This window comes from Acinetobacter sp. YH12218, assembly GCF_013417925.1.
In the GTDB taxonomy this organism is placed as follows: domain Bacteria; phylum Pseudomonadota; class Gammaproteobacteria; order Pseudomonadales; family Moraxellaceae; genus Acinetobacter; species Acinetobacter amyesii.
Genome location: NZ_VPDB01000025.1, coordinates 1 through 47,790, shown reverse-complemented (window position 1 = coordinate 47,790; position 47,790 = coordinate 1). Strand labels below are relative to the sequence as shown.

Annotated in this window: 49 protein-coding genes and 3 pseudogenes; 30 read left to right on the top strand and 22 right to left on the bottom strand. The window is 41.6% G+C overall.

The features are described from left to right. A pseudogene (locus tag FTV03_RS08990) lies at positions 1–92 on the top strand (IS5/IS1182 family transposase); the annotation flags it as partial. Between the two features lie 89 nt (positions 93–181). Here the strand turns inward: FTV03_RS08990 and FTV03_RS08985 are convergent. Both FTV03_RS08985 and FTV03_RS08980 read right to left on the bottom strand, forming a co-directional pair. After that, on the bottom strand, positions 182–1,246 hold the full coding sequence (locus tag FTV03_RS08985; RefSeq protein WP_180041086.1) for an aldehyde reductase: 1,065 nt from the start codon (positions 1,244–1,246) through the stop codon (positions 182–184). 356 nt (positions 1,247–1,602) lie between these two features. Then, positions 1,603–2,937: pseudogene (locus tag FTV03_RS08980) on the bottom strand (ISNCY family transposase). 425 nt (positions 2,938–3,362) lie between these two features. Here FTV03_RS08980 and rlmF point away from each other — a divergent pair. Together rlmF and bfr are read left to right on the top strand one after the other, a co-directional pair. Next, positions 3,363–4,337 carry a 23S rRNA (adenine(1618)-N(6))-methyltransferase RlmF gene (rlmF, locus tag FTV03_RS08975; protein WP_180041084.1) on the top strand — a complete coding sequence of 325 codons (975 nt, stop codon included), beginning with the start codon at positions 3,363–3,365 and terminating at the stop codon, positions 4,335–4,337. A 346-nt stretch (positions 4,338–4,683) separates the two neighbouring features. Next, the gene (gene bfr, locus FTV03_RS08970; RefSeq protein ID WP_067762676.1) at positions 4,684–5,148 is read left to right on the top strand and encodes a bacterioferritin; all 465 of its coding nucleotides are present in this window, start codon (positions 4,684–4,686) and stop codon (positions 5,146–5,148) included. A 57-nt stretch (positions 5,149–5,205) separates the two neighbouring features. On the opposite strand, the gene FTV03_RS08965 is transcribed toward bfr, so the two are convergent. Next, entirely contained in the window at positions 5,206–5,739 is a 534-nt protein-coding gene (locus FTV03_RS08965) for a peroxiredoxin (RefSeq protein ID WP_373687954.1), read from the bottom strand. A 223-nt stretch (positions 5,740–5,962) separates the two neighbouring features. Between FTV03_RS08965 and FTV03_RS08960 the strand changes: the two genes are divergently transcribed. The 5 genes from FTV03_RS08960 to bioD all read left to right on the top strand — a co-directional run bounded on the left by FTV03_RS08960 (position 5,963) and on the right by bioD (position 10,674). Next, on the top strand, positions 5,963–6,694 hold the full coding sequence (locus tag FTV03_RS08960; RefSeq protein WP_180041082.1) for a YqiA/YcfP family alpha/beta fold hydrolase: 732 nt from the start codon (positions 5,963–5,965) through the stop codon (positions 6,692–6,694). 86 nt (positions 6,695–6,780) lie between these two features. Beyond that, positions 6,781–8,073 carry an adenosylmethionine--8-amino-7-oxononanoate transaminase gene (gene bioA, locus FTV03_RS08955; protein ID WP_180041080.1) on the top strand — a complete coding sequence of 431 codons (1,293 nt, stop codon included), beginning with the start codon at positions 6,781–6,783 and terminating at the stop codon, positions 8,071–8,073. Beyond that, a complete protein-coding gene (locus FTV03_RS08950; protein WP_180041078.1) occupies positions 8,070–9,236 on the top strand; it encodes an 8-amino-7-oxononanoate synthase in 1,167 nt (388 codons plus the stop codon). The genes bioA and FTV03_RS08950 overlap by 4 nt, the downstream gene beginning before the upstream one ends. Before the next feature lies 1 nt (position 9,237). After that, a complete protein-coding gene (bioC, locus tag FTV03_RS08945; RefSeq protein WP_180005440.1) occupies positions 9,238–10,011 on the top strand; it encodes a malonyl-ACP O-methyltransferase BioC in 774 nt (257 codons plus the stop codon). Then, positions 10,012–10,674: a dethiobiotin synthase gene (gene bioD, locus FTV03_RS08940; protein WP_180041076.1), complete on the top strand. Its 663-nt coding sequence runs from the start codon at positions 10,012–10,014 to the stop codon at positions 10,672–10,674. A gap of 47 nt (positions 10,675–10,721) precedes the next feature. Here bioD and rluB read toward each other — a convergent pair whose 3' ends face one another. From rluB to FTV03_RS08925, 3 genes are read right to left on the bottom strand one after another with little or no spacing between them, the layout of a single operon-like run. Further along, entirely contained in the window at positions 10,722–11,840 is a 1,119-nt protein-coding gene (gene rluB, locus FTV03_RS08935) for a 23S rRNA pseudouridine(2605) synthase RluB (RefSeq protein WP_168379582.1), read from the bottom strand. A gap of 41 nt (positions 11,841–11,881) precedes the next feature. After that, on the bottom strand, positions 11,882–12,478 hold the full coding sequence (gene scpB / locus FTV03_RS08930; RefSeq protein ID WP_168379583.1) for an SMC-Scp complex subunit ScpB: 597 nt from the start codon (positions 12,476–12,478) through the stop codon (positions 11,882–11,884). Beyond that, the gene (locus FTV03_RS08925; RefSeq protein WP_180041074.1) at positions 12,475–13,269 is read right to left on the bottom strand and encodes a ScpA family protein; all 795 of its coding nucleotides are present in this window, start codon (positions 13,267–13,269) and stop codon (positions 12,475–12,477) included. Before FTV03_RS08925 ends, scpB begins: the two co-directional genes overlap by 4 nt. A gap of 339 nt (positions 13,270–13,608) precedes the next feature. Here FTV03_RS08925 and FTV03_RS08920 point away from each other — a divergent pair, with 339 nt between their 5' ends. Continuing rightward, positions 13,609–14,328, top strand: a complete 720-nt coding sequence (locus tag FTV03_RS08920; RefSeq protein WP_180041072.1) for a GNAT family N-acetyltransferase — start codon at positions 13,609–13,611, stop codon at positions 14,326–14,328. A 14-nt stretch (positions 14,329–14,342) separates the two neighbouring features. Here the strand turns inward: FTV03_RS08920 and FTV03_RS08915 are convergent, their stop codons facing one another. The 3 genes from FTV03_RS08915 to FTV03_RS08905 all read right to left on the bottom strand — a co-directional run bounded on the left by FTV03_RS08915 (position 14,343) and on the right by FTV03_RS08905 (position 16,142). After that, positions 14,343–14,669 carry a hypothetical protein gene (locus FTV03_RS08915; RefSeq protein WP_180041070.1) on the bottom strand — a complete coding sequence of 109 codons (327 nt, stop codon included), beginning with the start codon at positions 14,667–14,669 and terminating at the stop codon, positions 14,343–14,345. A gap of 103 nt (positions 14,670–14,772) precedes the next feature. Then, positions 14,773–15,390: an L-threonylcarbamoyladenylate synthase gene (locus tag FTV03_RS08910; protein WP_078190059.1), complete on the bottom strand. Its 618-nt coding sequence runs from the start codon at positions 15,388–15,390 to the stop codon at positions 14,773–14,775. Between the two features lie 89 nt (positions 15,391–15,479). Beyond that, on the bottom strand, positions 15,480–16,142 hold the full coding sequence (locus FTV03_RS08905) for an elongation factor P hydroxylase (protein WP_180008193.1): 663 nt from the start codon (positions 16,140–16,142) through the stop codon (positions 15,480–15,482). A gap of 97 nt (positions 16,143–16,239) precedes the next feature. On the opposite strand from FTV03_RS08905, the gene FTV03_RS08900 reads away from it, so the two are divergent. The 9 genes from FTV03_RS08900 to FTV03_RS08860 all read left to right on the top strand — a co-directional run bounded on the left by FTV03_RS08900 (position 16,240) and on the right by FTV03_RS08860 (position 21,325). Next, entirely contained in the window at positions 16,240–16,797 is a 558-nt protein-coding gene (locus FTV03_RS08900) for a DUF177 domain-containing protein (RefSeq protein WP_078190057.1), read from the top strand. A 77-nt stretch (positions 16,798–16,874) separates the two neighbouring features. Beyond that, positions 16,875–17,057 (top strand): 50S ribosomal protein L32, encoded by a 183-nt coding sequence (gene rpmF / locus FTV03_RS08895; RefSeq protein ID WP_004279227.1) that lies wholly within the window; start codon positions 16,875–16,877, stop codon positions 17,055–17,057. A 205-nt stretch (positions 17,058–17,262) separates the two neighbouring features. Further along, positions 17,263–18,243 (top strand): ACP S-malonyltransferase, encoded by a 981-nt coding sequence (fabD, locus tag FTV03_RS08890; protein WP_180008195.1) that lies wholly within the window; start codon positions 17,263–17,265, stop codon positions 18,241–18,243. Further along, a complete protein-coding gene (fabG, locus tag FTV03_RS08885) occupies positions 18,240–18,974 on the top strand; it encodes a 3-oxoacyl-ACP reductase FabG (protein WP_180008197.1) in 735 nt (244 codons plus the stop codon). Before fabD ends, fabG begins: the two co-directional genes overlap by 4 nt. Before the next feature lie 85 nt (positions 18,975–19,059). Next, entirely contained in the window at positions 19,060–19,296 is a 237-nt protein-coding gene (acpP, locus tag FTV03_RS08880) for an acyl carrier protein (RefSeq protein ID WP_078190054.1), read from the top strand. Positions 19,297–19,487: 191 nt separating this feature from the next. Continuing rightward, positions 19,488–19,961 carry a peptidoglycan-binding protein LysM gene (gene lysM / locus FTV03_RS08875; RefSeq protein WP_180008199.1) on the top strand — a complete coding sequence of 158 codons (474 nt, stop codon included), beginning with the start codon at positions 19,488–19,490 and terminating at the stop codon, positions 19,959–19,961. A 108-nt stretch (positions 19,962–20,069) separates the two neighbouring features. Then, complete coding sequence (locus FTV03_RS08870) at positions 20,070–20,597, top strand: hypothetical protein (RefSeq protein ID WP_180041068.1); 528 nt, start codon at positions 20,070–20,072, stop codon at positions 20,595–20,597. Positions 20,598–20,662: 65 nt separating this feature from the next. Further along, the gene (locus FTV03_RS08865) at positions 20,663–21,031 is read left to right on the top strand and encodes a hypothetical protein (protein ID WP_180041066.1); all 369 of its coding nucleotides are present in this window, start codon (positions 20,663–20,665) and stop codon (positions 21,029–21,031) included. Positions 21,032–21,082: 51 nt separating this feature from the next. Next, positions 21,083–21,325, top strand: coding sequence for a hypothetical protein (locus FTV03_RS08860; RefSeq protein WP_180041064.1), 243 nt, complete (start codon positions 21,083–21,085; stop codon positions 21,323–21,325). Positions 21,326–21,394: 69 nt separating this feature from the next. Here FTV03_RS08860 and hemJ read toward each other — a convergent pair whose 3' ends face one another. Continuing rightward, the gene (gene hemJ / locus FTV03_RS08855; RefSeq protein WP_180041062.1) at positions 21,395–21,847 is read right to left on the bottom strand and encodes a protoporphyrinogen oxidase HemJ; all 453 of its coding nucleotides are present in this window, start codon (positions 21,845–21,847) and stop codon (positions 21,395–21,397) included. Between the two features lie 68 nt (positions 21,848–21,915). Beyond that, the gene (locus FTV03_RS08850) at positions 21,916–23,145 is read right to left on the bottom strand and encodes a beta-ketoacyl synthase N-terminal-like domain-containing protein (RefSeq protein WP_180041060.1); all 1,230 of its coding nucleotides are present in this window, start codon (positions 23,143–23,145) and stop codon (positions 21,916–21,918) included. A gap of 273 nt (positions 23,146–23,418) precedes the next feature. On the opposite strand from FTV03_RS08850, the gene FTV03_RS08845 reads away from it, so the two are divergent. From FTV03_RS08845 to rimI, 7 genes are all read left to right on the top strand, one after another. Beyond that, a complete protein-coding gene (locus FTV03_RS08845) occupies positions 23,419–24,879 on the top strand; it encodes an EcsC family protein (RefSeq protein WP_180041058.1) in 1,461 nt (486 codons plus the stop codon). Positions 24,880–25,034: 155 nt separating this feature from the next. Beyond that, positions 25,035–25,409, top strand: coding sequence for a 30S ribosomal protein S12 (gene rpsL / locus FTV03_RS08840; RefSeq protein ID WP_000246374.1), 375 nt, complete (start codon positions 25,035–25,037; stop codon positions 25,407–25,409). Positions 25,410–25,587: 178 nt separating this feature from the next. Further along, a complete protein-coding gene (rpsG, locus tag FTV03_RS08835; protein WP_005011815.1) occupies positions 25,588–26,058 on the top strand; it encodes a 30S ribosomal protein S7 in 471 nt (156 codons plus the stop codon). A 131-nt stretch (positions 26,059–26,189) separates the two neighbouring features. Then, positions 26,190–28,325 (top strand): elongation factor G, encoded by a 2,136-nt coding sequence (gene fusA, locus FTV03_RS08830; protein WP_180004228.1) that lies wholly within the window; start codon positions 26,190–26,192, stop codon positions 28,323–28,325. Positions 28,326–28,418: 93 nt separating this feature from the next. Continuing rightward, positions 28,419–29,609: an elongation factor Tu gene (gene tuf, locus FTV03_RS08825; RefSeq protein WP_180002848.1), complete on the top strand. Its 1,191-nt coding sequence runs from the start codon at positions 28,419–28,421 to the stop codon at positions 29,607–29,609. Positions 29,610–29,825: 216 nt separating this feature from the next. Continuing rightward, positions 29,826–30,707, top strand: coding sequence for a metal-dependent hydrolase (locus FTV03_RS08820; protein WP_180041056.1), 882 nt, complete (start codon positions 29,826–29,828; stop codon positions 30,705–30,707). A gap of 117 nt (positions 30,708–30,824) precedes the next feature. Continuing rightward, positions 30,825–31,283 carry a ribosomal protein S18-alanine N-acetyltransferase gene (gene rimI, locus FTV03_RS08815; protein ID WP_111885277.1) on the top strand — a complete coding sequence of 153 codons (459 nt, stop codon included), beginning with the start codon at positions 30,825–30,827 and terminating at the stop codon, positions 31,281–31,283. An 85-nt stretch (positions 31,284–31,368) separates the two neighbouring features. Here the strand turns inward: rimI and FTV03_RS08810 are convergent, their stop codons facing one another. From FTV03_RS08810 to trxB, 3 genes are all read right to left on the bottom strand, one after another. Next, a complete protein-coding gene (locus FTV03_RS08810) occupies positions 31,369–32,184 on the bottom strand; it encodes an arginyltransferase (protein WP_078190044.1) in 816 nt (271 codons plus the stop codon). A gap of 21 nt (positions 32,185–32,205) precedes the next feature. Beyond that, positions 32,206–32,937, bottom strand: a complete 732-nt coding sequence (aat, locus tag FTV03_RS08805) for a leucyl/phenylalanyl-tRNA--protein transferase (RefSeq protein ID WP_180041054.1) — start codon at positions 32,935–32,937, stop codon at positions 32,206–32,208. A 110-nt stretch (positions 32,938–33,047) separates the two neighbouring features. Beyond that, on the bottom strand, positions 33,048–34,001 hold the full coding sequence (gene trxB / locus FTV03_RS08800; protein ID WP_168379086.1) for a thioredoxin-disulfide reductase: 954 nt from the start codon (positions 33,999–34,001) through the stop codon (positions 33,048–33,050). Between the two features lie 253 nt (positions 34,002–34,254). On the opposite strand from trxB, the gene FTV03_RS08795 reads away from it, so the two are divergent. Further along, positions 34,255–37,368, top strand: coding sequence for a DNA translocase FtsK (locus tag FTV03_RS08795; RefSeq protein WP_180041052.1), 3,114 nt, complete (start codon positions 34,255–34,257; stop codon positions 37,366–37,368). A 40-nt stretch (positions 37,369–37,408) separates the two neighbouring features. Here the strand turns inward: FTV03_RS08795 and FTV03_RS08790 are convergent, their stop codons facing one another. Continuing rightward, on the bottom strand, positions 37,409–38,305 hold the full coding sequence (locus FTV03_RS08790) for a LysR family transcriptional regulator (RefSeq protein ID WP_180041090.1): 897 nt from the start codon (positions 38,303–38,305) through the stop codon (positions 37,409–37,411). 104 nt (positions 38,306–38,409) lie between these two features. Here FTV03_RS08790 and FTV03_RS08785 point away from each other — a divergent pair, with 104 nt between their 5' ends. After that, positions 38,410–39,312, top strand: coding sequence for an AEC family transporter (locus FTV03_RS08785; RefSeq protein WP_180041050.1), 903 nt, complete (start codon positions 38,410–38,412; stop codon positions 39,310–39,312). Between the two features lie 81 nt (positions 39,313–39,393). Here FTV03_RS08785 and FTV03_RS08780 read toward each other — a convergent pair whose 3' ends face one another. The 6 genes from FTV03_RS08780 to FTV03_RS08755 all read right to left on the bottom strand — a co-directional run bounded on the left by FTV03_RS08780 (position 39,394) and on the right by FTV03_RS08755 (position 43,970). After that, positions 39,394–39,681: a PA4642 family protein gene (locus FTV03_RS08780; protein WP_067766167.1), complete on the bottom strand. Its 288-nt coding sequence runs from the start codon at positions 39,679–39,681 to the stop codon at positions 39,394–39,396. Between the two features lie 286 nt (positions 39,682–39,967). Beyond that, complete coding sequence (gene minE / locus FTV03_RS08775) at positions 39,968–40,240, bottom strand: cell division topological specificity factor MinE (RefSeq protein WP_078190039.1); 273 nt, start codon at positions 40,238–40,240, stop codon at positions 39,968–39,970. 2 nt (positions 40,241–40,242) lie between these two features. Then, positions 40,243–41,055, bottom strand: a complete 813-nt coding sequence (gene minD, locus FTV03_RS08770) for a septum site-determining protein MinD (protein WP_067670152.1) — start codon at positions 41,053–41,055, stop codon at positions 40,243–40,245. A 65-nt stretch (positions 41,056–41,120) separates the two neighbouring features. Continuing rightward, the gene (minC, locus tag FTV03_RS08765; protein WP_078193110.1) at positions 41,121–41,840 is read right to left on the bottom strand and encodes a septum site-determining protein MinC; all 720 of its coding nucleotides are present in this window, start codon (positions 41,838–41,840) and stop codon (positions 41,121–41,123) included. A 125-nt stretch (positions 41,841–41,965) separates the two neighbouring features. Next, on the bottom strand, positions 41,966–43,030 hold the full coding sequence (locus FTV03_RS08760) for a preprotein translocase subunit SecA (RefSeq protein ID WP_373423587.1): 1,065 nt from the start codon (positions 43,028–43,030) through the stop codon (positions 41,966–41,968). Between the two features lie 16 nt (positions 43,031–43,046). Further along, positions 43,047–43,970: an acyltransferase gene (locus FTV03_RS08755; RefSeq protein WP_180041048.1), complete on the bottom strand. Its 924-nt coding sequence runs from the start codon at positions 43,968–43,970 to the stop codon at positions 43,047–43,049. A gap of 247 nt (positions 43,971–44,217) precedes the next feature. Between FTV03_RS08755 and FTV03_RS08750 the strand changes: the two genes are divergently transcribed. From FTV03_RS08750 to dut, 3 genes are all read left to right on the top strand, one after another. Further along, positions 44,218–44,850 (top strand): OmpA family protein, encoded by a 633-nt coding sequence (locus FTV03_RS08750; RefSeq protein ID WP_180004246.1) that lies wholly within the window; start codon positions 44,218–44,220, stop codon positions 44,848–44,850. A 137-nt stretch (positions 44,851–44,987) separates the two neighbouring features. Beyond that, positions 44,988–47,027: a UvrD-helicase domain-containing protein gene (locus FTV03_RS08745; RefSeq protein WP_180041046.1), complete on the top strand. Its 2,040-nt coding sequence runs from the start codon at positions 44,988–44,990 to the stop codon at positions 47,025–47,027. 64 nt (positions 47,028–47,091) lie between these two features. Beyond that, on the top strand, positions 47,092–47,544 hold the full coding sequence (gene dut / locus FTV03_RS08740) for a dUTP diphosphatase (protein ID WP_078193106.1): 453 nt from the start codon (positions 47,092–47,094) through the stop codon (positions 47,542–47,544). A 137-nt stretch (positions 47,545–47,681) separates the two neighbouring features. Here dut and FTV03_RS08735 read toward each other — a convergent pair. Then, positions 47,682–47,790 (bottom strand): annotated as a pseudogene (locus FTV03_RS08735) (IS701 family transposase); the annotation flags it as partial.

Sequence of the window (47,790 nt, the reverse complement as noted above, 5' to 3'; positions counted from 1 at the left end):
TTAGAGGAATTGCCACAAGATACGATAAGCTAAAACGTAACTATCAAAGCGCTGTTGCTTTAGCTTGTATATTTATATGGTTGCCTCTTTAGCTCAATTTATCGGCTGTAAATGTCAACACACCCTAGTTTTTTAATATAAAAAGCCACCTATTCAAGGTGGCTTTTTATTGATGAGTGATTCACGGAATATATTGCTTCACAACACCGTCATCGAGAAGTTGTTGGAAATGCTCAACCACACTGTTTTGAATATCACGGTATTCGATCCCTAATTCTTTCTTGCTCTTAGCTGCATTAAAGTAAATTGGGTAGCCCATATTGAGTTCAACAAATTTACGAGGGAAGCCGGCAAGAGGGCCAAATGCCTTAAAAGCAAACTTCGGTAAGGTATTGCGCGGAAATGGAAATTTATTCCCAAAATGTGCGCGCAATAATTTGCCCATATCTAATAGGCTTAATGTGCCACCACTAATTATATAACGTCCGCTCGCTGCGGGATTGAGAGCTGCTTGTACGTGCGCATCGGCAACATCGCGAACATCGACGATACCATTCCACATTGGTGGAACACCGGCCAAAGTCATACCATTGGCAAACTGTTGTAGAACTTCAACGCTTCCTGACTGTGTTGACGCTGTTAAAGATGGCCCCATGACCAGTGCTGGATTAATACAGACCAGATCCCAACGGTTTTGTGCTTTTTGCATTTCCCACGCTTTGCGCTCAGCCATCACTTTTGAATATGGATAAGGCTGATGAGTTTCTGAACTGGAGGTATTCCAATGCGATTCATCAAATTCATTATGCTCGGTCTGTAGAATATCAATGGCATCACCATAGGTTGATGCGATGCTTGAAGTCACGACAACACGTTGTACAGATTCTGTTTTATTGACACTGTTGAGTACATTTTCAGTGCCTAAAATAGCCGGCTCAATAATGTCTTTTATTGCGTCTTTATAGTTGGTCACAACAAAAGGGGATGCCATATGGATCACAATGTCACAACCTTGCATGGCTGAATCAAATGCACCCTCATCCAATAAATTGGCTTGAAACAGTTTTAAAGCGCCAGTTGTTTTAGCTGCAATTTTTTCGAGATGTGCAAATCCTGATGTTTTATTCAGATCTCGAACTGTGGCATGCACTGTATGACCTAATTCGAGTAAATTTTTGATGACCCAACTGGCAATATAGCCTGTCGCGCCTGTGACGAGTATCTGTCTTGTTGTCTTGCTATTCATATTCTTCAACTTTAATTGACGCATTTTTTATCATATTGAAAATATTTAGTTTTGTCTTTGATTGATTTGAAAAAATATATGTTGATGATTGGGTTTAATGTGCACTAAATTCAGCAGAGAATGCATGTGAACGCTGCAAAAGTACTTTTTTATGATCTTAAAAGCGTGAATATGGGATGAATGTTGGATAGATGCATATTCTTATGAGTATGGACGCAAAATCTCACAGAAAAATGGACAAAGAGTCATATCTAACTTGTGCGCTTTAATTTAAAGCCTAGATCTTAGGTCTAAGCTTCTTCTGCTATTCACCAATTAAAATGTCTATGCGATAAACCATTTAAAATGTCCTGTTTTTAACTGCAAGAGTCAAGAACAGGATTTAAATATCTTTGTTCAATAACAGCTTTCTGAGCTTTACGACTCGGCATACTTTTCTTGAGACGGGAACGTTTATTCTGTTTCTCCAACTCCTCATGTTGCTGCTGGATATGGGCCAGAACCGAGCCTAATCTTTTATTCTCAACAACTGCATTTTGCTGTAGTCCAGACAGTTTATTGAAGGTGCTATAGTTGATCTTCCGTCCTTCATGCATGATCGCTACAGTGCCATCCAGATACTCCAGAAATGAAATGTATTGCCCAACAAGCTTATGATTCAGTGCTGTTGGCTCAAGTATATAAATACACTTGTCATACGTGATGGTCAGGTTCTTCGTGACCTTACGCGGTTCTTGCCAGGTGAAAATATCCTCCAGTTCAGCATCAAACTCTGTTAAAGGGCGATGTAAGTTCTTGGAATTTCTCGCACACTTGACAAACTTCTGATTGAACTGCTCAATGAAGCAGGGTAGTCAGGCATTGGCTTCGGCAATCGAACTGATGCCTTCCAGACGCATCTCCTTGATCAGACGATCCTGAAGTGTCCTGTTGGCACGTTCCACACGACCTTTGGCCTGCGGTGAGTTGGCAAAGATAATATCAATGTTTAACTCGTTGAGGATCCGCCCAAATTGCGTGATCTTGCTGTCTTGGCAGGATTTCTGATTGACTCGGAATACCGAGTGTTTATCGCTATAAAAGGCCAACGGCTTGCCGTATTGCTCAATGTAGGCTCGGGTTGAAAGCATATAATCAAAGGTTGTTTCAGCCTCACAAAAGCGCAGATGCAACAGCTTTCCAGTGGCATCATCGATATAAACCAGCAAGCAGCATTTGGCGGCTCGTCCTTCAAACCAGTCATGATATGAACCATCAATCTGGATCAACTCACCGAAGCAATCCCGGTTATATCGAGGCTGATATGGCCGTTTCAGACGCTTGGATCGCGGAATCCAGAGCTCATTGGCAGTCATCCAGCGACGAACCGTTTCCACAGGAATATTCAGACCAAACATGCTCATCAGCTTCTCATGAGCCAAGGTTGGGCCAAAGCCCAGCAGATGTTCAGAAATAATGGAAAGGCATTCAGACTTTACGGCTTCATCATGGCGACGATGGCCAGGTTGACCACGACTGGCATGTGTCAGGCCTGAAACACCGTCTTGCTTTAGCTTCTGTAATAATCGGGTAATTTGGCGGGTAGAAAGATTCAGGATTTCAGCAGCACGGACTTGTGTAATACGTCGATCGCGAACGTCTTGTAGAACTGCAAGACGTTGTATTTCCTTGTCAGACATAGTGATCAGCATCTCAAATTATATCCGGTCCATGATGTTGATGTACATCATAGACTAAACATTTTTATTGGTGAGAATACAGACACTTTAAATGGTTTCTAACATCTTTTTATTTATCTTTAAATTACAAGATTTTATCTTGATGTAAAAAGCCCAATCATGTGTGATTGGGCTTTTTACGAGATTCTTTCCGTTCCATGCTTAAATTTTGAGTAATGTTTCACAGTTTTGTTTAATGAGATTGAATGCTATAGCAAACAAAAATGTCCAGATAAAATAAGAATAGGCTTCCAAGTGGTTATGGATTTTGCAGATAGGCAAATAAAAGGATTGGGGCGTCATTGTCAGTTAAATTCACGTACAATATCGATTAATTTGCAGGTATAGATCCTGCCTTATCAGATGATTCTGTTCTCCCGTTGATTATTGGCATTCATATGGCGCAAGCAAAGAAATCTTTTCCGCAACAAAAATCGGAACTACATGCACGAAATCTGCATCGCAGTCGTTACGATTTTCCGCAGTTAATCAAGAGTTGTCCGGAACTTGCGCCTTTTGTCAGCCCAAATAAATATAATGATTTATCGGTAGATTTTTCTGATCCGCACGCTGTGAAAATGCTCAACAAAGCATTGCTCAAGCATTTTTATGGCATTCAATATTGGGATATTCCTCAAGATTATCTTTGTCCGCCTATTCCGGGGCGAGCGGACTATATCCACTATTTGGCTGACTTGTTGAGTGCTAACAATAAAGGTCTGATTCCAGCTGGAAACACCGTTCAAGTCTTAGATATTGGCGTTGGCGCGAACTGTATTTATCCGATCATTGGTCATCGAAGCTATGGCTGGAAATTTGTCGGCTCAGACATTCATGCTGCATCGGTTAAAAGTGCCCAATTTATTGTGGAGGCAAATCCGAATCTGCGTAAAGGTATTCAGATTCGATTGCAGAAAAAAGCGAGCAATATTTTCAATGGTGTGATCAAACCTTCAGATCGTTTTGATTTGACCATGTGTAATCCGCCATTTCATGCCTCGCAAGATGAAGCCAACGCGACAGCAACGCAAAAATTAAGAAAACTGGGCAAGCCGGTTGATCGTACCAAGGTGGTGTTAAACTTTGGAGGTCAAAAAAACGAACTCTGGTGTGATGGCGGCGAAGAACGATTTGTCTGCCAAATGGTGCAAGAGAGCATTCAGTTTGCAGAGCAATGCCTTTGGTTTAGTACACTAGTTTCCAAGAAAACAACATTGCCAGTGCTTTTAAAGGCCTTAGCGAAGAGCGGCGCAGTGGATGTGAAAACTATTAAAATGACTCAGGGACAAAAAGAAAGCCGTTTTGTCGCTTGGACTTTTTTAGATTCAAAGCAGCAGCAAGCATGGAACAATGCACGTTGGACTTCAGCTTAAGTCTGTCTTCTTTGGAAATTTGGGTCATCAGTGCACTATTCCATGAATAGAGGCGAGGCATTGCAAGTATGGCGTCTTGGATCAATCCGGCGAATTTTTGCTAAACAAGACGCATTGTTAATTGTTACAAAAAACAGCATCTAGCGATTTTTGCTTATTTTGTGTTCTAAGCGCTTTGAATATTCTGCAAGGGCTTCTTTTATATGTGAAAAATGCGCGGAATTGAACTGCAAATGCGTATGTTTATCATTTAAATTTTATATAAATCATAAACTTACAAAAATTATATTTTGCATTCATTTTGAAACTTGTCCATAATATTTGAAAAGGGTATGGAGTGAAGAAAATGCGTGGCAATCCAGAAGTCGTAGACTACTTAAATATGCTGATCGGTGGCGAACTGGCTGCTCGTGATCAATACTTAATTCATTCCCGTATGTATGAAGATTGGGGCTTAAGTAAAATCTTTGAACGTATCGATCATGAAAGCCAAGAAGAAGGCTCACATGCAGATGCATTGATTCGTCGCGTATTGTTCCTTGAAGGAACGCCAAATATGAATCGTGATGATATTGAAGTCGGTACAGATGTTGTGACCTGTTTAAAAGCAGATTTGGCGCTTGAATATCATGTACGTGAGAAACTTGCACAAGGCGTAAAATTGTGTGAAGAAAAGGGTGACTATGTGACCCGTGATATGCTGCGTCAGCAAATGTCAGATACTGAAGAAGATCATACTTACTGGCTTGAAAAGCAAATGCGTTTGATCGAACTCATTGGCCTTCCAAACTATATTCAGTCTCAAATGTAATTTACGAAAAAATCTAAACACCCAGCACAAGCTGGGTTTTTTATTAAGTCATGAAAACTATTGTTGTAGTTTTTTGATATCTGCCAAAACTTGCGCCGCATGTGTCTGTGTATTCACACTGGTGTAGTAATAAACAATAATACCTTTCGGATCAATGAGAAAGGTTTCACGTTTGGCAAATTTTAAAATCCCTAAGTTTCGTACAATGCCTAACTGTGTCGCCAGCTTATGCTGTTGGTCGGCAAGAATTGGAAAGGGAAGTCCGAGTGCTTTAGAGAACTTTTGATGTGATGCAACATCATCTAAGCTTGCGCCCAAAACAACCGCATTAGTTTTTAAAAATTGTGGATACAGGGTTTTAAATTGATTGGCTTCTTCTGTACAACCGGGTGAGTTGTCTTTGGGATAAAAGTACAGAACGAGCCATTTCCCTTGATATTGCTTCAGTTCGTGCCATTTTCCGTTTTGATCTTGTAATTTAAAGTTGGGTGCGGGTGTGCCTACCCATTGTTTTTGTTTGTTTTGACTGGTGCTGAGTATTGATGTTTCGGCAACTGTGATTTGGGTGGTTGCTATTAAAGCACATGTCATTAAACAGATTTTTAGCAATGAAGAAACTTTCATAGAGCATCAGTTTATATTGTTCTTTATCTGATCTTAGCAAATTTTAAAGCGCTGTAGGCTAGCTGATTTTATATTTATTGAAGTAGATTTCGAATGTCTTTTGGCAAATCGGTTGATGTGCTGAAATGCCACTATCAAACGTGCTCTGAACTTTTATACTATTTGGAATCGTTTAATTTTAGAGTTTGCATTGAAACAACAGATTTTACTTATTACTGGCTGGGGCGGCGGTCGTAAATTACTTGCTCCTTTACAGCAGGCATTGATCGCTCAAGGTTATCAGGTCGAATTATGGAATATTTTTGATGCCTTAAATCTAGAAGTGCTCGAACAGAAAGTTGAATTGGCGCAGCAATTTGATGTGATTATTGGCTGGTCCCTTGGTGGTCAATTGGCGACGATTTTGGTAGATGAAATTCAAAAAAAATATCAACAACAGAAAGTGCTGATCACATTAGGCTCAAATCCAAGTTTTGTGGCTGATGAACAGTGGCCTGCTGCGATGGATCAAGTCAGTTTTCAAAGCTTCAAACAATCTTTCGAGCAGGATGCAATTTCGACCTTAAAAAAGTTTGGTTATATGGTTTGTCAGGGCACTGATAGCAGCAAGCAAGATTTCATCACCTTGCAAAGTTTGATTCAAGCGCAAAATTTAGATGTGCTTCGAGCAGGATTAAACTGTTTGGAGAAGCTTAATAATGTCAGTATCTTGAAAAACTACACAGGTCATCAATACCATATTTTTGCTAAGCAAGATTATTTGGTTAGTTACAAAGTTGAACGCTTACTGCGTAATTTAGCTGTAAAGTTTTTGGAGACTGAATTGGTTTCTGGCTCACATGGCTTTCCATTGTTTGAATCTGAAGTCATAAGTTGCAAAATCTTCCAATATTTAAAGAAAATAGAACAAATCTCTGAATAGCTGGGCTTTATGGCAATTTATTTTTCATTGGCGTGGGGGTAACATCTTGCCACATTGATGTTTTAGCCTGATACATGGAGTGAGGGATGGTCAATTTAACCGATCTACAATTTGATCAGCAGCATATTTGGCATCCCTATACATCGATGACTCAGCCCCTTCCAACGTTTAAAGTGAAACGTGCGCAAGGGGTAATGATTGAGCTTGAAGATGGTCGTCAATTGATTGACGGTATGTCTTCATGGTGGTGTGCAATTCATGGTTATAACCATCCCGAGCTAAATCAGGCAGTGACCGATCAACTGCAACAGATGTCACATATCATGTTCGGTGGATTGACACATGATCCCGCGATTCAACTGGCTAAATTACTGTTAAAAATCACACCGCCCAGTTTAGATAAAATCTTCTTTGCCGATTCAGGTTCGGTTGCTGTCGAAGTAGCCTTGAAAATGGCAGTGCAGTATTGGGCATCTTTACATCAACCGAATAAAACCAATTTTGTCACACCACGTTCTGGCTATCATGGCGACACTTGGAATGCGATGTCTGTGTGTGATCCCGTGACAGGGATGCATCAAATTTTTGGCCCAAGTTTGCCAAATCGAATTTTTGTTCCTGCGCCGCAAATTGGCTTTGACCAAGCGTGGAATTCAGCGGATATTGCTGAACTAGAAAAGACTCTGATTGAACAGCATGAAAATATTGCGGGATTGATTCTTGAGCCGATTGTACAAGGCGCAGGAGGTATGCGTTTCTATCATCCTGAATATTTGCGTCAAGCTAAATTACTCTGCAAGCAATACAATATCTTGCTGATCTTCGATGAGATCGCGACAGGTTTCGGGCGAACAGGAAAACTCTTTGCTTGGGAATGGGCTGAAGTTGAGCCGGACATTATGTGTATTGGCAAAGGGCTGACAGGCGGTTATATGACCTTGTCTGCAACTCTAACCACGCAGAAAGTTGCGAATATGATCAGCCAAGGCGAAGCTGGTGTGTTTATGCATGGCCCAACCTTTATGGCAAATCCGTTGGCATGTGCTGTGGCTGTAAAAAGTACCGAAATGCTGCTGTCTCGAGATTGGCAAGCCAATATTCGACGTATCGAAGCTCAATTGAAGTTTCATTTACCAGCACTTTCATCGCTTGAACATGTCAAAGATGTACGAATACTTGGTGCTATTGGTGTGGTGGAATTGACCTTTAATGTAGATATGAAAACCCTACAACAGGAGTTTGTCCGTCGTGGTATTTGGATTCGTCCATTTGGTAAGCTGGTGTATGTTATGCCCCCATATATTATTTCAGAGCATGCATTAAAAATTTTGCTAGAACAAATGGTTGAGGTGGTGAAAAACATGGAGCAGCCAGCATGAATCTGCTCAACCATTTTTCAGATCAACTTGATCAACTAAAACAGCAAGGCAACTTACGTCAGTTCACTTCAAATCATCAGCACGATCGTTACATTAGTATTCACGATCACAACATGTTGAATTTAGCGTCAAATGACTATTTAGGTTTGGCTTCAAACCAACATCTACGTGAACAATTTTTTGATGAAACCCCGAACGCACAGCGTTGGATGAGTTCATCCTCTTCGCGGTTGCTGACGGGGAATTTTCCAGAATATGAGCAACTTGAATCAACATTAAGTGATGCCTTTCATGGCCGATCAGCACTGTTATTTAACAGCGGCTATCACATGAATATCGGGATTTTACCTGCACTGGCAGACAGTAAAACCTTGATATTGGCGGATAAGCTGATTCATGCCAGTATGATTGATGGCATCCGATTATCGAGTGCGAAATATGTACGTTATCGCCATAATGATTTGGCGCATCTATTTCAGCTTTTATGTAAATACCATGAAGATGAGGCTTTTGAGCGGATCATTGTGGTGACTGAATCGATTTTCAGTATGGATGGTGATGAAACTGATTTGGCTGAATTGGTACGGATCAAAAAACAATTTTCCAAAGTGATGTTGTATGTCGATGAGGCGCATGCAATCGGTGTGCGCGGTGAGCGTGGTTTAGGCTGTGCTGAGCAATATCAGGTGATGGATGATATTGATCTTTTAGTCGGTACATTTGGTAAAGCACTGGCTTCAATAGGGGGGTATCTCATTTGTCATTCGATTATTCGTGACTATTTGATTAACTCGATGCGACCGTTGATTTTTAGTACTGCACAGCCCCCGATCTGTATGGCATGGACAGATTTTATTTTCAAGAATGTTTTAAATTTAAAAGCAGAGCGTCACCATTTACAGCAAATCAGTCAAAATTTGCAACAAGCGGTGCAAGACAAAGGTTTTGATTGTCCATCTACATCACATATTGTGCCCGTCATTATTGGCGAGTCGAATAAAACTGTTGCCAAGGCTCAAGCTTTGCAAGCGGCAGGTTTTTATATCATGCCTGTACGTCCGCCCACTGTGCCGCAGCATAGTTCGCGCTTACGCATCTCTTTGACTTCCAACATTGGTCAAGAAGAGCTGCATACATTAATCAAGCAACTAATGGCAGAGTAAGATGCTGGATAAATCTCAAATTAAGCAGCGCTTTTCTAAAGCTGTGTTGACCTATGATCAGCAGGCTGTGGTTCAAAAAAGAATCTGCACAGAGCTGGCAGGACTGATGGATCAGTATGTCGGGAAAAAACATTGGCATCAGGCTTTGGAAATTGGTTGCGGTACAGGAATGTTCACGCAGGAAGTGTTAAAGCATTGTTCAATTGATACTTTATATTTGAATGACTTGTCTGAAAATATCGTCACTTTGCAAGATGCTACCTTTTTGCAAAAGACCCATACCCATCTGCTGATGGGTGATATTGAAAAGCAGGCGCTTCCGCAAAACTTAGACTTGGTTATTTCAAGTTCTGCTTTGCAGTGGATGTCCGATTTACCGCAGTTGTTTAGCAAAATATATGAAGCTTTAAAGCCACAAGGATATTTTGTATTCAGCAGTTTTGGTACGGAAAATTTGCGTGAAATGAAGCAACTGACGGGCTGCGGTTTGGATTATTTTGAAATTCATCTGCTGCAACGGTTTTTGATGGATTGTGGTTTTGAATTTGTCATGATGAAGCAAGAGGTACAGCAATTGTATTTTGAGCATCCCCGCGATGTGCTTCAGCATATTAAGGCAACGGGAGTGACTGCAACGGCACAACATCGCTGGACAAAAAGCACTTTGCAACAGTTTTATCTGGATTATGCACAGTTTGTACATGCTCCTGATTCAGAGGATTTTCAGTATCCGCTGACCTATCATCCCATCCAATGTATTGTAAGGAAAAAATAAGTGGCTCAAATTTACTTTATCAGTGGAATAGACACAGGCATCGGTAAAACTTATGCGACGGGTTATTTAGCGAAATTGTGGAATGAGCAGGGCCAAAAAACTATTACCCAAAAGTTGATCCAAACGGGCAATGTCGATATTTCTGAGGATATAGAACAACATCGTCAAATTATGGGTACGAGGTTGTTGGTCGAAGATGAAACCAAACTTACGATGCCTGAAATATTTAGTTATCCTGCGTCGCCACATCTCGCCACCAAACTCGATGGACGTGACATTGATTTTGCTAAAATTGAATACGCGACAAAACGTTTAACTGAAAAATATGACAACGTTTTACTCGAAGGTGCGGGAGGGTTGATGGTGCCATTGACTACGGACCTTTTAACCATCGACTATGTTGTAGAGAAGCAATATCCCGTTATTTTGGTGACTTCGGGGCGTTTGGGCAGCATTAACCATACGATTTTAAGTTTGGAAGCACTAAAAAGTCGTGGCTTGGCGCTTTATGCACTGGCTTATAATTTAAATGATGAATCGCAAGATGTATTGATTTCTAAAGATACTGCTGAATATTTAAAAGCATATTTAGCCAAACTCTTTCCAGAGGCGTTATGGATTGATGTTCCAGTGATTCCGTCAGTGTTGATTCCGTCAGTATAAAGAAACAAAAAACCGCTCAAATGAGCGGTTTTTTTATACTTAAGAAATTAAAATTTCTTAAAGCCTTTGTTGTTTCCGCTAAATGCACGACTTGGCACAGAGTCATTACGACGCTCACGATTGCCATAATTGTCGTTACGACGTTCACGGTTACCGAAGTTTTCACTGTTGCGATCATTACGGTTATTGTTGAACCCTTCGTTGCGACGCTCTGAACGATTAAATCCATTGCCTTGGAAACCACCTTCAGTACGACCAGTACGACGTTCGCCACGATTGTCTTGATAACCATTGCTTTGTTGTGGCTGGTTTTCGTCACTGTCACGACGTTGTTGGCGTAAGTAACCACCGCGACGTGCTGCCATTGGTTTGTCTTGCATACGTTCAGTACGACGTTTCGCCATACCAAACAGGCCAGTACCTTGACGTGGTTTAAGTTCAACCGACTTGGTTAAGTTGTCAATATCTTGTTTATCTAGCTCGATCCAACGACCAGTACGCAGTTCGCGTGGCAGAATCACTGAACCATAACGTGTACGTAAAAGACGGCTCACTTTTAAGCCTTGAGATTCGAAAATACGACGAACTTCGCGGTTACGACCTTCTTTTACGACCACTTGATACCAACGGTTAATACCGTCACCACCAATTTCAGAGAATGACTCAAATTTTGCAGGGCCATCATCTAAAACAACGCCTTGTAACATGTTGTTTTTTAACTGAGGAGTGACTTCACCCATGACACGAACGGCATATTCACGTTCGATTTCGCTAGAAGGGTGCATTAAACGGTTCGCCAGTTCACCGTCATTCGTGAACAGCAATAGACCTGTAGAGTTGATATCTAGACGACCCACCATCACCCAACGATCACCGGTAATTTGAGGTAATTGTTCAAATACCGTTGGACGGTTTTCAGGGTCATTGCGTGAGCAAATTTCGCCTTCTGGTTTGTAGTAAATCAACACACGGCGACGAATTTCGTCTTCAATTTGGAACTGAACTTTACGACCATCGATGCGAAGCTCATCACCCGGTTCAATACGTTCACCCACTTGGGCAACTTGCCCATTTACGCTCACACGACCAGCGGCAATGACTTCTTCCATATAACGGCGAGAACCCAAACCAACGCGTGCGAGCACCTTTTGCAATTTTTCACTCATGACAGCATAACCTTAGAAATTATCATCAACAGTTCACCTATTTATGACTTCGGTGCATTCGCATCGAGGGCCATAAAAGCTTCCTTGGCATCCTGCAGGGGAGGCAATTGGCCCAAAGAGGTTAGACCAAAAGCATTTAAAAATTGAGGCGTTGTAACTAACAACGCGGGTCGTCCTGGGAGTTCACGAAAACCAGATTCTTTAATCCAGTTCCAGTCAAATAACGTACGTAAAATTTGACTATTGTTGGTCACCCCACGGATTTGCTCAATATCTGCGCGGGTTACCGGTTGATGGTAAGCAATGACAGAAAGAGTTTCGAGCAAGGATGGCGATAAACGAGTTGGTCGTTCAGGCCAGGTCTGTGCAATAATATTACGATATTTTGCACGTACTTGAAAACGGAAACCTTGAGCGGTTTCAACAAGTTCAATTGATCTGCCGTGTTGCAGCATTGAAAGTTGCTGCAAATATTGGCGTAATTCAGTTTTACTGAAACGGTCTTGGAAAGCCTCTTTTAAACGGGCAATACTCACTGCCGCTTCACTGGCAAAAATAATGGCTTCAAGCTGCATCAAAATTTCATGCAGATTATCTTCTGAAGTCACCGCAGTCATTTGTTTAAGTTCAGTGTTCATGCACGTGCTCCCTGAATTGCAAGCGGTGCTTCTACACCTGATGCGACAATTTGAACTTTTTGTTGGCGTGTCAGTTCCAACACGGCCATAAATGTCACGACAACACCCATGCGGCCTTGGCTTGGTTTGAGTAAGTCCGGAAAATCTAATACTTCACCTGACTCAAGCTTAGTTTCAATATAAGCAATACGTTCTTCGAGTAAGACAGGCTCTTGTAAAATTTGGTGGGTAACCGGTTCTGGTCGATTAAAAACACAGAGTATGGCATCACGAAGCAATTGAATGTCATAACCATCATTGGTTTCGACAATCGTTCCTAAACTGACATTGGTATCGAATGTATCTCGATCCAACACTGACATTTGACCTAATCTTTCCGCAGCTTGTTTGATGCGCAAATAGGTTTCTAAACGGTCAATCAATTCTTGTTTAGGATCTTGTTCATGTGCCGCGGTCGATTTAGGTTTTGGCAATAATAGACGCGATTTTAAATCGGCCAATAGGGCTGCCATCACCATATAGTCTGCAGTTAATTCAATATCTAGAGATTTCATTGCATCCATATAAGACAAATATTGGGATGCAATCGGGGCAATATCGACTTGTAATAAGTCGAAGCCATTTTTTTGAATCAGGTAAATCAGAAAGTCGAGTGGTCCTTCGAAATGCTCTAATAGAATTTCAAATGCAGCGGGTGGGATGTACAAATCTTCTGGAATAGCTTCTTGCCACTCATCCAAAACGCGAATGTGTGGAGCATCTTCCATAGAATTATGGACAGTTTGGTTCATTGCAATTATAGGCCACGCGAATTTTCAAAGGCATGCAGACAGCTTTCGCTTCGATCTCACATCGAAAGTAAAAGCACAAAAGTTATAGGGAATAGTGTAATGGAAAAATGCGTTTAAAGAAATTACTGAACGGTTGAATTGGGTAAAAAACATAAAATTTATAGGGAATAGGCTTTATTTATACACATGTAAAATTTTAAAGCTGTGATATCGATCACAACTTGTGTTAATTATAAATAATACACTCATCAATCCATGAACTTATTTAAGCTGTGATGTCTGGATGGTGGGCGTCTATCATGAAATGATTTGAATGAATTGACTAAAAGAATATTTGCTATGCCACAACAATATAATCAATGGGGTCAGGCCGTAGGGATGACGTTGGCGCAGTTTGAACCTTGCCAGTTCAGATGTAAAACCGAAATGGGGCAATCTGTTCGGCTTATTCCAATGCTGCCAGATCAGCTTGATGATAGTCTTTTACAGCGGCTATGGCAGACAGTACAACAAGAACCTGATGAACGCTGTTGGACGTATTTGCCTTATTCTCAAATTCAAAGCATGCAGCAATTGCGTGATTATTTTCAGCAATCCTTTCATTTTGCCGGTTCGATACATTATGTCATTGAGGTTGGTGATGCCATTGTAGGGTGGATTGGTTTGCTCAATGTGCGCCCAGCACATGCTGTCATCGAAATTGGCAATGTCTATTTTTCAAGTTTAATGAAGCAATCAACCGCAGCAACAGAAACCATTTATCTATTGTTAAAAGCGTGCTTTGCAGCAGGTTATCGACGGGTGGAGTGGAAGTGTGATGACTTGAACACGCCTTCGAAAAATGCTGCTTTGCGTTTTGGCTTTCAATTTGAAGGGTTGTTTCGTCAACATGTGATTGTGAAAGGTCGTAATCGTAATACCGCTTGGTTTGCGATGTTGGATCAGGATTGGCCAATGTTGTCTCAAGCTTATGCAGCATGGCTCGATACAAATAATTTTGATGAGCAAGGGCAACAAAAAATTCATTTAAAAGAATTTATGCAGCTTTATCGCGCTTGAGCAAAAGCCAACTATCAAGACTTTGAGCCTGTTGGTAAGACTCTCTGCTCAAGTGCAAATTCGATGATGAGTTGGCACTGCGCTTGCGAGCAGAGATTTTGATTAGCTTTACGTTTAAACAGTGATTTGACCGTTGATGCATGCAGAAAATAACGAAAAACCTGCGGCGGTGTTGTCGCTATTGGTGAAATTAAATTTTTGTCTATTGCCCTTAGTTGAGCCGTGGATTCTAAAGTCCAAGGCTCAGTGGCATAAATGGCGAGATGATTGAGACGGTTTTGCTCGGAGACATTGAGGTCTGTCGCATTTTGGAGCTTGAGTAAAATTTGAAATAAAGTCATCAGGTCGATTCCTTTATCGAAAGGTGCTTTAACCGCGTTTTGAGCAGAGGACTTTTACATGCTGTGCCTCTGATCGGTAACAGCATGTATTTAACAGTACATGCTATTCAAAGGCACTGACATCACCGACACCACGGCGAATCACTTCAGGGTATTCACCTGCAAGGTTTACAACGCTAGTGGTATTTAAAGTACCTAAACCGCCATCAATTAATACATCTATTCTTTTGCCAATTTGCAGTTCAATTTCGTAAGGATCATCAATCGGTTCTTTTTGGCCCGGTAAAATTAAGGTCGATGTTAATAAAGGTTCACCGAGTTCTTTGAGTAACAATTGGCAAATCGGGTTGCTCGGAATACGCAGTCCAATGGTTTTCTTTTTAGGATGCATTAAACGGCGAGGAACTTCACTGGTCGCAGGCAAAATAAAGGTGGTGACCGCAGGGGTGTTATTTTTCAATAAACGATACATGGCATTGTCGACTTTGGCATACGTGGCAATGTCAGATAAATCTGCACAAATAATCGCATATTGATGTTTAGCATCGAGCTGACGAATTTGGGCAATGCGTTCCATGGCATTTTTGTTCCCAATCTGGCAACCGATGGCATAGGCGGCATCTGTGGGATAAACCACCACATCGCCGGCACGAATCCGTTCAACGGCTTGCGTAATTAAACGGGGTTGAGGATTTTCCGGATGTATTCTTAAATGCAACATGTCGTTTTCCTCTTATTATTAAAAGCTCTAGACATTATGTCGCGGTCTATTTGCTTTGTGCAATGTGAAATGCAGTCAAATTGTATAATTTAATCAAGCATTTCACGTTGAAATTCATTCGCCTGTAACATTTTGCCAGCACGTGTACAGTGACAAATGCATTGGATAAAGCGCCAAGCATCGCGTGGAAGTTTGGCATCGCCCTTAAAATAAGCCTGTAATTGTGCGTAGACATTATCTTTAAAGCTACTGCCATCTCCTCCTTCACCAGTAAGGTTATCAAGTGAGACACGAAACTTACGCCCAAAGGCTTTTGCAAATAACCATTCGATCGCTTGCGGCTTAATTTCTACCTGTTCAAAGAGGGCTTGTTGCTCTTTACTACGACCATCAGGTGCATACCAATAGCCTAAATCGGGAAGTAAACGACGTTGATCACCAGCAATAGTCCAATGACTAATTTCATGCAAGGCGCTATTGAAATAACCATGAGCAAATTGAATACGGGCAGGGCCGTTTGAATCAGCAGGAAAGTATTCGGGCTCAAAGTCACCTTTCACTAAGCTCACATTCAGGTGGGAAAACCAATGATTAAAGTGTAAGATGAGCCATTCGACGTGTTCTGTTTCTGTGGAAAGTTTCTCCCAAGCCGAGAGTTGCACTTGGTCGGTTGAAATGTCAGAATCAAGCGTTGAAATTGTGCTCATAAGTGATGAAACATTCACTTCTGTTTGCGGCTGCAACAGATGCATAACTTAAGTTACCCAAATGGTCTGTCTAAATAAGTACAAAATTGTATCTTAATCTTTGACAGAGTACTGATGAATTTGTAGAATTGCCGCCTTAATTATGTCAGCAAATACCTTTCCGGCACAGATTGAGCCGTTTAAATGGGCTGAACAGGGCTTTAAATGGTCAGGAACACTGCCATTATCTCGCTTTGTTCGTATTGCTCGTGAAGCTGTTGGATCAATTGATGATCAATTGATTAACATAGACTGTAAGCTATCAATGGATGCTTATCATCGCATTGTATGGCTGGATGGTCATGTTGAAACAAATGTTCCAATGGAATGCCAGCGTTGTCTGGATACTGTTGAGATCCCACTTGTTTTAAGTTTTCATCTAGCTCTTGTAGATGACGAGTCACTGATAGAGCGCTTGGATGAGGATGCTGATTTCATCGTTTTAGGTGAAAGTGAAGCAACAACCAAAGGTTCATATGATGCACCTGCGACTGCTGATTTACTCTCACTGATAGAGGATGAATTGTTATTGTTGATGCCTTTGTCACCTAAGCACGATGCTTGTGAACATAAGCATCAACCTGCCGCTGAAGAGCTTGTTGAAGAAAAACGGGACAACCCGTTTGATGTTTTGGCAGGTTTGAAGGGTAAACTTAACTAATTTTTGTGTTATACTCTTGAGTATAAGACAATCGAATTTGTTCTGATCCATTTTTTCGATCTTTGTAAGGAGCCATCATGGCCGTTCAGCAAAACCGTAAAAGTCGCTCTCGCCGTGACATGCGCCGTTCACATGACGCTTTAACCGAGAATGCATTAACTGTAGACCAAGCTACTGGCGAGACTCACCGTCGTCACCACGTATCTAAAGATGGTATCTACCGTGGTCGTCAATTATTCGCTAAAGCATCTGCTGAATAATTGGTGATGTATTAAGCGTCAAGCTTAGTAGAAAAAATGGGAGCGTTAAGCTCCCTTTTTTTGTACCGATTTTTTGTTGCATTTGGCAATTACCAAGACAAAAATTAAGTGTTAAATTTCCGTCCCTGAAACAAGCTTACATGGGATTGTGTTGAATAAATGTCCAAATAGCATAAATTCACCAATCTTGATAAAGGATTTTTTTATGTCTGCTAAACAACTCGAGCAAGCAGCTCAAGCTACTAAAACTGCATTCGTGTTCCCGGGTCAAGGGTCACAGAAAGTCGGCATGCTCGCTGAACTTGCAGAACAGTTTAGTAGTGTGCAAGCAACATTTGCAGAAGCATCAGAAGTAGTTGGCTTTGATCTTTGGCAAATTGCGCAAAGTGGTGAAGGGTTAAACCAAACAGAATTTACTCAACCTGTACTACTGACTGCCAGTATTGCTTTATGGCGTGTGTGGTTAGAGTTAGGTGGTGTTGCACCGAAATACCTTGCAGGTCACTCATTAGGTGAATACAGCGCCTTGGTTGCTGCGGGAGCGATGAGCCTAGGTGATGCCGTTAAACTGGTGAACCTACGTGGTCAGTTAATGCAAAGTGCTGTACCTGAAGGTCAAGGTGCAATGGCGGCAATTTTGGGTCTAGATGATGCCAAAGTCATTGAACTTTGTGCTCAAGCAGAAGGCCAAGGTTCAGTAGATGCTGCAAACTACAATGCACAAGGTCAAGTTGTCATTGCGGGCGATAAAGCCATGGTTGAAGCGGTTATGGCTGCTGCTAAAGAAAATGGCGGTAAAGCAATCGCACTTCCGGTTTCTGTACCATCGCATTGTGCATTGATGAAACCTGCTGCTGAACAGTTTGCGACAGCATTGGAACAAACTGCCATTGAGCTGCCTACTATACCTGTAATACAAAATGTAGGCGCTGAAATCGCGACTGATGTAGCGCAATTACGTCAGGCGTTAACTGCACAGTTATACCAATCTGTACAGTGGACAAAGACCATGCAGTATTTGCAAGACCAAGGTATTCAGTACATTGCTGAATGTGGTCCGGGGAATGTCCTTGCGAATCTCGCAAAACGTTTGCCAAATATTGAAAAAGCATTCCCACTCGACACGAAAGGTCGTATGGAAGATGCACTGAATGCCATTTTAGTGGCAGAAGGGAAAATTGCATGACACAAGAACGCAAAGTTGCTTTAGTAACAGGTGCGAGCCGAGGGATTGGAGCAGCAATTGCTCAGCAATTGATTCAAGACGGTTATTTTGTTGTAGGTACTGCAACTTCAGAAGCGGGTGCAGAAAAATTATCTGCAGCTTTTGCTGAAAATGGTGCGGGTAGAGTTTTAGATGTACGTGATGCAACTGCAATTGATGCATTGGTATCAGACATTGAGCAAAACTTTGGTTCTGTATTGGTTTTAGTGAACAATGCGGGTATTACCAAAGATAATTTGTTACTTCGTATGTCAGAAGATGATTGGGATGACATTCTCAACATTCATTTGAAAGCCGTTTATCGACTTTCTAAACGTGTTTTAAAGGGCATGACCAAAGCACGTTTTGGCCGAATTATTAATATTAGTTCTGTGGTTGCACATTTTGCTAACCCAGGACAAGCAAACTATTCTGCTGCAAAAGCAGGGATTGAGGCCTTTGGTCGCAGCCTTGCAAAAGAGATGGGAAGCCGCCAAATCACTGTAAATGCAGTGGCTCCGGGCTTTATTGCAACAGAAATGACAGAACAGTTAAGCGAAGAAATTCGTAAAAAGATGAGTGATCAAGTGGCTTTAAACCGTTTAGGTGAGCCGCAAGATATCGCAAATGCCGTAAGTTTTCTTGCTTCTGAAAAGGCAAGTTACATTACCGGAACTGTATTACATGTAAATGGTGGTTTATACATGAGCTAAGCGCTCAAGTATAAACTTTCAAAACGATTTAGATTCAATTAAACTAACGGCATTAAAAACGCCACAAGCAATGAGGAGAATTCCTGTGAGCGATATCGAACAACGCGTAAAACAAGCAGTAGCTGAACAACTTGGTCTTAAAGCAGACGAGATCAAAAACGAAGCTTCTTTCATGGATGACTTAGGTGCAGACTCTCTAGACCTAGTTGAATTAGTTATGTCTTTCGAAAACGATTTCGACATCACTATTCCTGATGAAGATTCAAACGAAATCACTACTGTACAATCTGCAATTGACTATGTTTCTAAGAAACTAGGTTAATTTTAGATTTCAGCGATGCTGATTTAAAAAGCCACCATTCGGTGGCTTTTTTTATGCTGAATATTTTGTTTTTACATTAGCTTACGTTTCTGTCACCAACAACAACTCAAAAGCGGTTATTTTTTAGCTATAAAAATAGAGTTTGAACAATAGTTAAATTATTTAAAACAGTAAAAACAACGGAGAAAAACATGGGTCTTTTTGATTTTGTAAAAGGAATTGGTAAAAAAAATACAGCGCCTGCAGAACCTCAGGCAGCGCCAGCAACACCTTCTGAACCATCTGCACAAGAAATTGCCAATAAGTTATTGGGTCATATCAAAGCACTGGGCTTACCTGTAACTGGCTTGTCTGTGAGTTATAACGGGACTTCAGATCTAGCAACAGTGAAAGGTCAGGTGCAAAGCCAAGCAGATCGTGAAAAGATTATCTTGGCGGTAGGGAATATTGATCATGTGGCGCAAGTGGATGATCAGTTGACTGTAGCAACGCCAGAACCTGAAAGTAAATTTTATACAGTTAAATCAGGCGATAATCTTTCTAAGATTTCTAAAGAATTTTATGGTGATGCAAATCAATACAATAAAATTTTTGAAGCAAACCGTCCTTTGTTAAAAAATGCCGATGACATTTTCCCAGGGCAAGTGCTGCGTATTCCTGCATAAATATTTGTGTTTACAGTAAAAAAAGCCATCTTGTGATGGCTTTTTTTTGTATGCGTTAATGGTGGGGTTAAATATAATACGGCTGAAATAATTCAAAATAAGAAATCAATGAAACAAAAAATCATCTTTATTATCTTACTGTTGCTTGCAGTTGTTGTGTGTCTTTGGCTGCGGTGGGATGAGCGTATTGATCCTCGGGTGCTCAAGTGGCAGCAGTCTGAAATTTCTTATCTTTCAAATTACACACAAGAGCCGTATTTTAACTTGCTTGGGCTGAATGCTGGAGATCGGTTTTCGGCATTGAATGTTCGGCGCTATCGTTATCATCAAGATTGGGTATTTAGTTTGTTGGGGCAAGAGCATCAGAATGCATTGGGCCAGCCATTGAATGTGAAGCTAACGCGTGAAAAGTGTTCAGAAGAACAGACGAATTTAGTTGCTGAGTTTCAGCAATTGCTGGTCGATGATCCTACGGCGGTTAGTGTATTTGTTGTTGAGCATCGTCTGGTGCTTGGTGCGTTGATACAGCAAGAAAAGGTGTCGTTGCAGCGCTTTAACACATGGTTGCAGCATGCAGACCAATACCGCAGTTTAAGTATGCCGAGCAATTCCACATATCCAGACTTAAGTATTTAAATCAGTTGGCGATCCTTTATCTGATCAATATTGCGTTAAATAAAGAGGATAAGCTGGATGCATATATGGCTGAATATCACAGATTGCAGCAGATGCTTGAGCGCCCGAACTCATTGGTTGAAAGGATGCTGATTCAAAACTGGCTGGCACGTTATGTCCGAATTATACGTAATGAACAATTAAAGACTGGACAAGTAGTTTATTTGGAGCCTTTAAGTATTCGTCAGTTGAGTTTGCGCTCAGCAGTGCAATTGGAAGCCTATGGTGTATATGCGGTGTTGAAGCAGGTGCAGCAATCATCGGGCTGGAATACCTCCTTGATGTATTGGTTGTATTTGCCAAATCAAACTGCAAATCAATTGTTTAAGCAATATGAAGAGGCGGCACAGCTATCTGAGCTTTCTTATGATTCGTTTAGGATGCAGGGTGGTTAAAAACAGGGACAGTATTCATCTTGGCATATCAAAAATTATTTGGGCAATACTTTGTCCAATATAGAGGGGGTGCCTTGGGAGCGCTCTGTGCTTGCAGGGCGCATTTTGAATGATCGTATTATGATTTTTAATTTGTTGAATCAGGGGGTGACTGATTTAACGCAGTTGAGTCAAAATAGCCACGGTCGACGTTTCTTTAAGAAAGAGGGGATGTTGTGTGCTGAAGTGCCGTATCCGCGTGAGCAATTTAGAGCACACAATTGGAATATTTTAGATAGCTGTGTGCAGTTGTAGTTTTTGTATATAAACATTTTGGTATAGAAATAAAAAAGCCCCAATGAGTAGGGGCTTTTTTACAGTCGTTTAGAAGCTTGGCTTCACGACCACTAAAATGATCACTGCAAATAAAATCAAAGTTGGCATTTCATTAAAAAAACGCCAGAACTTATGCGATTTATAATGTGCATTTTCGATAAGCTTTTTACGGTAATAACCACATACAAAATGATAAATCACCAATAGTCCAACTAATCCAACTTTTAGGTAGAACCAAAGCGCTTCATGGTAGTGTCGAGTTGCATCACCCCAATCGACGAGGAAGTGCGCCGTGATCAGTGTAGCAATCATTGCGGGCCACATAATGCCGCGATATAGCTTGCGTTCCATGATTTGAAAGCGCTGATGACTCGTAGCATCATCACTCATGGCATGGTAGACATAAAGGCGAGGGAGATAAAATAGCGCTGCGAACCAGCAAACAACTGCGATGATATGTAATGCTTTGACCCAGAGGAAAGCATCTGATGGAGCATCCATATATTGACCCTTAAAAGGGCGGTGGGTGTGTGCTTTGGCACCGAAGCGCCAAAGCAGCAAACTTTATATTAAGCTTCCCATTTTTTGAAAACGAGGCAAGCGTTTACACCGCCAAAACCAAAACTGTTACTCATCACAGTATTCAATTTTGCATCACGTTTTTCAAGTACGATATCAAAAGGTTTTGCACCTTCGTCAAGTTCAGTCACGTTGATGTTTGGTGCAATAAAGTCATTTTGCATCATCAGAATAGAGTAAATCGCTTCTTGTACACCTGCAGCACCCAGACTGTGACCGGTCATCGATTTGGTCGAGCTGAGCGGAGGAACTTGCCCTTCACCGAAAGCACGCTCCATCGCTTTAAGTTCAGTGACATCACCTGCTGGAGTAGACGTACCGTGTGTATTTACATAGTCAATTTTGTCTACGCCGTGTTGTTTAGCTTCTTCTAAAGCCATAAGGATACAACGCGTCGCACCTTCGCCTGATGGTGCAACCATGTCAGCACCATCAGAGTTTGCTGCATAGCCGACAACTTCAGCCAAAATGTTTGCGCCACGTGCTTGAGCATGTTCAAGAGATTCTAGTACAACGAAGCCACCACCACCTGCGATCACGAAACCGTCACGGTCAGCAGAGTAAGGGCGTGAAGCAGTCGCTGGTGTGTCATTATATTTTGAACAAAGTGCGCCCATTGCATCAAATAAAAGACTTTGTGACCAATGGTCTTCTTCACCACCACCGGCAAGCATTAAGTCTTGTTTGCCCAATTGAATCAGGTTGTATGCATAACCAATGGCATCGGCAGATGTTGCACATGCGCTAGTAATCGTGTGTGCAATACCTTGCATTTTAAATGCAACACCCACGTTTGCGGTAATGGTGTTGGTCATGTTACGTGGTACAAAGAATGGACCAACTTTACGTGCACCTTTAGTGTCTAGAAGTTCTTTCATTTCAACAACAGATGCAGTTGAACCACCACCTGAACCACCAGTAATACCGTAACGTGGATTACCACCAATTTGTTCTGCTGTTAAGCCTGCATTTTCTACTGCAGCCAAAGCTGAGTTGTATGCATACATTGCGCATACGCCCATAAAGCGTTTTAAGCGGCGGTCAATACCGTCAAAGTTTTGTTCTGCAGCCGCACTGACATGACTTTTGAAATTAAGTTCAGCATAACTTGGGTTGAAACGTGTTCCAGAAATCCCGTTTTGCAAAGAATGAGTGACATCTTCTAATGTATTACCAATGCATGAGTTGATGCCCATACCAGTGATTACAACACGTTTCATCTACAGATCCTTTATAGGTAGTGTGTGAGCAAGCTATTGAAAGTATACGAAGGAAACTTTCTAAATAGACGAACTCATATAATTTGATTGGAATAATGATAGCAGAAAGCTTTTTGAATTCTTATGGCAAATCCTATGCCTATTTTTGACTGAGCTAATTTGCAACGATGCAGCAAAAAACTTAACTTAAAGATACATATTCAAGTTGTGATAAAGTTTGACTACACCTAGTATTTATCAAGAATTTCAAGAATAGTCTGAATGGGGTAGGGAATGGCGAAAATGAATAATAAACCAACGGCTGGTCTGCTCTCAAACGCCTTTGGAGTGGCTAAAAAGCTCAGTTCTACAGGGGTGTCTATTATCAATCATGTTGCACCCGAATCTGTAACTAAGGTCATTCAACCACAAAAAAATGGTCAAACCTTGGAAGGTCAGTCACGTCAGACGAGCGTATTTGATGTGAAAAAATATGATAATCCACAGCAAATCCTGCGTGAACACGTTCCGAATGTTTCTAGACAATTATTCGGTCGACATTTTAATACCGTAAATAATGTAGCCAATTTTGTTGCCCCTCAATTTAGCGACAAGATTTCTGACTATCTTTTTGATCGATTGAATCATTTTAGTTCGGATATTTCATCTGTAGATGCAGTGCTTGATGAAGCTGGCGTACGTGATTTAGAAGAGTTGACACAAGATGTCGATCGTTCACGCCGCATTAGTCAGGCCTTAGGCGAGCAAAATAAATGGATTGCTTCAATTCAAGGGGCTTTAACAGGTGCGACAGGTGTTATCGGTTCAAGTATTGATATCCCTGCTTCACTGATTATGACTTTACGAGTGATTTATCAAGTTGGACGTTCTTATGGTTTCGACTTAAGTAAAGAAAGTGATCAAGATATCGTTCAGTTTATTTTTAAACAGGTCGACCTGAGTTTAATTGCAGAAAAACAAACTTTGCTTATGGCAATAAAAGCTCTGAGTAGTACGCTACAAAATAGTGATTTACATCAGTTGCAGCAATTGGTGGGTTCAGACACCGATGCAGCAGCATTGAAAAAATATGTACTAGATGAAAATGGTCAGTTTAAGTGGGCATGGCTCAATCAAATGCCAAAAGTTTCATTGTTAAATCAGCTATCACGGTTATCTCCTGTGGCGAGTGTTGGTGTAAGTGTAGTGTATAGTCGCCGTTTAGTGGATGAAGTGAATCAGAAGGCACAGCAAGTCTTTTCTAATGCGCGCCAATATATTTTGCAGCATCAGGATATTAGCTTGTCACCTTTACATGCCTATGAGCGTTCTCTTGAGTTGCTTGCTCAAGCAACACCTAAATTACTAGAAGGTATTAAGGCGAAAGATATTGATTTGGCTGAGCCGGTACTAGATCAGACCATAGATGTTGCAGGTCATGAGAGTATCCGCGCAGTAAAAGTCATCAAAAAAGCACAAGTTAAAAACTCTGATGCAGCCGAAGTGGAAGTAGAGCAGGAACAAAAAGTCTCAGAAGGTTTGGAGGCACTTGCGGAGAAAGTTGTTGAGCCTCATGCACCCGGGGCTGCGCAAAAACCTGCTTTAGCTGAAAAAGATGAGTTTGATGTGTTGGAATCTGTACAGCAGGAGGATGTCCCAGTGGAAAAAGCTGCACCCAAAACTAAGCCGCGTAAAGCCAAAACAGCAGCCGTAGATAAAGTTACAAAAAAATCAGCAGATTCTTCTGAAAAATAAACTATTTATTTGTGGGTGAAAAATTGCGCAAATCACGATGAATAAATGTTTTCGATGATCGTATATTGTTGACCAATTTTAAGTCTTCGCTTACAATTGCATGCCCTCAAAAAGTAGTATTTTTTGGGGCTTTTTATTAACGGGAGAATTGCCAAATGGCAACAACAAATCAGTTGATCCGTAAGGGTCGTACAACTTTAGTTGAAAAATCTAAAGTTCCTGCGTTGAAGGCTTGTCCACAACGTCGTGGTGTTTGTACACGTGTTTACACAACTACACCTAAAAAACCTAACTCAGCAATGCGTAAAGTTTGCCGTGTTCGCTTAACTTCAGGTTTCGAAGTTTCTAGCTACATCGGTGGTGAAGGCCATAACCTACAAGAGCACAGTGTTGTTCTTATCCGTGGTGGTCGTGTTAAAGATTTACCGGGTGTACGTTACCATACCGTTCGTGGTTCTTTAGACTGTGCTGGTGTTAAAGATCGTAACCAGTCTCGTTCTAAATACGGTGCTAAACGTCCTAAGAAATAATCTGAAAAGATTAACTTCTTAGTTCGTTAGAACTGCAATCCTTTATCGTCTCGCTTGTCTGATTTCTGCATTTTTTGTGAAAATTCCAAGCGACGTATAGTAAGGCCAGCGAAAGCACATGACACTTTGTGCACCTGCTGGAGTAACCTGAAGTGTCATATTTATTAGGTGTATTAAAATGCCAAGACGTCGCGTAGTTGCTGCCCGTGAAATCCTTCCGGATCCTAAGTTCAGCAGCCAAACAATCGCTAAATTCATGAACCACGTAATGCAAGATGGTAAAAAATCTATTGCTGAAAGTATCGTTTACGGTGCTTTAGACCGCGTTCAAGAAAAATCTAAAGTAGACCCAGTTGAATTTTTCGAGACTACTCTTGAAAAAGTTCGTCCTATGGTCGAAGTAAAAGCACGCCGTGTTGGTGGTGCTACATACCAAGTGCCTATGGAAGTACGCCCATCCCGTCGTACTGCCTTGGCTATGCGTTGGTTAGTAGATGCTGCTGCTAAGCGTTCTGAAAAAACTATGGCTTTACGTCTTGCTGGTGAGTTGCTTGATGCAGCTGAAGGTAAAGGCGCAGCGATCAAAAAACGTGAAGATGTGCATCGTATGGCTGAAGCCAACAAAGCCTTCTCTCATTACCGTTTCTAAGCGGATAAAACAGCCCCTATTCAGGAGGGTGACAAATCAGTTGTCACTGTTTTGTCATCGAATCGCTTTAAGTTGCTATGCAGCTTAAAGCGTCCTGTTTTAAACAACAAAATTTAGGAATGCTAGAAATCATGGCTCGTCAAACCCCAATTTCTCGTTATCGTAACATTGGTATCTCTGCGCACATTGATGCTGGTAAAACTACCACTTCAGAACGTATTTTGTTCTACACAGGTGAGAGTCACAAACTTGGTGAAACTCACGAAGGTTCTGCAACTACAGACTGGATGGAACAAGAGCAAGAACGTGGTATTACTATTACCTCAGCGGCAGTAACATGCTTCTGGAAAGGGATGGGTAACCAATTCGAACAGCACCGTATTAACGTAATTGATACCCCAGGACACGTAGACTTCACTATTGAAGTTGAACGTTCTATGCGTGTTCTTGACGGTGCATGCATGGTTTACTGTGCTGTAGGTGGTGTACAACCTCAGTCTGAAACTGTATGGCGTCAAGCAAATAAATATAAAGTTCCACGTATTGCATTCGTGAACAAAATGGACCGTACTGGTGCGAACTTCTTCCGTGCTGTTGAACAAGTTAAAACACGTCTTGGTGGTAATCCAGTGCCAATCGTTGTTCCAATCGGTGCAGAAGAAAACTTCCAGGGTGTTGTTGACCTAATCGAAATGAAAGCGATTATCTGGGACGAAGCGTCTCAAGGTATGAAGTTTGAATATGGCGAAATCCCTGCTGAATTAGTTGAACTAGCTAACGAATGGCGTACTAACATGGTTGAAGCTGCTGCGGAAGCATCAGAAGAACTCATGGACAAGTACCTTGAAGAAGGTGAGTTAACTAAAGAAGAAATCGTTTCAGGTTTACGTGCACGTACATTGTTGAATGAAATTCAACCAATGCTATGTGGTTCAGCGTTCAAAAACAAAGGTGTTCAACGTATGTTGGATGCTGTAATTGAATTCTTACCTGCGCCGACTGATGTCGAGGCGATTAAAGGTATCCTTGACGACAAAGACGAAACTGAAGGTTCTCGTGAAGCGTCTGACGATGCTCCGTTCTCTGCGCTTGCGTTCAAAATCATGAACGACAAATTTGTAGGTAACTTAACATTCGTACGTGTTTACTCTGGTGTGCTTAAAGCAGGTAGCCCTTGCTATAACCCAGTTAAAATGAAGCGCGAACGTGTTGGCCGTATCGTACAGATGCACGCAAATGACCGTCACGATATTGAAGAAATTCGTGCGGGTGATATCGCAGCATGTGTAGGTCTTAAAGATACTACGACTGGTGATACATTATGTGATGAAAACAATGTAATTACACTAGAGCGTATGGAATTCCCAGAGCCAGTAATTGCGCTTGCGGTTGAGCCTAAAACTAAAGCTGACCAAGAAAAAATGTCTGTTGCTTTAGGTCGTTTGGCGAAAGAAGACCCTTCATTCCGCGTACGTACTGACGAAGAATCTGGTCAAACAATTATTGCTGGTATGGGTGAGCTTCACCTTGACATTATTGTTGACCGTATGAAGCGTGAATTCAACGTTGAAGCGAACATTGGTAAACCAATGGTAGCTTACCGTGAAACGATCAAAAAATCAGTTGAACAAGAAGGTAAGTTCGTACGTCAAACTGGTGGTAAAGGTAAGTTTGGTCACGTATACGTACGTTTAGAACCACTTGCTGAAGATGCTGGCAAAGATTACGAGTTCGCTGAAGAAGTTGTAGGTGGTGTAGTACCTAAAGAATTCTTCGGTGCGGTTGACAAAGGTATCCAAGAACGTATGAAGAATGGTGTCCTAGCTGGTTATCCAGTTGTTGGCATCAAAGCGACATTGTTCGATGGTTCTTACCATGACGTCGACTCTGACGAATTATCGTTCAAAATGGCTGGTTCTTACGCATTCCGTGACGGTTTCATGAAAGCAGATCCTATCTTGCTTGAACCTATCATGAAAGTTGAAGTAGAAACTCCAGAAGACTACATGGGCGATATCATGGGTGACTTAAACCGTCGTCGTGGTCTTGTTCAAGGTATGGACGATTTACCTGGTGGTACTAAAGCTATCCGTGCAGAAGTTCCACTTTCTGAGATGTTTGGTTACGCAACTCATATGCGTTCTATGTCTCAAGGTCGTGCAACTTATTCTATGGAATTCGCTAAATACGCTGAAACACCACGTAACGTGGCTGAAGGCATCATCGCTAAGTTCCAATCTGGCGGTAAAAAAGGTGACGACGAGTAATCTTTCGATTACTATAAGCCCAAACTAATTCATAGTTAAAAACCAAATGCTCATGCAGTATCCCTGCATGAGTAGTTTAAAAAGGAAGATCTCATGGCTAAGGCTAAGTTCGAACGTAATAAGCCACACGTTAACGTGGGTACAATTGGTCACGTCGACCACGGTAAAACTACTTTAACAGCTGCAATTGCAACTGTATGTGCAAAAAAATTCGGTGGTGAAGCGAAAGATTACGCTGCAATCGACTCTGCACCAGAAGAAAAAGCACGTGGTATTACAATTAATACTTCACACGTAGAATACGATTCTCCAATCCGTCACTACGCTCACGTAGACTGCCCAGGTCACGCCGATTATGTTAAAAACATGATTACTGGTGCTGCGCAAATGGATGGTGCGATCCTTGTATGTGCTGCGACTGATGGTCCAATGCCACAAACTCGTGAACACATCCTTCTTTCTCGTCAGGTAGGTGTACCTTACATCGTTGTATTCCTAAACAAATGCGACCTTGTTGACGACGAAGAGCTTCTTGAATTAGTAGAAATGGAAGTTCGTGAACTTCTTTCTACTTATGACTTCCCAGGCGACGACACTCCAGTAATCCGTGGTTCTGCTCTTGCAGCGCTTAATGGTGAAGCTGGTCAATACGGCGAAGATGCTGTAGTTGCTCTTGTTGAAGCTCTTGACTCTTACATCCCAGAACCAGAACGTGCTATCGACCAAGCATTCCTTATGCCAATCGAAGACGTATTCTCAATTTCAGGTCGTGGTACAGTAGTAACTGGCCGTGTTGAAACTGGTATCGTGAAAGTAGGCGAAGAAGTTGAAATCGTTGGTATTAAAGATACAGTTAAAACAACTGTAACTGGCGTAGAAATGTTCCGTAAACTTCTTGACGAAGGTCGTGCGGGCGAGAACTGTGGTGTTCTTCTACGTGGTACTAAACGTGAAGATGTTCAACGTGGTCAAGTACTTGCTAAACCAGGTACAATCAAACCGCATACTAAATTCGACGCAGAAGTATACGTACTTTCTAAAGACGAAGGTGGCCGTCATACTCCATTCCTTAACGGTTACCGTCCACAGTTCTACTTCCGTACAACTGACGTAACTGGTGCGATCGCGCTTAAAGAAGGCGTAGAAATGGTTATGCCTGGTGACAACGTAGAAATGTCAGTAGAATTAATCCACCCAATCGCAATGGACGCTGGCTTACGCTTCGCGATCCGTGAAGGTGGTCGTACAGTTGGTGCGGGTGTAGTTTCTAAAGTAACTGCATAATCACTAAATGTGTGTAAAAAAGCGCCTCTTTGAGGCGCTTTTTTTTATGCTTATTCAATGTGATAGGGAAATTGTCTGACAATATTTTTGAAAGCTGTCCTTTAGTGATAATTCACTGTCCTTAACTGAAATAATTACGCGTCAATAAAACCGTAATATGAACTCAAGAAAACCAATAAAAGTTTGAGTATTTCATAACTCAAAAAGGAGTTAGGCATGAACGCTAAAGTAAAGATTACTAATCGAGCAGGTGCAAGTTTCCCTGTACGTCGCATGAATTTTGATTTTGATGCGGTACCAGAGTACTGGATGAATGGCTCAGCAGGTTTGACACATTTTATGACCGCATTGTCTGCTTTATTTCCCGCGGGTGAAATGTTCTTTATTGATAGTGTGCGTGCCGTACGTAAACACCCATCGATCGCAAATAATGAAGCCCTACAAAAAGAAATTAGTGCTTTCATTGGTCAAGAAGCAATGCATACGCAAGAGCATGAGGGTTTTAATGCTTCTGCACAAAAATACGGTCATGATGTCGAAACACTTGATAAGGCAACGGGTCGTGTTATCCAAGGTGTACGTAAAGTCTTTGCACGTATTGGTAAATCTGTTGGTATTACTCAAGAAATGGTGGATCTTACTGCAACTACGGCACTTGAGCATTTCACTGCAACGATTGCTTCACAGTTATTGGTAAACCCACATATTCAAGCCTTAATGACTGATGAAACCATGAAAAATATGTGGTTATGGCATGCGATTGAAGAAAATGAGCATAAAGCCGTAGCTTATGATGTATTTGAAGGTGTCTTTGGTCAGGGAATAAAGGCCTACGCACTCCGTACAGGTTCATTGATTGGCGCAATGGTGACTTTATTCTTCGTACAAAGTTATTTTGTCGCTCGTTTATTAAAAGAAGATAACAAGCTTAATTTTGAAGCATTAAAAGATATTTATACCTATGGTTATAGCCCTTCAAAAGGCATCATCACTGGTATGGGTAAAGAAATGCTGATGTATTTTAAACCAGGTTTTCACCCGAATGATTTAGATACTTCTGGTTTGTTAAAAACGTGGAAAGCATATTTGGGTCTCTAATCACAGCGCTGTGGTGACTTTTTCAGAAGGGCGATGTAAATCGCTCTTTTTTTTATTCAACTTTATAGACAAACTTTTTATAATGCGCATACCCTAGCTATAGAAAGATAAACGAAGATGATTCGTTTGATGCAAGACGCTGATGTCCAGCAGGTTTACGATATCGAGCGCCGCGTACAAAGCCATCCTTGGACCATAAAACAATTTCAAGAATCGATTGCTGCCTATCAAAGTACGGTGATTGAGCGACAAGGAAAAGTTGTAGGTTTTTGCATTTTACAACCCGTTTTAGATGAAGCAAATTTATTGTTAATGGCGATCGATCCGAGCCAGCAAGGCAAAGGATTAGGTTTTCAATTGCTCGATGAATCTATTGCCTTACTCAAAAATAACCCCATTCAAATCTTCTTAGAAGTGCGAGAAGGTAATCAACCAGCGATCCGTTTATATGAAAAAGCGGATTTTCATCAAATCGATTTGCGAAAGAATTATTATCCAAATGCCGATGGAACTCGTGAGCACGCCATTATTATGGTGAAGACTTGTGGTGATGATTTTGCAGCTTTATTTAAATAAAAGCGGTGAAGCGTAATCAGATTTAAAGAAAGCATTCGTGAATAAACGGATGCTATTTTATTGAATATCTTTTGTTTGATCCCTTTTATTTAATAATAGGATTGTTCCAGCCGGAAGGTAAGGTGGTCATCAGGGAATCCCCCAGTTGGCTAATTTCTTCTTGGGTCAGTGGTCGGTTGAGTCGACGCCATTGTCCATCAAGCAGAAGTTCCAGTGGAATATACTGAGATTTATAATTCATTTTTTGCGAATCGGGTACCCAATAGCCCAAGTAGACATATTGCAGTCCAAGCTTTTGTGCGTGCTCGATTTGTTTCAGAATGGCAAAAGTCCCTAGGGAGCGACGGCTTTCATCAGGATCAAAAAAGGTATATACCGCTGAAATACCATCATCAAGTGGATCACAGGTAGATACACTGATCAGTTGCTCATCTAACCACAACTCTAAAAAGAAACTGTCAGTGCAGCTATTAATTAAAAATTTTTCAAATTGATCTTGGCTAGGTGGGTACATATCACCATCAGCATGCCGCTCATTAATGTAGCGTTCGTACAGCGCATAATGCTTTGCATCGGCATCTTGAGGGCGGCTAATTTTCACCGTTAAATCTTGATTCCGTTTCCACGCTTTTTTTTGCACGCTGTTCATTTGAAATTCATGAACAGGAACGCGAGAGGACAAACATTGGCGACAAAGATGACATTCAGGGCGGTAGACAAAATCACCACTACGACGAAAACCCATGCGGGAAAGTTCAGATAACGTGACCACATCAATACGATGGACAGGGTCAAGAAAGACCATCCGGGCAGATTTATTTTCTAAGTAGCTACAATCATGCGGAGGCGTGATGTAGTACTGTAATTCGTTCAACAGGGACTTCGGTTGATAGGAATTCATCGTAATATCCCTCTTTTATTGTCATGCGCTGAGACTTGCCCATTGCGCTATTGTTTTACTTGAAAATACACTGTCCTGATACTTTTTCCAATCGATAGAGGGTTGTTTAACAACATCTTGTAACGAATTAAGGTATTGTTGGCGAGAAAGTGTACTCGCACCTAAGCTTAAGAGGTGATCGTTGACCAATTGGCAATCAATCCATGGCAACTGATTCTCTTGCCCGATGAGCATTAAGGTGTAAAACGCCATTTTAGAGACATCTGTTCGTGTACTAAACATAGACTCGCCAAAGCAGCCATGACCAATATTGACCCCATAGAGGCCACCTACAACAGTCTCGTTTTCCCAAACTTCAATGCTATAAGCATAGCCTGCGTCAAACAGCGCAGAATATCCCTGAATAATATCTTCTGAAATCCATGTTTCATTGGCATAACTACGCGGCAAAGAACATGAGCGAATCACAGTTTCAAACGCATGATTAATGGTGATCTTATAGTCCATTTTTTTCATGCTGCGTAATAACGATTTACTCGGATGATAGTCATGCGGTCGAATAATGCAGCGGGGTTCAGGACACCACCAACAAATTGGATCACCTTCACTGAACCATGGGAAAAGACCGTGACTATAGGCTTCAAACAGTGTGGAAGGGGAGAGGTCAGCACCGATGCAAATTAAGCCTTCACCTTCGGGATCGCATTCAACAGGATCGGGGAAAGTAAATTCAGAAGGAGGGAGTATCGGCATGCCAAGCTTCTTATTGAGGTATACGGATTTTTATCATACATAAAAAAGCCGACCATCAGGTCGGCTAATTTTTAAAAATGTTTAGCTAAGCAAATGACTTAAGCAAAAGATTATTCACCGAGTGCATCAAGGTATTTTTCAGCATCGAGTGCAGCCATACAGCCTGAACCTGCAGAAGTAATGGCTTGACGGTAAATGCTGTCGGCAATATCACCCGCAGCAAATACACCCGGAATAGATGTTTGTGTTGCATTACCCGCAGTTCCGCTTTGAACTTGGATGTAGCCATCACGTAGGTTTAATTGACCATCAAAAATACCGCTGTTTGGTTTGTGACCAATTGCCACAAACATACCAGTGACATCAACATTTTGAGTTGAATCATCTTGCGTAGATTTAATACGTACAGAAGTCACACCGGTGTTATCGCCAATGACTTCATCCACTTGGTGATTCCAGATGATGCTGATTTTACCTTCTTTTTCTTTAGCAAAAAGATGATCTTGCAGAATCTTCTCTGAACGTAAAGAGTCACGACGGTGTACTAAAGTGACATGCGATGCAATGTTCGATAGATACAGCGCTTCTTCGACAGCAGTATTACCACCACCGACAACCATGACTTTTTGGTTTTTGTAGAAGAAACCATCACATGTTGCACATGCGCTTACGCCTTGACCCATAAATGCAGCTTCAGATTCAAGACCTAAATATTGTGCAGTTGCACCTGTACAAATAATTAATGCATCACAAGTGAACTCTTCCATATCGCCTTTAAGTACGAACGGACGAACATTGAGGTCAACTTCATTGATATGGTCATACACGATTTCTGTGCCAAAACGCTCAGCATGTGATTGCATTTGTTCCATTAGGGCAGGGCCAGTTAAGCCTTCTGCACCACCTGGCCAGTTGTCTACTTCTGTCGTTGTAGTCAATTGACCGCCTAATTGAATACCTGCGATGAGTGTCGGTTTCAGGTTCGCACGGGCAGCGTATACCGCAGCGCTATAACCTGCAGGACCAGAACCTAAAATAATTAGACGTGAGTGACGAGCGCTCATCCGTAGAATCCTTTTTTTATATGATAATTTGTGGAATTATACGTCAAAGTTTGAAACGATTGTGTGAGATTAAAGTCGATATTATTGATCATCGAAATCGTTTTGAGCTATATAGAATAAAGTTAACAACTATACTTAAATTATCTTGCATCTTTTTTATTGAACAGGTGCATAATAACAGGTTTAGATTCAGCCCATTTTTGTTGTGGGTAATGACAAAAACATTCATGAAGAATTGGTTACAGGAACGTATATGACAGCGGTGTCGGGTGCATATGCACAGCGCTTAATAATGACATTATTCCTTGTTTCATTTGGGATATATCTGTTCCTTGCAACAGTCACATATACGCCATTTGATCCGGGATGGATGCATTTATCCAGTGATACTCAGCAAGTTTCAAATGCCAGCGGCGTCGCAGGTGCATGGATCGCTGATTTACTCTATGGATTTTTAGGTTGGGCAAGTCTGCTGATACCTGTCTATTTATTTCTCGAAGCAATTCAAGTGTGGTGGCCACGTAGTTTTCTAAACCGTCCATTTCGCTATGCCGCTCAGTTCTTTATTTTACTGGCAACTTCAAGTTTACTTTTCCTGTTTTGGAATGTCCCTGAAGATACTTTAGAAAATGCATCGGGCGGGATCATTGGCTATGAACTGGGTCAAAGTCTTGAACAAATATTAACGGTCTATGGTGCAGCAATATTTCTTGTTGCATTTTGGATCATGTTGTTCACTTTGGCCTTTGGCATCAAGTGGAATAAGACATGGGCAACCATGAAATCCACACCAGCTTATCTGCAAGATTTGTTCTATCGCAATGTGCCTGAAGGCGACACCGCATTTGACCGTACAGTACCAACGACTAAAAAAGATAGTGCTGCTGCGCATGCATCAAAAGTGGTTGCACCAGTAACACCAGCCGACGAACATCATGCGGTCGATGTCGATCCTGTGGTACGTGATCGCGTCGCTGAACGTTTATTTGATGATATTGCCGATAAAGAATGGGCAGACAAAGAATGGAACGCACAGCATTCATCTGCGGTAGATTTGGCAGAGACTGCTACGCCATCTGATGAAGATTTTGAACATACCTTGGCGAAAGTGCATCAGCTTGAACAAGATCAACAACGTGTTGTTGCAACAGGTGAAGTTTGGCGCGCATTACATTCCAATGATGACCAACGTCATAAACAAGATATTGATGCTTTACTCAAAGCTGCGGAAGAAGAGCAGCCTGCCAATCAAACTGAATATTTCAACAAAACAGCAGATGTGCATTCGACTTCTTCGACAGAAGCAGCGCCAGCGGCTAAAAAATCAGTTGATTGGGATGATGATGAAATCTTTGATGAGCTATTAGCGGCTGTTCCAAATAGTAAAACAGCGACGGATGTGCATAGCCCATTTAATACAGCTCAAAATGAAAGTCCAGCAACGCATTCAAATGAATTTGCTACAGGTGCTGCTGCCACAGTTGCAGGTTTAGGTGTAGCTGCTGCACAGATTACACCGCTGACCACACCGAAAAATATCAGTGCTGAAACTGAATTTAATGATCTCGATGATTTGCTGGTTGAAGAAGCAGAGCCAGCGATAGAACAGTCACAGCCAGTTCGTACAACCAGTAGTTATGCGCAATCTACGCCTTTGGTTCGTGCTGAAATTAATACGCAGCCGCAGACTTTTGTATCTGATGATGAAAAAGCCTTAATCAGCTCGAATAAAGATGCTTTCCGTGAAGTGTGGCAAGAAACGGCGGGTAAACCTGAAGACATCGATTTAGATCTCGAAGATGATTTTGACTTTGATGCGCCTTTAACTGATGCTTCTGGTCGTCCAATGTCACGTGCGATGCAAGTGGCACAAAAACGCTTGGATTTACCGACTTTGCCGGGCTTGGAAATCTTAGATCCTGTAGATCCGAACAAGAAAGTCAATTTCACTGCAGAGCAATTGTCTCGCTTGTCTGAACTTTTAGAAATTAAACTGCAAGAGTTTAATGTCAAAGCCAAAGTTGTAGAGGCACAGCCGGGACCAGTCGTAACACGTTTTGAACTTGACTTGGCACCTGGTGTGAAAGCGTCTAAAGTCACCAATATTTCACGTGACTTGGCGCGTTCGATGTCTATGGCTTCTGTACGTGTGGTGGAAGTTATTCCGGGTAAACCGTATATCGGGATTGAAGTCCCAAATAGTTCACGTGAAATGGTTCGTCTTATTGAGCTGTTAGAAACGCCGGCATACCGTGATCCAAATGCCTTACTTAGTATGGCGATGGGTAAAGATATTTCGGGTAATCCTGTCTTGGCCGATTTGGCGAAAGCGCCGCATATGTTGGTGGCAGGTACTACAGGTTCTGGTAAGTCAGTCGCAGTCAATGCCATGTTGCTATCGATGTTGTTGAAATACACACCTGAGCAACTGCGACTCATCATGATTGACCCGAAACAGTTGGAACTTGCCAACTATAACGATATTCCACATTTATTAACGCCTGTTGTAACCGACATGAAAGATGCGGTGAGTGCATTGAACTGGTGTGTCAATGAAATGGAGCGTCGTTATAAGCTGATGTCCTTGATGAAAGTGCGTAAGCTGACTGACTTTAACCGTAAAATTGAAGAAGCAATGGCCAATGGTGAAGATCTGATTGATCCAACTTGGAAGCCAGATGACTCTGCAACCCAAAGTCGTGCGCCACGTTTACAGCCAATGCCGTTGATCGTAATTGTTGCCGACGAATTTGCTGACATGATCATGCAAGTGGGTAAAAAAGCCGAAGAAATGATTACCCGTCTTGCACAAAAATCACGTGCAGCAGGGATTCATTTGCTGTTGGCGACACAGCGTCCAACCGTAGATGTGGTGACGGGTTTGATCAAAGCCAATATTCCAACCCGTGCTGCGCTACGTGTCAACAGTAAACTGGATTCACGTACTATCTTAGATGCTGGTGGTGCAGAAGACTTACTGGGTCATGGTGATATGTTGTTCCTCGGACCGGGTAAAATTGAACCTGAGCGGGTGCATGGCGCGTTTATTTCAGACGATGAAGTGAACCGTATTTGTGATGCATGGCGTGAGCGCGGTGAACCGAATTATGTCGATGAGATCCTCACGCCTTATGATGAAGAGCCGACATCTCGCGGTTTTGAAGATGGTGATGGTGGATCAGACCGTGATGCGCTGTATGATCAATGTGTTAGTTTCGTTTTGGAAACACGTAAAGCTTCTACTTCTTCGCTGCAACGTAAATTCAGTCTCGGCTATAACCGTGCTGCACGGATTATTGATCAGATGGAAGAAAATGGTATCGTCAGTGGGATGGGGCCAAATGGTAAACGAGATATCTTGGTCTAAGTCCTAAAACAAAAAACCTGCTTCGGCAGGTTTTTTATTTTTAGATTGAGAACTCATCTTGGTAGAACATGGACTGGGCCAGTTCGATAAAGGCTTTGCAGGCAGGGCTCATGAGTTTTTGATTTTTTACGGCGAGTCCAATTTGCCGTTGGGTATTTGGAAAGAGTGGACGTTTAACCACATGTGGATGCAACGCCAACAGCTCAGTAGGCATCGCCATATCTGCAACAATAGCAATCCCTTCCTGTAAATTCACCATGTTTAAAATGGTTAACAGTTGCGACATTTGATAGGTAATTTTAGGTTGTATGTAGTGTTGTTTAAGCAGTTTTTCGACATGGGACTGGCTGCCTGCACGGGTCATAATAAAGGGGTAATTTTGCAGGTCTTGGATATCTAAATGACTGTGTTTGGAAACTGAATAACTATCTGGAATCAAGGCAATGAAAATGTCTTGAATTAAGGGGAAGGTGAACAGCTGCGGCTTGGGGAGTACGGCAAAACCAACATCAATCTGACGTTCAGAAATCCAACGAGACACTTCTGCATCAGTACCTTCTTCGACATAGATTTCAATGTGTGGATAGCGCTCTCTATATGCCTTTAATAGCTCTGGAAGCAGATGAATCGAACTAGAAGAACCAAAAGAACCAATTCTCAGTGTTCCTTGTTGAATACCATGTGCGGCATGCACTTCTTGTTGCATGATTTGTGCGGTATTGATGACTTCTTTGGCATGCAGCAATAACTGCTGACCAATGTGGGTCAGGCTTATTTCGCCTTGCTCACGGCTAAATAAGCTGACATTCCAATGTTGCTCTAAACACTTTAATGCATGAGAGACAGCCGACTGAGTAATTCCCAGTTGCCGAGCAGCGAGAGTAAAGCTTTGTTGTTCTGCGACTTTAATAAAAATTTCAAGCTGAGAAAATGTCATTGCCATGAGTAATTGCTCATTTTGTTATGAGTCTAGATGAGGATTATATTGTACTACATAAATGGTTAAAGATGAAATAGCTTGTTTATTTCAAGGCGTACAGCATGAATATCGTCGTCGCATTGTTTCCCCTCGTTGCATTAATAGCGATGGGCTATATGCTTAAATACACACAGTTTGTTCAGGATGAATTTTGGGCAAATTCAGAAAAACTCAATTACTACGTTTTATTTCCTGTGCTGCTATTTTTGAATGTATCAGCCGTGCAATTGGATATGAACACTGTTTCACGAATGTTGACAGTACTGGTTGCGGGCACCTGTTTGATCAGCATCGTGTTGTGGGGGATCAAGCAGTTTATGCATATCCCCGTGCAGCGTTTTGGCGTGTATATCCAAAGTCATATTCGTTTTAATACCTATATTGGCTTGTCATTAATGGGGGCGCTGTTTGGCTCAGAAGGCATGCAAATGTTTGCCATGTTGATTGCTGTGGCTGTTCCTTTGGTGAATATCATTTCTGTCCTGTCTTTTTCCAATATCAGCGTTAAACAGCTTGGACAAACCTGTATTTCTATCGCGAAAAATCCGCTCATTCTAGGTTGTGTAGTCGGTGTTCTATTTAATTTATCAGGTCTCACCTTATTTAATGGTTTACCCGAGCTGCTAAAAATATTGGCGGCAATGAGTTTACCTTTGGGTTTATTGTCTGTGGGAGCGGCATTACAGTTTCAGCAAATGCGCGCCGATCTACGTCGTTTAAGTTTAAATACGATAGGGCGTCTCATGTTAATGCCATGTATTGCTTATCTATTGAGTACATGGATGGGTTTGACTGATTTTGAGCGGATGATTTTAGTGGTCTTTTTTGCTTTGCCGACGGCATCATCGTCTTATATTTTGACACGCTATTATCGGGGCGATTCACAACTGATGGCGGCGATTATTAGTGTACAAACCATTGGTTTTGGCTTGATGTTTCCATTGCTCATGTTGACCGTGCATTGATTATGATGATATTCAATAACGCCGATTTTAAATAAGATAAAAAAAGCCCGCATCATGCGGGCTTTTTTTTGTTACTCGAAATTAAGCAAATTTTGCCAATACTTCGAGGAAACCTGCGCTTTGACGTGGGTATTGAGCAATCACGTCATGAATACGCTGACCTTCAGGATTAGTTGCGTTCACATCACGGCCATCGGCAACGAATTGAGTCAAAAGACGCTCATAGTCATTTGGACGCATATGTTTGAAAGCATGGTAAAGCACGTGAAAGTCGCCATTCACTCCTTCAGGAGGAAGCTGAGTAAGGTAGGCAAATACACGCTCATCTGACCATTCTTCGTTGAACGTTGCTGGCTGAGATAATGCCATCGCAATCTCCTTGCTGGTTTAAAAATACAAAAAGGCAAAAATGAGTACGCAAGTAAAATGGTTTTATTCGTCATCTCTAAGTTAAGCGACTCATTTTATGGTTGGATCAAAAGTTATTTTTTATCCCGTTTACTCGAAGCAAAGCTTTTGATCTAACAAAGGAATAAAACTAATCCAGCCCACTCGAAGCAAAGCTTCTCATCTTGCGGCTGGGTAAAGCAGCGCTTTACTGATCCAGCCTCACATTTTGCCTTGATTCAATTTACTTGGCTAATCAGAATTCAGATTAACGTTCTTCAGGCAAATTGATATTCATTTCAAGCATTTCAATATTCGCTTCAGAACGAACAGACATTTGAATATGTTGCTCATCTACACCACGAACATAGCGGTTTACTACTTGCATGATTTCTTTTTTCATCATGTCAATCTTGTCTTGGCTAAGGCGTTTACCTAGACCATTTTCAGATGCCACGATGACTTTTAAACGGTCTTTTGCCGTTTGTGCGCTTGACGGTTTCTCGTCGCTGCTAAAAAGTTTGCTCCAGAATCCTGCCATGATTACGCTCCAAATAGACGTGCTAACCAACCCTTAGGTTTTACCGTAATATGACGGTAAGGGCGCTCTTCACCAAGGAAACGTGCAACAAGGTCATCATACGCTTGGCCAGCCGCTTCTTCTGTAAACAGAATCACTGGTTTACCTTCGTTTGATGCTTGTAGAACGCTTTTACATTCAGGAATAACACCTAAAGTCGGTACGCGTAAAATATCTTTTGAAATGTCATCAATCGTCAACATCTCTTGTTTATCCGCACGTTCTGGATTGAAACGTGTAATACAGAGATGCTTACGGATACGACCTTCGTTTTGTTCTACTTTTTTGGTTTTGCTGTCGAGCATACCAATAATACGGTCAGAGTCACGTACCGAAGAAATTTCTGGGTTCGTCACAATGATCGCTTCATCAGCATGATACATTGCTAAAATTGCACCACGTTCGATACCCGCAGGTGAGTCACAAATAATGTAATCGAACTCTTGAGAAAGTTCGTCCATCACACGTGCTACACCTTCATCTGTTAACGCGTCTTTATCACGTGTTTGAGATGCTGGCAAAATGTAGAGATTTTCAATATCTTTATCGCGAATAAGCGCTTGTTGTAATCGAGCTTCGTTATTCAATACGTTTACAAAGTCATATACAACGCGGCGTTCACAGCCCATGATCAAGTCAAGGTTACGTAAACCCACATCAAAGTCGATCACAACAGTTTTGTGGCCGCGAAGGGCTAAACCTGTTGCAAAAGATGCGCTTGTAGTTGTTTTACCTACGCCACCTTTACCTGATGTTACGACAACAATTTTCGCCACCGAATCCACTCCTGTTATGGTTTAAATCCCCTTTTTTAATTAGGGGTTTGGTGATTATTTATACATTAAAATTGCAAAGCTTCAAATACTAGCTCTTGCTGGTCATTCAAATAAATATGTACTGGCTGTTTGACCACATGAGGTGGAATGTCATCAGCGACACAGTAAGTCCCTGCAATTGAAACCAATTCAGCTTCTAATGAATGGCAGAAAATACGTGCAGCCGTGTTCCCACCAGCTCCGGCAATGACTCTACCACGAGCACTACCATAAATATGTATATTTCCTGAAGCAATTACTTCTGAACCGCTATTAATACCAGCATTAATAATGATATCGCCATGGTCTTGGACTAAACATTGACCTGTACGCAAGATTTCATTGTGATACGACGTAGCATGACGAATGGTCGGTACTTCGACTGCAGCAATTTTATCTTCGGTTTTTTCTTCTGCAGGCGCGGGTTCTTCAACCACTTGTTCGCGTGTCGGTTTAACTTGTTGTAGTTTGCGATCCGCAGGAACTACGGGAAATTGGATAGCACGTGCTTGGTCCGATAGCGGACCTTCAGTGACACCAATCGGTTGAATTTCAATACTAATAAGTAGTTGAATCAGTGCAATTAGTTCTTGATCAACCGTACTTTCAATCACGGCTAATGTTCCGGGTGGAAAAGCCTTTTGGAACATTGGAGTAAGTTGCTGGCGGATCGCATCATGATCATTGGTATCGAGGTGAATGCGAATCGCATTGACCATTTTGCCTTTTATCCGTATATCAGCCATATTGAATCCTTGAGACTTCTAACTATTACTTTTGTGCCGAAGTAGTTATGTTGTAAATAGAGCAAATCCTAGAACAATTTGCATGAATACTCTAGCGGAGTTCGCAATTATTTTTGACTGAGTGTTTATTCTGTAGCTTGGTCCTGTTCCTGCATAATCTGCTGCCACTGTTTTACTTTCACTTGCTTACGAATGGCTTCTAGACTTTCAAAAACCGCAGAGCGAACCAACTCATCCAGCTGGGCATTATTTTCGATTTCAATACGGCTAACACGCTGTGAAATGTCTAAATATAGATTGGGTTTTTGAGCCGTAGATGTATTGGGATAAGCCAATGGGGAAATTAAACCTTGGGTAATATTTTCACCCAAACGTTGCCCGATACTTTGAATCTGCTGTTCAATGCGGCTGCCAACGATTGGCACTAAGCGCAATAGCTGCGTGAGCTCGGGGGTATCTTCAATGGCCTGACTGACGATTTGTCCGACATTTTTGGCGATCAATTCACGTTCAGTACGTAGCTCTTTGCTTAAATTTTCTTGCAAAATCTCAGCTAAAACTTGGGTGAACATCTCGCGGTGATGCTGCACAAGATTACTAATTAGGTCTTTATGGGTTGTACTGGTATTGAGCTCATGCTTAACACCATCTAACACGGTAAGTACTACTCGATCAGACAGTTCTTCCATCACCACACGATAATAAAACAAAGCTTTCTTTTGCCATGCCGATGGCACGATCTGATAACCCATTTCATACAGTCGATAGGCAATCACGCCCGCGCGAAATAAACGCAGGAAACGTAAATGCGGCACAATAGCTAAAATTTCGTACCAATGTATAAACGGGAAGAAGAACCAGCGCTGATGGTGCTTGTTGATGATGGCAATCGCCCAACGCACCAACAGTTCTACAATCAAAAAGATAATGAACCACGCTTCGGTGGTAATCACCCACGGATGCAAATGTTCACGGTAAAAACTCAGCACATCGGGCAGGTGGATACTGTTAAAGAACCAACTGCCAAGATTGCTCATGAGGAAAAAGTTCATGCATAGGCAGAACAAGTTAAAAACAATAATAAACACCATGAAAATGTCATAAATCAAAAACAGTTTGAATGACCAACTGTTTGGATTGACATGATGATATTTAGATTTCTTGTTTTGCGGCATGCTGTTCTGCGACATAAAAACTTCTTCTTAATTATTCAGTAACTGAGTATTTAGCTTTCATACGAGTAATGAGTTGGTCTTTCTCTGTCCACAGCTCATCCACCCAATGCTGAAATTTTTCACGGAACTCTACGTCATCTTCATAGTTGCCGCCATGCACCCACGTTGGAATTTCAATTTTACGTAAATCCACGGCTATGCGTGGAACTTCACCGAGCCAAAATTCGCCATAACCCGGCGCACCATTTGGATAGACGATGGTCATATCCACGAGGGCATCAACTTGATCCCCTAAAATATTGAGTGCCAGTGCTAAACCACCTGCTTTCGGCTTTAGAAGGTTTTGATACGGCGACTGCTGCTGCGCATGTTTTTCAGGTGTAAAGCGAGTGCCTTCCAAATAGTTCAGCAGGGTAAAAGGCTGGCTCAATAACTGTTCACAAGATTTACGCGCTTCTTCCATATCTCGATATTTAAGTTCAGGATTTTTCGCGATTTGTTCTTTGCTATGACGTTTCATCATTGGAAAGCCTAAAATTTTAAAAGCTTGTCCCACAAATGGAATGAAAATGAGCTCCCATTTGGTAAAGAAACGTGTCAGTGGCATACGGGTTAAACCAAAATATTGGTTAACTGTTGTATCGACCCAACTCTGATGGTTACAGGTCATGAGATAACGACCCTGCAAATTTAAATCGAGGTCTTCATCGATGGTGATATCCCATTTTGTGTTGGGTAAAACGTGATCAATTAACCAGTTATTGACCGTGAGCCAACTGTTGGTAATTTTTATGTTGGTTTCATCAACCTTTTTTGATTTTTTAAAGAGTTTGGTTAGACCAAGGGCTAGTACAGGAGGACCATGGAAAAAAGTACTGCCTGTCATAACTGAACCGACGGTAAGTCCTTTGCTAATTTTTTTTAGTGTCGGTTGCTTATTTGTTTGAGATGACATATAAAAAGTCCTAGCGGAAATTGTCCAAATAATGATTGATTCTAATAAATATAGTTCGAGTTGATTAAATAAAAAAGGGCATCTGCAGAACTGTGAAGAAATTGTGATGGAATTAACAAATAAATCTCGTATTCATATTACAAATTGTAACTAAACGTTTTATTATTAACAAAAAATCAATGGTTCAGCCATTTGTTTTACTTCATCATTTCAACCATACAACAAAACACAAAGAAGGAGGCATGCAATGCGTGCACTAGTAATTTCGGCAGTAGTTGGGGCAATGGCACTTACTGGTTGTCAAAACATGGAATATGACAAAGCAGCAATCGGTACTGGTCTAGGTGCTCTTTTAGGCGCTGGTATTGCTTATTCTAATGCTGATAAAGACAAAATGGGTCAAGCAGCTGCAATTGGTGCTGTAGTTGGTGGTGGTGCAGGTCTTCTTCTTGATAAGAAAGAACAACGTCTTAAACAAGAATTGGCTGGTACTGGTGTTGACGTAGGTCGTAATCCAGATGGTTCGATCAACCTTGTTATGCCATCAGTAACTTTCGCAACTAACTCTTCAACTATTCAATCTCAGTTCCAATCTGCGTTGAATGACGTTGCTAAAGTATTGCGTGAAGACGGTACTGCAAACAAACTTGCAATCGTTGTACACGGTCACACAGATAACACAGGTTCTGATGCGATCAACAACCCACTTTCTCAAAACCGTGCAAACTCAGTGAAAAACTACCTAGCGTCTCAAGGTATTTCTTCAACTCGTATTACTGCACGTGGTTACGGTTCAACTTCTCCAGTAGCGGATAACTCAACTGCTGCAGGTCGTGAACAAAACCGTCGCGTAGAAATCTCAGTTTACGAAACTAAATAAGTTTTAGTTCGAAACGAAAGGCCACCCTCGGGTGGCTTTTTTTATGGCATTTTTAATGACCGATAAAATACATTTTGCATTAGGCAAGATCGTTTCAGATGACTATAATCATCCTCGAATTAATAAGAGGAAAGACTATGTCACTGGCAAGTCAGTTGAACGACAAGCAACTTGAAGCAATGAAATACACTCAAGGACCCTTGTTAGTACTTGCAGGGGCAGGTTCAGGCAAAACATCGGTGATTACCCGTAAAATTGCCTATCTGGTGAAGCATTGTGGTATTCCTGCGCACCGTATCACCGCGATGACCTTTACCAATAAGGCCGCGCGAGAAATGAAAGAGCGTGTGACAAAGCTGATGAGCCGTGAAGAGGCAAAAGGGCTGTCGGTTTCTACCTTCCATAACTTCGGGCTGAATATGCTCCGTTTGGAATTAAAAAATACACCACTGAAAAATAACTTTTCAATTTTAGATGCAGATGACTGCAAACGCATTTTGATGGACTTAATGCATCGTGACAATTTATCCGGTGCAGAAAGTAAAGAGCTGATTGCCAAAGCCATGAAAATGATTTCAGATTGGAAAAACGATCTGATTCCACCTGAGCAAGCGCACACCACCTGTGAAACAGCAGAAGATGTTCAGTTTGCACATCTGTATCAACTGTATGAGCGTAATTTACGTGCCTACAATGCTGTGGATTTTGATGATTTGATTGTCATGCCGACGCGCTTATTACAAGAAAATGCAGAAGTGCGTGATCGTTGGCAGAATCGAATCCGCTATTTATTGGTCGACGAATATCAAGATACCAACACCGCGCAATATATTTTGGTGAAATTGCTTGTGGGTGTCATGGGGCAGTTCACCGCGGTAGGTGATGATGACCAATCGATTTATGCATGGCGTGGTGCTAAGCCTGAGAACATGGCTTTATTGAACGAAGATTTCCGTAATCTGAAAGTCATTAAGCTTGAGCAAAACTATCGCTCGACCAGTCGGATCTTAAAAGCAGCAAATACCGTTATTGGCAATAACCCACATATTTTCGATAAAAAGCTCTGGTCAGATAAAGGCCACGGTGAAGTGATCCGCGTGATTACTTGTCGTAATGACGATGATGAATCAGAACGCGTCGTAAAAGACTTGATCACGCATAAGCTGATGAACGGTAAAAACTGGAAAGACTACGCCATTTTATATCGTGGTAATTTCCAAGCGCGCGCTCTTGAGACACAGCTCCGCCAAATGCAGATCCCGTATAAATTATCGGGTGGTCAGTCTTTCTTCGCTCGTGCTGAAATTAAGGACTTGATGAGCTACTTGCGTCTGATCATTAACCCTGAAGATGACAGCGCATTCTTACGAATTATCAATACGCCAAAACGTGCGATTGGTCCTGTGACTTTGGAAAAGCTTGGTCTATTTGCGCAGGAAAGTAATTTATCTTTGCTCAGTGCAGCAGGGGATCAGCGCTTGAGCATGGCGATTCCGAAAAAAGCCACAACCCAATTGGCCGAATTTGCGGACTTTATTTCGACCTTTACCCGTGAATTATTAGAAGATGATGAGCCTGTTCCCATTATTCGTCGCATGATGATTGAAGCAGGTTATATCGACTATGTGAAAGAGTCTGCAGCGACACCTGCGCAGGAAAAAACCAAGCTGGATAATATTGAAGTGCTATATAGCAGTATTCAAAGTTTGATTAACCGTGCAGAAGATGTAGATGAAAAGAACATTGAAAGTGTGATTCGTAAGATGGTGCTGCTCGATATGTTAGAACAGCAACAAGAAGAAGAAGACACCGATAAAGTCAATTTGTTAACACTTCATGCGTCGAAAGGTCTGGAATTTCCATTCGTTTATTTGATTGGTCTGGAAGAAGAAATTCTACCGCATAAGAACTCTATCGCTGCCGACACCGTAGAGGAAGAACGACGTCTGATGTACGTGGGAATTACTCGTGCACGCCAAGGTTTAACTATGACTTTGGCAGAGCAGCGTAAAGCCGGTGGTCAAATGCGACAAATGACACCAAGTCGCTTCTTGGACGAACTACCACAAGATGAATTGGAGTGGTTAGGACGCAAGAAAAAGCTGGCAGGGGATATCGATCCTAAACAGCAAGCACAGCATTATTTAGAAAATTTACGCGTGCTGATTAAGCGTTAAAGCTTAATGCGTAGAATATATTATTTATTTTTTGAAATTCGTTTTATTGAAACAGGAATGAACTATGAAAGTTCAAGTTAAAGTTCTCGACACACGTTTAGGTACGGAATGGCCAATGCCAACTTATGCAACAGCAGGTTCGGCAGGCCTTGATCTACGTGCATGTGTAGAAGAAACCACCGTGATTGAACCGGGTCAAACTGTTCTGGTAAAAACAGGTCTATCTATTTATATCGAAGATACGCAGTATGCAGGTTTAATTCTGCCACGTTCAGGCTTAGGTCATAAACACGGCATCGTGTTGGGTAACTTGGTCGGTTTGATTGATTCAGATTACCAAGGTGAATTGATGGTGTCTGTTTGGAACCGTAGCCAAACGGCATTCAGCCTAGAGCCGGGTGAGCGTTTAGCACAATATGTTTTAGTGCCAGTTGTACAAGCTCAGTTTGATATTGTGGATGAGTTTGAAGCCACTGAACGTGGTGCAGGCGGTTTTGGTCATACAGGTAAAAACTAATCAGCGCTAAACATATTGCTGCAGTGCGTTGACAAGTAACATGCCTGCAATCAAGTAGCTAATAAAAAACCATCCTCGTGATGGTTTTTTATTTAAATTTTAAATTTATTCATAATATCTATAGGACTTACGCACTATTATTTAAAGATTCTCTGTGGTAGCAGATGATTTTTATCGAGAATAAAGTCATCAATGAAGCTTTTGATAATTGGTCTAAATAATTTCTTCTGCCAACGATATACATTT

Excerpts from the sequence above, each read along its gene's own strand:
- FTV03_RS08985 (WP_180041086.1), bottom strand. The coding sequence starts at position 1,246 with ATGAATAGCAAGACAACAAGACAGATACTCGTCACAGGCGCGACAGGC.
- rlmF (WP_180041084.1), top strand. The coding sequence starts at position 3,363 with ATGGCGCAAGCAAAGAAATCTTTTCCGCAACAAAAATCGGAACTACAT.
- bfr (WP_067762676.1), top strand. The coding sequence starts at position 4,684 with ATGCGTGGCAATCCAGAAGTCGTAGACTACTTAAATATGCTGATCGGT.
- FTV03_RS08965 (WP_373687954.1), bottom strand. The coding sequence starts at position 5,739 with ATGACATGTGCTTTAATAGCAACCACCCAAATCACAGTTGCCGAAACA.
- bioA (WP_180041080.1), top strand. The coding sequence starts at position 6,781 with ATGGTCAATTTAACCGATCTACAATTTGATCAGCAGCATATTTGGCAT.
- FTV03_RS08950 (WP_180041078.1), top strand. The coding sequence starts at position 8,070 with ATGAATCTGCTCAACCATTTTTCAGATCAACTTGATCAACTAAAACAG.
- bioC (WP_180005440.1), top strand. The coding sequence starts at position 9,238 with ATGCTGGATAAATCTCAAATTAAGCAGCGCTTTTCTAAAGCTGTGTTG.
- rluB (WP_168379582.1), bottom strand. The coding sequence starts at position 11,840 with ATGAGTGAAAAATTGCAAAAGGTGCTCGCACGCGTTGGTTTGGGTTCT.
- scpB (WP_168379583.1), bottom strand. The coding sequence starts at position 12,478 with ATGAACACTGAACTTAAACAAATGACTGCGGTGACTTCAGAAGATAAT.
- FTV03_RS08925 (WP_180041074.1), bottom strand. The coding sequence starts at position 13,269 with ATGAACCAAACTGTCCATAATTCTATGGAAGATGCTCCACACATTCGC.
- FTV03_RS08920 (WP_180041072.1), top strand. The coding sequence starts at position 13,609 with ATGCCACAACAATATAATCAATGGGGTCAGGCCGTAGGGATGACGTTG.
- FTV03_RS08915 (WP_180041070.1), bottom strand. The coding sequence starts at position 14,669 with ATGACTTTATTTCAAATTTTACTCAAGCTCCAAAATGCGACAGACCTC.
- FTV03_RS08910 (WP_078190059.1), bottom strand. The coding sequence starts at position 15,390 with ATGTTGCATTTAAGAATACATCCGGAAAATCCTCAACCCCGTTTAATT.
- FTV03_RS08905 (WP_180008193.1), bottom strand. The coding sequence starts at position 16,142 with ATGCATCTGTTGCAGCCGCAAACAGAAGTGAATGTTTCATCACTTATG.
- FTV03_RS08900 (WP_078190057.1), top strand. The coding sequence starts at position 16,240 with ATGTCAGCAAATACCTTTCCGGCACAGATTGAGCCGTTTAAATGGGCT.
- rpmF (WP_004279227.1), top strand. The coding sequence starts at position 16,875 with ATGGCCGTTCAGCAAAACCGTAAAAGTCGCTCTCGCCGTGACATGCGC.
- fabD (WP_180008195.1), top strand. The coding sequence starts at position 17,263 with ATGTCTGCTAAACAACTCGAGCAAGCAGCTCAAGCTACTAAAACTGCA.
- fabG (WP_180008197.1), top strand. The coding sequence starts at position 18,240 with ATGACACAAGAACGCAAAGTTGCTTTAGTAACAGGTGCGAGCCGAGGG.
- lysM (WP_180008199.1), top strand. The coding sequence starts at position 19,488 with ATGGGTCTTTTTGATTTTGTAAAAGGAATTGGTAAAAAAAATACAGCG.
- FTV03_RS08870 (WP_180041068.1), top strand. The coding sequence starts at position 20,070 with ATGAAACAAAAAATCATCTTTATTATCTTACTGTTGCTTGCAGTTGTT.
- FTV03_RS08865 (WP_180041066.1), top strand. The coding sequence starts at position 20,663 with ATGGCTGAATATCACAGATTGCAGCAGATGCTTGAGCGCCCGAACTCA.
- hemJ (WP_180041062.1), bottom strand. The coding sequence starts at position 21,847 with ATGGATGCTCCATCAGATGCTTTCCTCTGGGTCAAAGCATTACATATC.
- FTV03_RS08850 (WP_180041060.1), bottom strand. The coding sequence starts at position 23,145 with ATGAAACGTGTTGTAATCACTGGTATGGGCATCAACTCATGCATTGGT.
- FTV03_RS08845 (WP_180041058.1), top strand. The coding sequence starts at position 23,419 with ATGGCGAAAATGAATAATAAACCAACGGCTGGTCTGCTCTCAAACGCC.
- rpsL (WP_000246374.1), top strand. The coding sequence starts at position 25,035 with ATGGCAACAACAAATCAGTTGATCCGTAAGGGTCGTACAACTTTAGTT.
- rpsG (WP_005011815.1), top strand. The coding sequence starts at position 25,588 with ATGCCAAGACGTCGCGTAGTTGCTGCCCGTGAAATCCTTCCGGATCCT.
- fusA (WP_180004228.1), top strand. The coding sequence starts at position 26,190 with ATGGCTCGTCAAACCCCAATTTCTCGTTATCGTAACATTGGTATCTCT.
- tuf (WP_180002848.1), top strand. The coding sequence starts at position 28,419 with ATGGCTAAGGCTAAGTTCGAACGTAATAAGCCACACGTTAACGTGGGT.
- FTV03_RS08820 (WP_180041056.1), top strand. The coding sequence starts at position 29,826 with ATGAACGCTAAAGTAAAGATTACTAATCGAGCAGGTGCAAGTTTCCCT.
- rimI (WP_111885277.1), top strand. The coding sequence starts at position 30,825 with ATGATTCGTTTGATGCAAGACGCTGATGTCCAGCAGGTTTACGATATC.
- FTV03_RS08810 (WP_078190044.1), bottom strand. The coding sequence starts at position 32,184 with ATGAATTCCTATCAACCGAAGTCCCTGTTGAACGAATTACAGTACTAC.
- aat (WP_180041054.1), bottom strand. The coding sequence starts at position 32,937 with ATGCCGATACTCCCTCCTTCTGAATTTACTTTCCCCGATCCTGTTGAA.
- trxB (WP_168379086.1), bottom strand. The coding sequence starts at position 34,001 with ATGAGCGCTCGTCACTCACGTCTAATTATTTTAGGTTCTGGTCCTGCA.
- FTV03_RS08795 (WP_180041052.1), top strand. The coding sequence starts at position 34,255 with ATGACAGCGGTGTCGGGTGCATATGCACAGCGCTTAATAATGACATTA.
- FTV03_RS08790 (WP_180041090.1), bottom strand. The coding sequence starts at position 38,305 with ATGACATTTTCTCAGCTTGAAATTTTTATTAAAGTCGCAGAACAACAA.
- FTV03_RS08785 (WP_180041050.1), top strand. The coding sequence starts at position 38,410 with ATGAATATCGTCGTCGCATTGTTTCCCCTCGTTGCATTAATAGCGATG.
- FTV03_RS08780 (WP_067766167.1), bottom strand. The coding sequence starts at position 39,681 with ATGGCATTATCTCAGCCAGCAACGTTCAACGAAGAATGGTCAGATGAG.
- minE (WP_078190039.1), bottom strand. The coding sequence starts at position 40,240 with ATGGCAGGATTCTGGAGCAAACTTTTTAGCAGCGACGAGAAACCGTCA.
- minC (WP_078193110.1), bottom strand. The coding sequence starts at position 41,840 with ATGGCTGATATACGGATAAAAGGCAAAATGGTCAATGCGATTCGCATT.
- FTV03_RS08760 (WP_373423587.1), bottom strand. The coding sequence starts at position 43,030 with ATGTCGCAGAACAGCATGCCGCAAAACAAGAAATCTAAATATCATCAT.
- FTV03_RS08755 (WP_180041048.1), bottom strand. The coding sequence starts at position 43,970 with ATGTCATCTCAAACAAATAAGCAACCGACACTAAAAAAAATTAGCAAA.
- FTV03_RS08750 (WP_180004246.1), top strand. The coding sequence starts at position 44,218 with ATGCGTGCACTAGTAATTTCGGCAGTAGTTGGGGCAATGGCACTTACT.
- FTV03_RS08745 (WP_180041046.1), top strand. The coding sequence starts at position 44,988 with ATGTCACTGGCAAGTCAGTTGAACGACAAGCAACTTGAAGCAATGAAA.
- dut (WP_078193106.1), top strand. The coding sequence starts at position 47,092 with ATGAAAGTTCAAGTTAAAGTTCTCGACACACGTTTAGGTACGGAATGG.